Genomic DNA, 55,571 nt, shown 5'->3' with positions numbered 1-55,571 from the left:
TCGAGGTGGTCAGGGCCCCCAGCACGCATGCCGCGCCGTAGCTGATCCCCACGTCGGTGGCGCGCGCAACCGAGAACGGCAGCCAACCGGTCTCGACCGCGGCGACCAGTCCGACCGCGAGGATCAAGGTGGCGCCGATGTGGCCAACCGCGATGGTGATCAGCAAACCCCTGCCGTGCCAGATGAGTTCGCCCAGCGCGAGCAAGCACACCAGCCCCGGCAACCAGAGATAGACGTCACCGCCGTCGCTGACGAACGCGCTACCGACCAGGGTGCCCAGGTGGCCGTGCGCCAGGTTGTGCAGGTTGGTGCTCATCTCCCTGACGACCGTGGCGCGGGTGTGCGAACCCAGGGCCGTCAGGGTGACCGAGACCGCGAGTAGCAGGGCAGTGTATGCCGCGGTGACCCGCAACCGGTCGGCGCGCAGCCGCCGATCGTGGGTGCCGGATACCGTCATCGGCCGTTCCAGCCGCGATCGCGGGCCAGCAGGTCGGCCACGGTTTCCCGGCGCACCAGCTCGCGGGACCGGCCGCCGGAGACCGCGACCAGCGGCGGGCGGCCCACCAGGCTGCGGCTCGACTCCGTCGAGTGCTGATAGGCGCCGGTGCAGGCCACCGCCAGCAGGTCTCCGGGCCGGACGTCCGCGGGCAACTCTACGTCGCGGGCGATCTCGTCGCCGACGCCATGCCGGCCCACGACGGTGACGGGTGCGGTCGCGGTTGGCACGTGCCGATTGGCCAATCCCACCGTGTATTTCGCGCCGGGCCGCTCGGGGCTGTGAATGTCGCCGGTGCCGCCGTCCACCGCGACGAAGGTGTGCCCGCCCGGTTGGCGTTTCACGGCGATCACCCGGCACAGCATCATCCCGGCCCGCGCGGCGATCGCCCGGCCCGGCTCGATCACGATCTTCGGGCGCGGGAATTCGTGCTCCGCACAGGCGGACTCCAGTGCCGCCCCGATGGTGGCCGCAAGCGAGCGCAGGTTCAGTTCCGGGTCGCCGGAAAGGTACGGGACCGCGTGTCCGCCGCCGAGGTTGAGTTCGGTGAGCACGACCTGATGGCGGTCGCGGACCTCGGCCATCACGCCGATCATCTGGCGGATCGCCTCGCCGTAGTGCGAGGCGTCGGTGAGCTGTGAGCCCAGCCCGCAGTGCAGCCCCACCAGGTTCAGCCACGGCTGGTCCAGGACGCGCCTGAGGGCGCCGGCCGCCTGGCCCCCCGACAGTGCGAAGCCGAACTTCTGGTCGATGACCCCCACATCGGGGATGACCCCGACCAGGACACGCTGAGGGTGACGGACCCGGCAGGCGAGCAGCGAAACCTCGCTGGGAGTGTCGATGACGATCCGTCCGACGCCGGCGGCGACCGCGTCATACAGCTCGGCCGCAGTGATCACGCCGTCCAGGATGATCTGTGCCGGCGGGACGTCGGCGGCCAGCGCGGTGGCCAGCTCGCCGGCCGAGCACACATTCACGCCGGCCCCTTCGTCCGCGGCCCAGCGTGCGACGTCGACGCTCAACAGCGCCCTGCCCGCGTATATCAGCTCGGCGTCGGGGAACGTCGCGCGGTAGCAGCGGATGCGGGCCCGGAAGTCCTCCTCGTCCACCACGTACGTCGGGGTGCCGAACTCGGCGGCGATATCGTCGGCGGCCACGTCGCCCACGCACAGCCGGCCCTGGTCGTCGACGTAGGCGCTCAGCGGCCAGACCGCACGATCGAGGTGCGGGTTCAGCCCGTGCCTCAGCGATGGCAGCAGCTCGAAGAGCGTCATCCCTCCACGGTGCCGGTCGGATCGCGGGCGTGCCGCGCTCTTAACGAAGCCTTCACACCCGGGCGGCAAATCTTCACAGATTCGGAACACTGGGCGTGAGGCCGCCGCCTCGGCGGCGTCTTGACTGCCCGGCTTCCCACTGCTAGACATGGGTTCGCCATGGATTTGGGCGATCGCCCAAAATGGAGGTGAAATGACGGTCACCAGCGGCACGGACGTCTACTACGACCCCTATGACACCGGCATCATCGCCGACCCGTACCCGACCTACGCGCGGTTGCGCGAAGAGGCGCCGATCTACTACAACGAGCGCTACGACTTCTGGGCGCTGTCACGGTATTCCGACGTCGAGCGGGCGCTGGCCGACTGGGAGACGTTCTCCAACAAGCGCAGCGACATACTCGAGCTCATCCAGTCGAAGTTCGACATGCCCGGCGGGGTGATGATGTTCCAGGATCCGCCGGAGCACACCAGGTTGCGCGGGCTGATGTCGCGCGTGTTCACCCCGCGCCGGATGGCCGCGCTCGAGGACCAGATTCGCCAATACTGCGTGCGGTGTCTGGACCCGCTGGTCGGTTCATGCAGCTTCGACATCATTGCCGAGCTGGCCTCGATGATGCCGATGCGGGTGATCGGCATGCTGTTGGGAATTCCGGAGTCCGAACAGGTTTCGGTGCGCGACGCCAACGATGCCAACCTGCGCACCAAACCCGGCGCACCGTTGAAGGTCGCCGACGCCGACTCGATCGCCGACGGCCGGATCTACGCCGACTACGTGGAATGGCGGTCCAAGAATCCCTCCGACGACCTGATGACGACGCTGCTCAACGTCGAGTTCGACGACGAGCACGGTGTGCACCGGAAGCTGACCCGCAAGGAGGTGCTGCACTACACGCAGGTGGTCGCCGGAGCGGGCAACGAGACGACGGGCCGGCTGATCGGCTGGCTGGCCAAGGTGCTCGCCGAGCATCCCGACCAGCGGCGCGCGGTCTACGAGGATCGGTCGCTGCTGACCCGCACGGTCGACGAGACGCTGCGATTCGAACCGACGGGACCGCACGTGGCCCGCTGGATGGCAAAGGATTTCGAGTGTTACGGCACCACGGTTCCGGCCGGCAGTGCCATGCTGCTGCTCTTCGGTGCCGCAAACCGCGACCACCGCCGCTACACCGATCCGGACACCTACGACATCCGTCGTGACAACATCTCGCACATCACGTTCGGGAAGGGCGTGCACTACTGCCTCGGCGCCAACCTCGCCCGCCTCGAGGGCCGCGTCGCGCTGGACGAAATCCTCAACCGATGGCCGGAATGGGGAATCGACTACGAGACCGCGAGATTGGCGCCGACGTCGACGGTCAGGGGCTGGGAGCGGCTACAGGTGGTGCTGCCCTGAGTCAGGCGGGCGCCTCGTATCGGTCGATGAGTCGGTTGACCAGCGCGATGGCATCGGCGTGGCCTCGCGTGGCGCCGAGGGAATCCTCCAAGATGACGGTGCGACCGATCGCGGCGATGACCACCGCGAGGCCCGCCGGCGGGAATTCGGCCGCGTCGAGGCCGTTCTCGCGGACGATCTCGTCCAGCGCGGCGATCTGCATGTCGCGCCACCGCTGGAACCAGGCCGCGATCTCGGCGCGGATCTCCTTGCGGTGGTTGGCAAGTCCCATGAATTCCTGCAGCAACCGGGCATCCTTGGGCGCGACGAGGGTGTCCCATAGGGCATGCAGGGGGCGGTCGGACGTCAGCGCCTCCTTCTGGCGATCGAGGTAAGCGGCCGCCCCGCGCCTGAAGACGTCGAGGTAGAGCTCATCCATCGTGGGGAAGTAGTAGTGCACCAGCGCCGCTTTGACCCCGGCTTGGGCGGCCACCCGGCGCGAGGTCGCCGCGGCGTACCCCTCCTCGACCATGACCTGAACCGTCGCGTCGATCAGCAGGTCCCGGGTCGTCGAGTCCCTGGCCATCACCGGACCCTAATTTGGGCGGTCGCAAAGAATCAACAAGGCTCTTGGTTAGAGGATTGAGGACCGGGGAATGGTTCACGGGAACCGTTCAGAAAGTGAAGGAACAATATCTTCCATGGCTCCCAGTTTCTCCGACGTCATCCAATCCAAGTACCTGCTGCTGACGACGTTTACCAAGGACGGCCGCCCCAAGCCCACGCCGATCTGGGGCGTGCCCGAGGGCGACAAACTGCTGGTCATCACCGACGACGGGTCGTGGAAGACCAAGCGGATCAACAACACGCCCCGGGTGACGATCGCCAAGAGCGCCGCGTTGGGGAAACCCAGGAGCGAAGAGGTCGAGGGCGTCGCCCGCGTGCTGCCGAAGGCCGAGACGCGGCGGGTCTACAACGCCGTGCTCAGGCGCTACTGGTACCACGCCTGGTGGTTCTATGCGCACTCGATCGTCCGGGGCGGCATCGACAAGGTCCACGTGGGGCTCGAGATCAGACCGGCTGACTAGCGTCGCTCCCGGGGTCGATCAAGATCTTCGCGTGCGCCTCGGGATCACCGAGCGCGTCGAAAGCCGCTTCGACGCCGGACAACCCGACCGTCCCGGTGATCAGCGGCGTTACGTCGACCTTGCTGTCGGCGAGCATGTGCAGGGTGTCGCGGAACTCGAGAGGGGTGTAGCCGAGCACGAACCGCAGGTCGATCTCCTTGTTGATCGCCATCGCCGGCCGAATGTGGTCGGCACCCATGCAGACACCCACGACGACGACGCGCGAGAACAGCGGCGCGCCGGCGATGATGCCGTCGATGATGCCTGGGACACCGACGCATTCGAAGATGACCGGGTGCTTGGGGGTTGCGGCGCCGGCGGCCTCGGCGGCGCGCCACACGTGCCACCACGGCAGCCGCAGCCGTTGTAGTTTCTCGATCGTGCCGACCGCGAGGTCGAACGCCTCCAGGATCCCTTGCAGATGTTTGCGGCCGGCCTCGGTCGCGTAGGGCGAGTCCTGTGCGGGGTCGACGACGATGTCGGCGCCGCAGGCCGTCGCCAGCGCGCGCCGACCCGCAGAGAAGTCACTGGCGATCACCGTGCGCACACCGTGCGCCTTGAGCATGCAGATCACGGCCAGACCGATTGGCCCGCAGCCGATCACGATCGCCACGTCCCCTTTCTTGACCTCGCCGCGCCGGACGGCGTGCCACGCGACGGCCATCGGCTCGGTCAGCGCGGCGATCTGCGGGGACAACCCGTTCGGCACGGCGAACGTCAGCGACTGCTCGACGAGGAGCTGTTCGGCGTAGGCCCCGGGTGCCATGGTCGACAGCCCGATCCCGTGCACCTCTTTGCCGCGCCGCAGCAGCGGCAGGGCCACGACCCGGGTGCCGGGCCGCGGGGCCTTTCGTGTGCCCGGACCGTAATCGAGCACCTCACCGCAGAATTCGTGACCGAAGACGACGTGCTGGTCCGATCGCATGAACGCGTCGTAGCCGGATTCGGCCATGACGTCGGCGAGTTCGTCGCAGTGGTGGCGGGCGTGTAGATCGGATCCGCAGATGCCACACCTGAGGACTTCGATCAGTAGCTGTCCCTTGGCGGGGTTCGGCGTCGGGACGTCGACTACTTCGAGTTTTGCGTTGGTGCAGGTCACGCTTTTCATCCGTCGATCCTCCTACACGGTGGCCGACTTGGGATGCGCGGTCGCAGTGACGCGCGGCGCCCGCTCAGCTCGCGGCGCGAAGGGCTTCGTACGTGTCGGCCAGAGTCTCCTGTGGGTCCCGGTACGTGATGCCGAGTTCGCGTTCGCTCGGCGAATCGTCGGACGCCGGCATCTGCGTGTAGTACTGCATCCCCGCCCAGGTGAAGGGCGTATCGAAGGGTACGAAACGGCTGGCACGATCCATTACCGCGCCAGCGACGCGCAGGGCGGCATCGGGAATCGGAACCGAGACCATCGCCGACCCGGACACCTCGCCGAGCATCTTCGCCAACTCCGCCGCCGGGACGCGATGGCCCCCCGCCATGTAGCGGCGCGGGCCGCGACCGGGCTCCAGCAGCGCCGCGTGCAACGCGGCCAGATCGCGGACGTCGACGATCAACCAGGCGCCGCTCCGCCCGGGGATCACATGCATCTGCAGGGCGGCCTTGACTCCTTCGCCGGCCTCGCCGAACTGGTCACCCACCGGCGGGCCGATGACCATGCCGGGGTAGGTGATGTTCACCGGCGCGCCCGCATCCTGCAGGCCGCGGGCATAGATTTCGACCTGCGCCTTGGACGTTCCGTACCCGTCCGCCCCACCGACGACCGGCAGGTCCGCCGACAGCTCTTCCAGGCCGGCATGAAAGAGCGCGCTGAAACTCGACACGTGGACGATCGGGTCCAGGCCTAGCTCGACCGACTGGCCCAGGACGTTCTGGGCGCCCTGCATGTTGGTCGTGAGCATCTCCGTCGTCTGGCGCGGATCGGTGGCGACCAGGGCGGCGCTGTGCACGACGGCCTCGCAGCCGTCCAGCGCCCTGCGCACCGCCATCCGGTCGGTGATGTCGGCGACGGCGAAATCGGACACGTCGACGCCCAGCTTGGCCACCGACGTCTGCAGCTTGCCGGGGTTGCGCACCAGGAACCGGATGGAGTGCCCCGCGTCGGCGATGGCCTTGGCCGTCCATCCGCCGACGAATCCCGTACCGCCTGTGATCAGAACGCGCATGGTGCGATCTTTGCAGGACCGTCCGGCCTACAGATGACGGGAGGCGAAGTTGGCGGCCTGGCCGGTCATGCCGTTCATTCCGTATGAGGTGTGCGCGGCGAAGTCGTTCCCGGTGCCGGTGCCGCACACCGGATCGCCCTGGGCGCACAGCTCCAGGGTCTTCGGTTGATACAGCGGGCCGATGGCGAGCGGCGGGGCGTGGTACTTCTGCAGGAAGTCGCCCGACGGCGTCCCGAACAGGGTGACCGCGGCGACGTGACTCGCCACGTCGGGCGGCATCGGTGGCGGCACGGCGGACGCCGGCACGCCCGACGGTACGGCCGCCGAGGTGACGTAACCCGCCAAGGCCGCGCCCTGCGAATACCCGCCGAGCACCTCGCGGGTGTTGGGACAGTTCTTGGCGGTGGCCTCGACGTGCGAACTGGCGTCCCGGATGCCGTCGATGACCGTCTGCGGGAAGTTGGGGTTCGAAAAGTCCGTGCTGGCAGGGTAATTGACTGCATAGACGCTCAGCGATCGGGAGCCGATCTGCGAGCGCAGCGCGTCGACGAACGACCCGCCGATACCGCCGACACCGGGCGGTTCGCCCGATCCGCGGGCGAACACCACCTCGACGTCGGGACACGGGTCCGCGGACGCGGACGGGCTCGGCGCACTTAAGACCAGCGCGCCGGCCGCCAACGCCGCGAGTCCGACGAGCGCCGGCAGCCGGCGCAGCGGGGCAAGCTTGCTCACTTCTTGAAGGCGTCTTTCACCTTTTCGCCGGCGTCCTTCAGGCTGGACTTCGCCTGGTCCGCCCGGCCCTCGTCCCTGGTTTCGTGGTCCCCGGTCGCCTTGCCGATGGCCTCCTTGGCCCGGCCGCCCAGGTCTTCGATCTTGTTCTTCAGCTTGTCCTCGTTGCTCATGCCGGTGTGGCTACCCAGCAAAGGGAGCTGTTAAAACCCCGAGCCTGCCATCATGGAGGTTGTGAGCGCCGCGATCGTGGTGGCAGTGGTGGTGGGGCTGATGCTGCTCGGCATCGGCATGGTGATCAACCAGTTGCTCCGGCTGCGCAGGTATCTGCGGGACTCGCCGACCGCGCCGCCGCCGGCACCCGAGCCCCCGGAGCCGCCCGGCTAGGGGCGGGCCGCCCCTACAATCGCGCGGCGACCAAGTTCGCGGCCTGGGCCGCCATCCCGGACTGCACGTAGGAGGCGTGGGCGAAGACGTTGATGTTGGAGCCATCGGAGCACGCCGGGTCGCCGGCGGCGCACATGTCTACGGTCTTGGCGGCGTACGGCGGGGCGATCGGCGGGAATACGGTGCCGGACAAGCGATTCGCGAGTGCGCTCGTCGGATTGCCGAAGACGGCGATCGCCGCGACGTGGTCGACCGCCCGGGGTGGCATGGCGGGCGTGGCCAAGTCGATCACCCCGGCACCCTGCGAGAACCCGCCGAGCACCATGCGGGTGTTGGGGCAGCGACCGATCATGTCCTGTACGTGGGCAACCAGGTCGTCGGCACCGTTCTGGGCGCTCGCGGCGAAGGCCTCGGTGGCGGGGTAGTTGACCGGGTAGACACCCATCGACCGCCCGGAAATCTGGGAGCCGAGGGAGTCGATGAACGCCTGGCCCACATTGCCGACACCCGGTGGCTGGCCGGTGCCGCGGGCGAACGCCACCTCGACGGCGGGGCACGGGTCGGCTCGAGCAGCGGGGGTGTCGAGCATCCCGCACAACCCGGCCACCGTCACAGCGATCGCAGCGCCTAGGACGCGAAAGTTGTGGTGTGGGCTGCTCACCGCTTCATGCTGACACAGGCGTTCCCACGTGGCAGCGTCAGCGGAAGGTCGGTGTAGGTGACAATGCCCGGCGGGGCGGCGACGACGGCCGGGATCGCGTTGATCGCGGGCATCGCGGTCATGATGTGGCCGAGGTCCATGAACTCCTCGATCGTGGTGGCCTCGAAGTAGGGCGGCGGCAGGAAGCCGACCTTGGTGGTGACCGTCGGCTGCCCGTCGATCTGGATGACCCAGCCGTCCTGTTCGATCTTCCAGTCGGGTTCGAGCGTCTGCCCCTTGCGCCACCGCACGTTCAGGTCGATCAGGGTGGTGTCGCCGACGACGCCCTGCCAGCTGATGTACACCCCCGCCACGCATCCCGCGGGGATGGTCCAGGACGCCATCTCGAGGTCGGCCGTTGTCTGGGCGAACTCGGCCACGCACTTGACGTCGTCGAGCTCGACGCCCAGCGCGTCGCCCACCAGCCGGACGGCCTCGCCGAAGATGGCCGTCCCCTTCGCCGCCATCGCCTGCAGATCCGGGTGGTCGATCGGCTGTCCGAAGCCCACCGGCCTCTCGGTCTCCGGTGAGTCGTAGAACGTGGTGTCGGCGGCCTCGTTGACGGTGACCTTGTCGATCCGGTTGCACACCATCGCCGACACGATGGCCAGCAGCTCGGCGAAACCCGGGCTCACGCCGGAGCCGAAGATGGTGGCGCCGCCCTTCTCGCAGGCCTGGGCGATCTTTTCCCGCCCGTCGCCGAGGGTGCCTCCGGTGATGAAGGACGCCGTCGTCACCACGTTGACGCCCGCGGACAGGATGCGGACCAGCTCGTCGACGTCGATCCACATCGGGTTGTAGACCACACAGTCGGGTTTCAGCGCGAGCAGCGCGTCGACGTCATTGGTCGCCGCCACGCCCAGCGGCGCGATCCCGACGAGGTCGCCGGCGTCGCGGCCGACCTTCTCGGCCGACCACGCATAGCAGCCCACCAGTTCCAGCGTGGGGTTGGCGACGATCGACTTCAGCGAGCTCTTGCCGACGTTGCCGGTGTTCCACTGAACGACTCGATAGGTGTTTGGCACTCGCTCAGCATAGGGAATGGCGGCCGCCGTTAATAGGCGGATTCGGCCGCCAGGATTTCGGCGAGGTAGGCGTCGCCGGCCGGCCGGTCCAGCCGCGCCCGCGCCCAGCGCCGCACGCGTTCCCGGGTTTCGGCCGACTCCGTCGTCTCGGCTCCGACGAGCACCGATGTCGCCGACCAATCGTGGTTCCACGCCGCCGATTCCGTGAGCGGAGTTTGGGGGCCGTCGATCAGGGCGAGGGTCGCGCGGCCGTCGGCGTCCAGCGCGCCCGCGCCGGAAATGCTCCCAGAGGTCAGCCGCACCGCGACGCCGGTGGGCGCGTCCGGGCCGATGACCACCACCCGCACGCGGGCGACGACCTCTGTCCCGGCCGCCTCGACCGTCCAGTCGACGGTGTTCTCGCCGGCGTCGAAGGTGCCGGCCGGAACGCCACCCCAGTTGACGGACGCGACGCCGTCGGCGATCGCGGTCACGGCGCGCGGGCTCGCTCCCGTCCCGGCGGCCAGGGCGTAGTCGTCTCGGCGTTCGCTCGACGGCGTCCAGGCCGGCTCCGAATCATCAAGGGCCGCGGACAGTTCGGGCCAGCCGGGGCCGTCCACCCCGACTTCGTCGGCCAGGGCGGCGCCGGCCCGGATCAGGTCGAGCGCGCGGGGGTCACCTTCCGCGGCGTGCGCGGCCAGGGCGGCGGCGTGCGGCGCCAGCAGCTCCGCGACATCGGAATCGAAGGTGTCGTCGGCGAAGAAGCCCTGCGCGCCGGCGGTCAGCACCGCGACCTCGAGGTCCAACAGCGCGCGGTCCAGCCCGACGATGCCGTCCTGCCGGCTGGCCGGCCACCAGCGCCGCAGCCAATGGCCCACGGCCAGCCTGCGGAGCGTCTCCAGCGAGCCCGGCAGGATGTCCACGCCGGCGAGGTCGACGCCGCGCGGTTCGTCGGCCGACGCCACCGCGGAAGCCAGCGCGACATGGCCGGATTTGCCGACCACCCGCCACAGCCAGTCGGCGCGGCCGACATCGGTGAACGTGATGTGCGTGGCGGCGTCGTCGGGGTCACCCGGTGCGTCCAGGGTCCACGACAGCACCGCGCCACTGACCTCCAGCACCGCGGCCAGCGGCGTGGCCTCGCTGACGGGTCCGGTGCTCCACAGCCCCGAATCGGCGATTAATCTCATCCGGCCACCTGCAGTTCCAGCATCGCCTTGATCCGCTGCCGGTGGTCCAGGCTCACCGACCGCGCGACGCCCTCGAGCAGCGACCGCACGTCATCGATGTCGTCGCAGGGCTCCTGCCACACGTCGCGCCCGTGCAGCCGCGCCCACAGCCGGCTCAGGTAGGGCTGCGCGTACGCGGCGAGGTCGTCGACCACCTGCCGTTGGCGCGGATGGATCGGGCCGCCCTCGGCGAGGTAGCGCCGGGCGTGCAGCACGTAGGCCTCCTTGCGCAGCCGCGCCTGAATCTGTGCGGCCAGGGCGTAGCGGCCCGCGGCGGACGGGTCCAGCGGGGCCAGCTCGACCGCGACCTCGATCCCCGCGACGAGCGTGGCCTGCTTGTCCTCGGCCAGCAACCCCCACGGCGCGCAGGCCCGGTCGACCTCCTCCTCGCACAGCAAGGGGATATCGGGCAGCGCGTCGCGGTCCAGCGCGCGGCGCAACGTGGCGCGCACCCGGTCCACCACACTGCGGTCCAGCGGACGGTCGCCGTCGGCGCCGCCGACCACCTGCGGGGGCCGTTGCGGCGCAACCGCACTCAAGCCCAGATCCACGATTGACCACGGCAGCTCCGCCGCCTGGACCCGGGCCAACGCCCCCAGGTTGTACGGCGTGGCGTCGGCGATCATCGCCGACCACACGCGTTGCCGGGCCCTCGCGGTGCGGTGGCTGTTGGCCGGTCCGAGCACGGTCGCCAGCTCCGCCAGGAACGCCTCGATGACGGTGTCACCGGCGGCCCGCACGTCGCGCCAGCTGCGGTCGAGCTGGTCGGCCAGCTTGGTGACCGCTTCGGGATCGGCCACGTACTGGTGCAGCACCTCGATCGCGGTGCGGTCGCGACCCTGGTGGATGTCGGCCAGAACCGCGGCCGCCGTTTCGCGATCCTGCGGTGCCGGTGGGCCTTTCGTCACCGCGAGCTCGAAGCACACCGGGAAGTACAGTTCCTGGGCGTTTCCGCTGCGGATGCGTTGCCTGCGGCGCTCTTGTTTGAGAACCTCGAACCATGCTGCGGCCGAACGCAATTCGTCCGCACTGGCGGCGATCAGGCCACGCATGGCCGCGGCGGTCTCGGGTGTGACGACGGGGGCGGAGTATTGCGGGTTCGAGCGCAGTCGAAGCACCAGCGGATCGATGATGCGTTTGACGGTGCGGGTCAACGGCCCGCCGTCGTCGCTGCTGAGCACCTCCACGCCGGGGCCGATCGTCCGCCACGCCGCGTCGATCACCGACCGGCGGGGGTGGCCGACCGCGACGGCCAGCTGCGAATCCGCGCTCATCTGCACAGAATAGGGGTAGGGCGCGAAACGCAGCAGCCGAAAACTTGGGTTCGGTAGCCTGCCGGCCGTCCCACCCTGGGCGCATGAAGAAGCTGCTGGCACTGGTGCACCGGCTCAGCCGCCCCCGGCCCCGGGGCGCGGCGGACCCCGCGGTCGGGGTCGGCACGGTCCGCACGGTCGCGCGTCAGGTGTTCATCGAGGTGGTCGCGGTGTCCGGGGAGACGTTCATCGGCAAGTTGGCGCGCTGCGGTGAGGATTTCGACGTGTCGATGCTGCGCCCCGGCCTGGTAGTCCTGGTGGCGTTCGATCCCGCTGCGCGCGAAGAGCTTTCGTTGCCCGACGACGTGCTGGCGGTGCACGCGGCGTTCGCGGGGTCGCGGTGAGCGCTAGCGCGCGCCGTCCACCGCGAAACTGACCACCGCGGCCCAGTACAGCGGGCTGGCCGTCGCGTCGCCGTCGCGCCAGCGCCGCATCTGCTCGCGCTGCCAGCGGTTCACGGCGCAGCCGGCGTCTGCCTCGGCGTCGTGGGCGCGGTCCACGGCGGCCACGGTGTCGGCCATCGGATCGGTGGTCGCCTGGGCGAATTGGCGATACGCGGCGGTGGTGGGCAGCGACCACAGGGTGGCCGTCACCAGCTGTGCGCCGCCCAGGATCGTCGCCGCCACCAGCCCGGTGGCCTCGTCGAATCGATAGTCCCCGCCCGACCCGCACGCGAGCAGGGCCACCCGCGGCGGCATCGGCAACTGCAGGGCCATCAAATCCGACGCGGTCAGGGGGCGGTGATCACCGATCGGGTCGGCGTCGCCGGGGATCTCGGCGGTATCGGCGAGGTGCAGCGCGGCACGATCGGCCCGGCCGTCGGCCGAACTCGCGTGCCCCACGTACAGCAGCCGGCTCGGGGCCTGGGCGAGCAGCTTGGCCAGCCACGTGCGATCGGCGTCCCGGCGGCGGAACAGGTCGATGGCGGCGGCCGGAGATTCAATCACCGGCAGCACGGGCCGGTGCCGAAGCAGCTCGGTGAAGTGCCGCGTCAACGGGGTCTCGGGGGACGGCCTGCCGAGCACCGAACCCAGCGCGGAGTCCGGGCGCTGCCCCGGCACCCGGGGGTCGAGGACCAGCAGCGGCGGGCCGGCCTTCCTGGCTTCCCACGCCGCCGGGACGCGCGGTGAATGGACGATGTTCGGCGGCACCGCCATCAGGACGTCGACCATTTCCATCAGCCGGTGGCCGTCGGTGTGCTGAGCGATGTCGGCGAGCTGCCAGGGGATCCGGGCCGCGGCGCGGCCGCTGGCGGTGATCGCCTCCTGACGGGCGCGCACCAGTTCCTCCTTGCTGGGCCCCGATTTGGGCAGCGCCAGCAGCCCCCACGGGACCCGCGCCAGCCGCGCGCTGGGCGAGATGAACAGCACCGCCCGCGGCGTGGCGACGCACTCGGTCAGCAGCTGCCAGCCGGGGGCGCCGATCAGCAACACCCCGAGGATGTAGGCGAGCGTCAGCTCGGCTTCCGCCGCCGCGAACGGCCCGGTGGTCAGGGCGCGCTCGATCGCGTCCCGCCGGTCCTCGGAACCGTGCGGCTCGGGCAAGGCGTTTGCCAGCTCTTCCAGCGCGGCGAGCAGCAGCGGCTCTTCGATGACCCAGTTGACGGTTCGCGACGGCTGCCCGACGATCCGCAAGCTGGCGTAGGTGGCGATCCCCACGTCGGCGTACCGCAGGATCAGGGTGGTCCGGCCGGCGCTCACGGCCAGGTCGACCAGGCGGGCTCGGCCGCCGTGACGTCGCGGCCGTAGCGCTGCTGCGCGAGCGCGCGATAGTGGCTCAGGATCGGCCCGGCGTCGGGCTGCATGCGCAACGGCGGCAGCGGCCCGAGTCGGGTCAGCGATGCGCCGCCGGGAGGCGACGAACCGGCCGCCGCCAGCGCCGGGCCCGGCTCCAGCTCGGTGTCGACGGGGATTGGCACCGTGGCGGTCGATGCCCATTCGCCGGCCTGTGGCCGCTCGGCGCCCGTACCGAACGTCCCTCGCGCGCTGTGGTATTCGACCAGCTCACTGATCAGTTCGGTGTTCTCCCATTCCCAGGCGACGGCGAAGGCGCCGGCCAGCACCGGCGCCGCGATGCTGCGCGCCCATCGTGATCGCGCGTCGGCGTCGGCGATCGAATACCGCACCGAGTCGACCGCGAGGGCGGCCGGCACCTTGAGTTCGGCGGCCTGCTGCAGTTTGGCCATGCCGCGCCAATACTTTTCGGTGCCGATCTCGCCGTGCAGGATGCCGAGTCCCTCCGCCTGCCGCGCCTCGGTCTCCTGCAGCGTCTCGTCGGGATCGCCCGAACTGTCGAAACCCAGGTCCGCCAACGCGTCCGCGCGCCACACCGTGCCCAGCTGGTTGTCCAGCAGCGCGTACTGCAGCCAGCTACTGCGCGGCGACGAGTCGAGCAGTTCGCGGGCCTGGGCGATCAGCTCGACCGCGTCGGCGAAGCGGCTCCAGAAGATCGCGATCCAGCTGCGCTGCAACAAGATACGGTGCAGGTGCAGCGGCTCTCCCAATTCCCGCCAGTGCCGTTCGGCGTGCTCCCAGCACTCGTCGGCGGCTTCCAGCGCCCCGGCCCCGAGCCGGGTGAGGCCAAGGTACAGCCAGCAGCGGGCGACGTCGTGCGCGCGGGCGTGGCGGGCGATCACGGGGTAGGCCTCCGACACCAGCCGCTCGGTGCCGGCGTGGTCGTTGGCCGCCCAGCACGCCGTCGCCCGCTCCAACTGCGCTCGCGCCATGGACAACGCCCAACCGTTGGCCTGGGCGCGGGCTCCCGCGCGCCGCAACCAGGGGTCGGCCTCCGACAGTCGGCCGGTCTCGACACAGAACCGGCCGTAGCCGATGCCGGCGAGCACCCGAAGGTGGTCCGCGGCCTCACCCTTGCCGGCATGGTCTTCCAGGGCGCGAACCACTTTGTCCCACAGTGGAACCGACCGGACGTGCAGGTCGTTGTCGCACAGCGCGGTCGCGCACAGGACCGACGCATGGATGCGCAGTCGGGCGTGTTCTTCCGTCAGCGACGGAAAGTCCGTGTCGGAGTCGTCATTCAGCGCCGCCAGCGCGGCCGCCGCGCCCTCGTGGTCGCCGATCGCCGCGGCCAGGCCGGCTCGCAGAAACCGAGCTCGCCGCGAGTACCGCCGGATCATCTGCGCGATGCCGGCGTCGGCGGGCATGCCCGCGTAGATCGCCACGCAGTCCTCGATGCGCCGAATGGATTCGCGCACCCCGTCATTCGCGCCGCGGCTGAGGTAGATCTCGCCCAGCTGGGCGAGGACCTCCAGCATCAGATCGTCGCGGTCTTCCCGCTCGATGCGCGGTATCAGGGACAGCAACAGATCGCGGGCCCCGGCTTCGTCGGCCGCCAACGCCAGTCGGCGCGCGTTGTCCAACTCGTCGGGGATCGACACGGCTGCATCATAAGTCCGCCGATGTCGTCCGGGCATGCGAAAGCGGCGAGCGGCGGACGCGTGGTTGCGACACATCCGCCGCCCGGCCGCAACCATCAGCCGCAGGTCACCTTGATGTTGAAGTCCTTGGTGATCATTCCGGCCATCGGGTTCTTCAGGTCGGCGCCCTGCGCCTGGCCCGTGATGGTGTAGGTCTTACCGTCCACCGCCACGTCGGCCGAACCGACCTTCGCGCCCATGTTGTTGCTGACCGACAGGGCGTTGCCGTCGACGACCATCGCCAGCGACTCGACTTTCGGGGTGGCCTCGTCGGTCATCACGACCGCCAGCGCCTGCCGTCCGCCGCTGGAACCGCTGCCGATGTCGATCTTGCCGCCCGTCCGGACACACGTCACCGAGGCCGGGTCCAGGCCCGCCAGGTCGGCACCGCCGACCTTGACCTGGGCGCCGCCGCCGTTGGCGACGCTGGGGGCCGTACTCGATGCCGGGCCGGCCGTGTGGCCGCCGCTGGAGCACCCCACCAGCACCGATGCGGCGCCCAGTGTCCCAATCGCAGCCGCGAGAAGACGTTTCACTTGCGGTTCCCTTCCTTCATGCGCCGCCCCGATGGCGTCGCCATGGCGCAAGTACAGACCGCCGGATTCGCTACCGATCCCAAATTCGGCGGTGCCGAGCCGGTAGGCTGCGTCGAGGTCGGCGCTGAGGAAGGGAGACACGCGATGCTGAGCGTGAAGTGGCTGGAAAAGCCTGAGGCCCATGACTTTCCGGCGGCGGCCGACTACCTCACCATGCTCGCCGACGCGAACACCGTCAAGAAGGTGCTCAAGAAGCTGAAGGCCGGAACGGTCACGCATCGAAAGGCCAAGGACATCCTGCGCGCGGCGCAGCTGGGACTGTTGCCGCCCGACAACCCCCACGTCGCCGCCGACCTGACCAAAATCGAGAAGGGGCAACCGCTGTCGCCCATCCTGCTGGTGCGCGGGGACTTCCCGACCGGTGTCCCGCTGCAGATTGCCGACGGCTACCACCGCGTATGCGCGAGCTATCACACCGACGAGAACACCGACATCCCGGTCGTCATCGCGGCCATGAGCCACTGACCGGGAGGTGACCATGATCGACATCACGACGGTGGGAACCGTTCAGGTGCTGACCCTGTCGTCGGGTCCCGTCAACGCCCAGGACGTCGAACTGCTCGACGAGCTGACCCTGGCGGTGCGTGACTTGGAGCGTTCGGACGCCGGCGCGCTGGTCGTCACCGGAGCCGGCCGGGCGTTCAGCGCGGGCGTCGACCTCAACCGGGTGGTGGAGGGCGGCTCCGGCTATACCGATCGGCTGGTCCCGGCGCTGTCCGCGGCGTTCGAGGCGATGTTCGCCTACCCGGGCCCGACCGTCGCCGCGATCAACGGCGCCGCCATCGCCGGGGGATGCGTGCTCGCCTGCGCCTGCGACCGCCGCCTGATCGGCCCGGAGGCGCAGATCGGGGCGGCCGAGGTGCGGGTCGGGGTGCCCTTCCCGGTCGCCGCGCTCGAGGTGATGCGCTACGCCTGCGGCGACGCCGCCGAGGAAGTGCTGCTGGGCGGCCTCAGCTACCGGGGGCCCGACGCCGTTGCCCGCGGGCTCGCCCACCGGGTGGTCACCGAGGACCTCGTGGAGGTGGCCCTGGCGGAGGCGTCCGATCTCGGCGGCATCCCGGCCGGCGCGTACCGCCAGACGAAAACCCAGCTGCGGGCCCCGACGATGGCGCGGATCCGCGAGGGCCGGGCTATCGACGACGAGGTCCGCCAGATGTGGGGCGCGGAGGAGACGCTGCACCGGATCGCCGCCTACGTCGAGCGACTGCGGCGACGCGGCTGATCAGTCCTCGTCGACGGCGTCTTCGACGGCCACGCCGCCCCGGGTGCGCCGCCGCATCCGATGCGAGCCCTTGCCCGTCGGGCGGCGGTTGCGCAGCCCGGCCTGTGCCGCTCCCGCGTCCTCGGACTCAGCGGGGGACGCGGCCGGCTCGGCCGTCGGCTCTTCCTCCGCGGCTTCGGAGCCCTCGGCCTTGACGGTCTCGGTCTCCTCCGGCTCTTCGGCCTCGGCCTCTTGAGGTTCTTCGGCTTCCGCCTCCGCTGCCTCCGATTCCTCGGCGGCCTCGGCGTCGGTGTCTTCGGCCTCGTCGCCCTCTTTGCGGCGCCGGCGCTTCTTGGACTTCTTCGGCTTGATCGGTTTCGGCGGTGGCGGCGGCAACTCGGCGACGAACGAGAGGTAGAACGCGAAGAATCCGAGTAGCGCGGTCGCGGCGGCCGCGCCGTAGATCGCGAACAGATACGGGCCGGCGGCGTCCAGGCTCAGCCAGATCTCACTGATCGCCGTGCCGATGATGAGCACGCCCGCCAGCACGTGGCACACGATCGAGGCGACCCTGAGGTTCAGCGCCATCTGCGGCGTCCCCAGCTCCGGCTTGCGCACCCGCAACAGGTTGAACACCACCGGCAGGGCGGCCAGCGCGATCAGCGCACCCGCCGTGATCCGCAGCGCCGTCCCCAACGTACGCGTGGTGTCACCCATCAGCTCCGGCCAGCGGGGCAACACGAAGAAGAAGTAGAGGGCGCCGGCGGCGAGGGAGAACAGCAGGTGCCACGGCACGGCGATCTTGCGCCCCATACCCCTCCTCGTGCTGGTGAGTTCAAGCCAGCCTAAAGGCGGCCAACCCGAATCCAAACCAATTCGTGCACGTCCGCATGGCGGACCAATTGCGGAGGATGCGGGATTTGAACCCGCGAGGGCTGTTAACCCAACCCGCGTTCCAGGCGAGCGCCATAGGCCACTAGGCGAATCCTCCGTGGCCATGGTAACCGAGGCCGCCGCAGCCGCCGCCACGCGCTCGGCGGCACCGTCGGGCCGGGTATTACACTCGCGGTGGACCCCGCGCGGCGTCTATCCTGTGAACTCCCCCAGGGCCGGAAGGCAGCAAGGGTCAATGGGCTCTGTCGGGTGCGCGGGGTCCCCTATATCCATTGAGTGGCGACCCGCTTCGCCCGGCTCCGCCGCGCTTGCGATCGCCACTAGGTTCGATCAGTGGCGACCCGCTGCGCCCGGCCTCGCCGCGCTTGCGATCGCCACTATGAGCAGCGAAAGGGCCCCTGGTGTCTTTCGATTCCCTCAGCCCCGAAGAGTTGGCGGCTGCGCACGCGCGCAACCAGCAGGACTACGCCGACCTGCAGGCCAAGAAGCTGGCCCTCGACCTGACCCGCGGCAAACCCGCGCCGGAGCAGCTCGACCTGTCCAACCAGCTGCTGAGCCTGCCCGGTGACGACTACCGCGACAGCGAGGGCACCGACACCCGCAACTACGGCGGCCTGCACGGCCTGCCCGAGCTACGGGCCATCTTCGGCGAGCTGCTCGGCATTGCGGTGCCCAACCTGATCGCCGGCAACAACTCCAGCCTCGAGCTGATGCACGACCTCGTCGCCTTCTCGATGCTGTACGGCGGCGTCGACTCCCAGCGGCCCTGGAAGGACGAACCGAGCGTCAAGTTCCTGTGTCCCGTTCCCGGCTACGACCGGCACTTCGCGATCACCGAGACGATGGGCATCGAGATGATCCCGGTGCCGATGCTGGCCGACGGCCCCGACGTCGACCTGATCGAGGAGCTGGTCGCCGTCGACCCCGCCATCAAGGGCATGTGGTCCGTCCCGGTCTTCGGCAACCCCACCGGGATCACCTACTCGTGGGAGACGGTGCGCCGGCTGGTCCAGATGCGCACGGCGGCGCCCGACTTCCGGCTGTTCTGGGACAACGCGTACGCGGTGCACACCCTGACGCACGAGTTCATCCGCCAGGTCGACGTGCTGGGGCTCGCGGCCAAGGCCGGCAACCCCAACCGGCCCTATGTGTTCGCGTCCACCTCCAAGATCACCTTCGCCGGTGCGGGCGTGAGCTTCCTGGGCGGCTCGCTGGGCAACATCGCGTGGTACCTGCAATACGCGGGGAAGAAGTCGATCGGCCCGGACAAGGTCAACCAGCTGCGGCACCTGCGCTTCTTCCGCGACGCCGACGGGGTGCGCCTGCACATGCTGCGCCACCAGCAGATCCTGGCGCCGAAATTCGAGCTGGCGCTGGACATCCTGGACAAGCGGCTGAGCGACTCCAAGATCGCGTCGTGGACCGAACCGCAGGGCGGTTACTTCATCAGCCTCGACGTGTTGCCCGGGACGGCGCGCCGGACCGTGGCCCTGGCCAAGGACGCGGGCATCGCCGTGACCGAAGCCGGAGCGTCCTTCCCGTACCGAAAAGACCCGGAGGACAAGAACATCCGGATCGCGCCCACCTTCCCGTCGCTGCCCGACCTGCGCGACGCGGTCGACGGGCTGGCCACCTGCGCGCTGCTGGCGGCGTCGGAGTCGCTGCTCGTCTCCGCCGCATCCAGCGTGAGCTGATGGCGAGCGCGGCCACCCGCTGATGCGCACTCAACGCCCGTCGGGCCCGCGTCTGCCGGCGCCGGTAGCCTGCTGAGCGTGGCCCTCTACCGCAAGTATCGACCGGCAACCTTCGCCGAGGTGGTGGGGCAGGAGCACGTCACCGAACCGCTGTCGATCGCCCTGGAAGCCGGCCGGATCAACCACGCCTACCTGTTCTCCGGTCCGCGCGGCTGCGGCAAGACGTCGTCCGCGCGCATCCTGGCCCGGTCGCTGAACTGCGCCCAGGGGCCGACGGCCACCCCGTGCGGGGTCTGCGAATCGTGCACGGCGCTTGCTCCGAACGCCCCCGGCAGCATCGACGTGGTGGAGCTGGACGCCGCCAGTCACGGCGGCGTGGACGACACGCGGGAGCTGCGGGACCGCGCGTTCTACGCGCCGGCGCAGTCGCGCTACCGGGTGTTCATCATCGACGAGGCGCACATGGTGACCACCGCGGGGTTCAACGCGCTGCTCAAGATCGTGGAGGAGCCGCCCGAGCACCTCATCTTCATCTTCGCCACCACCGAGCCGGAGAAGGTGCTGCCGACGATCCGCTCGCGCACCCACCACTACCCGTTCCGGCTGCTGCCGCCGAAGACCATGCGGTCGTTGATCGGGCGGATCTGCGAGCAGGAGGGCGTCGCGGTCGATGACGCGGTGTTCCCCCTGGTGATCCGCGCCGGCGGCGGCTCTCCGCGCGACACGCTGTCGGTGCTCGATCAGCTGCTGGCGGGCGCCGAGGGCGCCCACGTGACGTACCCGCGGGCGCTCGGGCTGCTCGGCGCCACCGACGTCGCGCTGATCGACGACGCCGTGGACGCCCTTGCGGCGGGCGACGCCGCCGCGTTGTTCGGCGCGGTGGAGTCGGTGATCGATTCCGGCCACGACCCGCGGCGCTTTGCCACCGACCTACTGGAGCGGTTCCGCGACCTCCTGGTCCTGCAGGCGGTTCCCGACGCGATCAGCCGCGGGGTGGTGGACGCGCCGGAGGACGTGCTCGACCGGATGCGTGACCAGGCGACCCGCCTGGGGCCGGCCACCCTGACCCGCTACGCCGAGGTCGTGCAGGCGGGCCTCGGCGAGATGCGCGGCGCGACGGCCCCCCGGCTGCTGCTCGAAGTCGTCTGCGCGCGGCTGCTGCTGCCTTCGGCCAGCGAGACCGAGTCGGCCCTGCTGCAGCGCGTCGAGCGGATCGAGACCCGGCTCGACATGTCCATCCCCGCCTCCGAGGCGGCCGCCGCGCACCCGCCGCACCCGGCGGTGGCCGCACCCGCGCGGACCCGCAGGGAGCCGGCCCCGCCCAAGGAGCACGTCCCGCCCAGGTCCGCTCCGCCCGTTCCCAAGCCGGAGGCGGTTCCCGAACCGGTCCCGGCACCCCCGGTGCCCGAACCGGTCGCCGCGCCGATCGCCGAACCGGCCGCCGCCGCGGGCGAACTCAACGCGGCCGCCGTGCGAACCATGTGGCCCACGGTGCGCGACAAGGTGCGCCAGCGCAGCCGCACCACCGAGGTCATGCTGGCGGGTGCCACCGTCCGCGCCCTCGAGGACAACACGCTGGTGTTGACGCATTCGTCGGCACCGCTGGCCAAGCGGCTGTGCGAACAGCGCAACGCCGACGTCATCGCCGAAGCGCTCAAGGACGCGCTGGGCGTCAACTGGCGGGTGCGCTGCGAGGTCGGCGCCGCCGCCCCGGTCGAGTCGGCGCCCCCGCCCACGCGGGTCGAGGAACCGGCGCCCGACGTGGCCCCGCGTGACGACGAAGAGGAACACATGCTCGCCGAGGCCGGACGCGGGGAGCCGTCGGGACCGCGGCGCGACCCCGAGGAGGTCGCGCTGGAGCTGTTACAGAACGAGCTGGGCGCGCGCCGGATCGACAACGCCTGAGCGGGACTGTGAGCTAGGGCGTCCACCACGGTCGCAGCGGCAGCTGGTCGTCGCCCCGGGAGTCGACGTTGGCCGCCAGCACGTGGTGCAGTTGCAGGTTGTTCTGCTCGAACGCCACCCGCGAGGCCGCCATGTAGAGGCCCCAGACCTTGGCGGTGGCCAGCCCGACCTCGTCGACCGCTTCGTCCCAGTGCTCGACCAGGTTGCGGCACCAGTCCCGCAGCGTCATCGCGTAGTGATGCCGGAAGTTCTCCTCGTGCAGCACCTCCAACCCGACGTCCTGCACCTCGGTGATGATGCGGCCGGAACCGGTGAGCTCCCCGTCGGGGAAGACATACCGGTCGGTGAAGCCACCCGCGAACGAGGTCGACTTGTTGTCGTGGCGGGTGATGCAGTGGTTGAGCAACAGGCCGCCGGTGCGCAGCCTGGACTTCAGGAACCCGAAGTAGGCCGGGTAGTTCTTGACGCCGATGTGCTCGGTCAACCCGATCGAGGACACGGCGTCGAACCCGCGCTCGCCAATGTCGCGGTAGTCCGAATGCCGGACCTCGGCAAGATCGGTGAGCCCTTCGTCTTCGATCGCGCGTTGCGCCCATTTCGCCTGCTCACCCGACAGGGTGGCACCGATCACCCGGACCCCGCGCCGCGCGGCGAAGCGCACCATGCCGCCCCAGCCACAGCCGACGTCGAGCAGCCGGTCGCCCGGTTGCAGCCTCAGCTTCTCGAAGACCAGCCGGTACTTGTTCTCCTGGGCCTCTTCCAGGGTCGCGTCGGCGTGGGGATAGACCGCGCACGTGTAGGTCATCGACGGGCCGAGCACCCATTCGTAGAAGGTGTTGGACACGTCGTAGTGGTGATGGATGGCCTCGGCGTCGCGGGTCTTGGTGTGCATGAGCCCGTCGGCGATCCGGCGCCACCGCGGCGGGGTCTCCTGTGGCGGCGGGGGGATCGGCACCAGCCGATCCAGACCCATCGAACGCACCACGTTGGCGAGCACCCGCGCGGGCGGCCGCTTGAACTGGACGCGGTCGGTCAGCGTCTTGAGCAGTCGGTACGGGTCTCCCGGGTGGACGCCGTACAGGTCCAGGTCACCCGCCACGTACGCGCGGGCGAGGCCGAGCTCGCCGGGAGCGGTCGCCAGGTAGGTGGCGCCCCGCGGGGTCCGAAGGTCCAGGCCCAGTTCGGCATCCTTGTTGCCCGCGATGCTGCCGTCGTAGGCGGTGAACTTCAACGGATACCGCCCGGTCGCGGCGAAGACCGCCAGGATCTCCGCCATGCTCATTTTTCCGGTGGTGGCGCGGTGGGGTTCTTTGGTGGTCGTCATCGCCGCTGTACCGCCTTTGCGTAGAGGTCGAGGAGACGGGAATCGGGATCATAGGTCTTCTTGACGGTGTTGTAGGCCTCGCCGCCGTACAGCTCGTCGAATTCCTCGCGGGTGTAGTAGGAGTCGGAATACAGCGACTTGTGCCCGTCGAGTTCGCTCACCTTCGCTTCGATCGTCCGGTTGGTTTCACCTTCCGTCGCGCCCGCCGGCACCGAGGACCAAAACCCGACATTGACATACGTGTGGTCCGGCCGCATCGGATACAGCGGCCAGCCCTCGTCGTCGCGCAACCGCAGCGGGCACAGCCAGATCGGGGTGATCGGCACGTTGTCCAGGAACCACTCCAGGAACTCGCAGGTCCGTTCGACCGGCACCTCGACGTCTTGGACCACCCGCTCCCGCGGGGGCCGGCCCTTGCGCTTCTCGATCCGGTCCGCGACGCCGAAGCGCTGGTCGATGGCGACGAGCTTCGAGTAGACGCTGCTGCGCCGGTAGCTCCGCGGCCACCACCGCCGTATCCGGGGGTTCTGCACGCCGAAGGCGCGCGAGCACCAGAACCAGTCGGTGTCCCAGCGCCAGAAGTAGTCGTGTGTCGTCAGCCGGTCGTCCTTGGTGGCTTCCACACCGGGGGAGTCGTGCCGGATCGACTGGTAGTAGATGTCCTTTCCGGTGTAGTCGCTGACCGGTCCCGGGGTGGTGGTTCGCCGGCCGACGCACAGGTAACTCTCGTCGGCGCCGAACACCACCCCGTCGAGATAGTCCACCGGGGTGCCGCCCTGCCCGCCGGTGTCGATGATGCGTTCCATCGCCGCGATCAGCGCCGGCAGCGAGCGGAACCGGATGTGCCGCAACGCCACGAACGGTGCGACGGGCTCCAGCTCGATGCGCAGCCGGGTCGAATAGCCAAGTGTCCCATAGGAATTGGGGAAAGCCCGGAACAGGTCGGGATGCTGTGTGCGCGACGCGGTGAGTAATTCACCGGCCCCGGTGAGGATGTCCATGTCCAGCACCGATTCGTGGGGCAGGCCGTTGCGGAACGACGCCGACTCGATGCCCAGGCCGCTGACCGCACCGCCGAGGGTGATGGTCTTCAGTTGCGGGATGACCAGCGGCGACAGGCCGTAAGGCAACGTCGCGGCGACCAGATCCTCGTAGGTGCACATGCCGGCCACGTCGGCGGTACGGGATTCGGGATCGACGCTCAGCACGCCGGTCAGCCCCGACGTGTCGAGGCCGGGGGCGTCGCGTTTAGCGCGGGCGCGGAACAGGTTTGAGGTCGGCTTGGCGAGCCGGACGGCGGACGTTGCGGGGATGGATCGATAACTCGCCATCAACCGGTCAACGCCCGACTTGTGCGCCGAGAGTGCAGATCCTGGGGCAGGCACCACATATACCCTAGTCTTCGACCACAGCCCGTGCACCCGCGCGCGGGCGGCATAGCTTCAGGAGTTTGTCTTGGGACAGGTGAGTGCTGCCAGCACGATTTTGGTCAATACCGAGCCGGCTGCCACGCTGGCGGCCGTCGCGGACTATCAGACGGTGCGCCCGAAGATTCTGTCCCCTCAGTACAGCGACTACCAGGTGTTGCAGGGCGGCCAGGGCGCGGGCACGGTGGCCAAGTGGAAGCTGCAGGCGACCAAATCGCGCGTCCGCGACGTGCAGGTCGACGTCGACGTCGCCGGCCACTCCGTCATCGAGAAGGACGCGAACTCGTCGATGATCATCAACTGGACCGTGGCCCCCGCCGGACCCGGCTCCAGCGTGACCGTGAAGACCACCTGGACCGGTGCGGGCGGCATCAAGGGGTTCTTCGAGAAGACCTTTGCGCCGTTGGGGCTGAAGAGGATTCAGGGCGAGGTGCTGGCCAACCTGAAGAACGAATTGGAAGGCTCGGCCTAGCTAGCGCGCCTGGCCCTGCGAGGCCAGGAAGCCCGCGACGCCGCGGACCATCGCGTCGGCGTACTTCTGCCTGCCTTCCGCCGACTCCATCAGCGCCGAGTCCGCGGGGTTCTTCATGTTGCCGCACTCGACCAGGATGGACGGGTACTGCGCCAGGTTCAGCCCGGTCAGGTCCGAGCGCCCGTACAGCCCGCTCTGGCCGATGTAGTTGGCCGGCGGGATCCCGGAGGCCTGCATCTGGTCGCGCATGATCCGCGCGTACTGGACCGACGGCCCGGCCTGCACCTGGTTGAGCGGCGGGGCCGAGTAGTTGACGTGGAACCCGCGGCCCGACGCCGGCCCCCCGTCGGCGTGGATGCTCAGGACCGCGTTCGGGTGCAGCGCGTTGGCCATGTTGGCGCGCTCGTCGACGCACGGCCCCAGCCCGGTGTCGTTCCCGCGCGCCATCGCGGTCCGGACGCCGAGGGCGTTCAACTCCTGGCGGACGCGCAGCGCGGTGTCCCAGGTGAAGGTGTGTTCCGGATAGCCGCTGTTGGTCGACGTCCCGCTCGCCTGGCAGTCCTTGGTGCCGCCGCGGCCGGTGGGCACCTGACGACTGATCGATGCGTCGTTGGCGCCGTTGTGGCCGGGATCGATGAAAACCACCATCCCGGCGATGTTGGAGGGGACACCCCACGCGGACGGGGTGATCGCCGTCGAAGCGGCAACCAGCACACCGATGACCAACCTGACGCCGACACGCCTGCTCACTCGTAGGTCCACGGCGCAAAGGTAGCCTCGCGCGGTCTACGCTGGGTGTTTCGAATCGCCGGACACCCGCAGGCGAAACCAACTCGAGACCAAGATGCGAGGGGACTGTCATGCAACCCGGAGGTGACATGTCGGCGCTGCTGGCCCAGGCGCAGCAGATGCAGCAGAAGTTGATGGAGGCCCAGCAACAGCTCGCGAACGCCGAGATACACGGGCAGGCCGGCGGAGGCCTGGTCAAGGTGACGGTCAAAGGCAGCGGCGAGGTGGTCGCGGTGCGGATCGATCCCCAGGTCGTCGATCCCGGGGATGTCGAGACGCTGCAGGACCTGATCGTCGGCGCCATGGCCGACGCGTCCAAGCAGGTCACCCGCATGGCTCAGGAACGGTTGGGCGCGCTGGCCGGCGGTTTGGGCGGCCCGCCCCCGGGCCAGCCTCCGGCGCCGGCGCCGGAGCTCTAGACCCTCCGCCGACATGTTTGAAGGACCCGTCCAGGATTTGATCGACGAGCTCGGCAAGCTGCCGGGTATCGGGCCCAAGAGCGCGCAACGCATCGCCTTCCACCTGTTGTCCGTCGAACCGCCGGACATCGACCGGCTGACCGCGGCGCTCGGGAAGGTCCGCGACGGCGTGCGGTTCTGCGCGGTGTGCGGCAACGTCTCGGACAACGAGCGCTGCCGGATCTGCTCGGACCCCCGCCGGGACGGTTCCCTGGTGTGCGTCGTCGAGGAGCCGAAGGATGTCCAGGCCGTCGAGCGCACCCGCGAGTTCCGCGGCCGCTACCACGTGCTGGGCGGTGCGCTGGATCCGCTCTCCGGGGTGGGGCCCGAGCAGCTGCGGATCCGCGAGTTGCTGAGCCGGATCGGGGAGCGGGTCGACGACGTGGACATCGCCGAGGTGATCATCGCCACCGACCCCAACACCGAGGGCGAGGCGACCGCCACCTACCTGGTGCGGATGCTGCGCGACATCCCCGGGCTGACCGTGACACGGATCGCCTCCGGCCTGCCGATGGGCGGCGACTTGGAGTTCGCCGACGAACTGACGCTGGGCCGCGCCCTGGCCGGGCGCCGGGCGATGGTCTGAGGATCGGTCAGGACTTAATCAATCGGAACGGTCGGGTGACGGTCGAGCCTGGACCGCCACACCCGTCCGACGTGGTCGTCCGGCCCTCACCGGCAAGCGACACGGCGTCGAAGCTGTAGTCGACGGTTGCCGGGACCGAGGCTCCGTTCGCGCACGGCGCCTGCGTCGCGCCGCTGTGGGTCCAGCGTCCGTTCGCGAGGTCGAACTCCCAGCTGATGACGAACGTCCCGCCGTCTTGCGAGGTTGCCAGCGTGCAGTCCGACCCGCACGGGGCGAACAGCCAGTAGGTCGACTTGTCGCTGTCGGTATAGACCACGGTGTACCGACCGCTCGGCACCTCCGGGGCAGCGTGCGCGGGCACCGGCGTAAGCAGTGCGGCCGCGACGAGCAGGGCGCCGCCGCCCGCCCACCCCGGCCGGCTGCTTCTGGCGATGTCTTTCCTCATGTCAGCGCGCCGCCAGTCGCTCCCGGCGCAGCAGGTCGACCTCCGGGAGGTCCAGCGGTGCCAGGTCACCGACCACCTTCCCGAGCAGCAGGTCGGCCAGCTCGGGATTGCGGGCCAGGCACGGCCCATGCATGTAGGTGGCGACGACGCTGCCCTGCACCGCGCCGTCGTAGCCGTCGCCCGCCCGGTTGCCGGCGCCCTTGGTCACCGCGCCCAGCGGCGACGCGGCGGCGCCGAGCACGGTGCCGCCCCGGTGGTTCTCGAAACCGGTGAGCCGTTGGGTCAGGCCGGGCAGCAGCGGCTTGGTGATCAGTTCGCCGATGGTGCGGGCCTCCTGCGGCGACGTGGTCGCGTCGAGCAGGCCGACGCCGTCGACCCGTTCACCCGCCGACGTCTCATACCACTGCCCAAGCACCTGGACCGCGGCGCAGATCGCCAGCACGGGCGCGCCACGTTCGGCGGCGCGCTGCAGCCCGGGATGCTTGATCAGGTGCCTGGTGGCCAGCCGCTGGGCGTAGTCCTCCGCCCCGCCCAGGGTGTAGAGGTCCAGCGAGTCCGGCACCGGGTCGGCCAGCGTGATCTCGACGATGTCGGCGGCGATGCCCCGCAACCGCAGCCGCTGGCGCAGCACCAGCGCGTTGCCACCGTCGCCGTAGGTGCCCATCACGTCGGGCAGCACCAGGCCGATGCGCACGGTCGAGTCAGCCATGACGCCCCAATGCCCGTTGCAGCTGGAGGAACGCGGTGTAGTTGGCGACGACCTCGATCCGGCCGGGCGGGCAGGACGCGATGGCGGCCAGGGTGTCGTGCACCAGGGCGTGGTCGACGCCCGCATAGCCGAGGCGCACCGCGAGGTCGGTGCCGCGTTCCCCGGCGGCGACGACCGCGGTCTTCTCGAAGTGTTCGAACCGCACGTCCCACAGCCAGGACAGGTCCTCGCCGTCCGGCACCTGACCGTTGACCGCGATGACCACCCCGGCCGCGTGCTTGTCGACCATCGACAGCGCCTCCTGCCATCCGGCGGGGTTCTTGGCCAGCAGGATGCGCGCTTCGTGGTCGCCGATGCGGACGGTCCGGTAGCGCCCGGCGACCTCGTCGACCCGGCCGACGGCCGCGACGGCCCGGGCCGGGTCCGCGCCCAGCGCGACGGCCGCGGCGACGGCCTGGGCGGCGTTGCCGCGGTTGACCGCGCCCGGCAGCGCCAGCCGCATCGGCAGGGCCAGCCCGTCGGGCCCGTACAGCGTCTCGTCGTCGAACCACCACTGCGGGCTGGGTCGCTTGAAGTCCGCGCCGGTGGAATACCAGTGGCCCTTCTCGCGGACGATCACCTCGCCGCTGCGCGGGCAGCTGACCGAGTCGTTCGCCCACGAGCCGCCCGCGGCCACCCACACGACGTTCGGGCTGTCGTAGGCCGCCGACGTCATGAGCACGTCGTCGCAGTTGGCGACGACGACCGCCTTCGGGTGCCGCGCCAGCCCCGCTCGCAGCGTGCGCTCGATGACGTTGATCTCGCCGACGCGGTCCAGCTGGTCGCGCGACAGGTTGAGCAGCACGACGACCGCGGGGTCGACGGCATCCGACACGTGGGGCACATGCATCTCGTCGACCTCGAGGGCAGCCAGCGCCGCCTCGCGATTGGCGGCCAGCGCCGCGACCAGGCCGGCGTCCATGTTGGCGCCCTCGGCATTGGTGGCCACCGAGCCCAGGGTGCCGAGCGCGGCAGCGGTCATCCGGGTGGTGGTCGACTTGCCGTTGGTGCCGGTGACGACGACGGTGCGCCGTCCGGCCGCGAGCTGGCGCAGCACCGACCGGTCCAGGGTCATCGCGATCAGCCCGCCGATCATCGCCCCGGCTCCGCGTCCGCTCACCCGCGACGCCCAGCGCGCGCTCGCTCCCGCGGCGAGGGCCAGACGTGCGCGGGTGGTGATCACCCGCGCAGTTTAAGGGCGATCGCAAGCGCGGTGCAGAGTGCCGGGCGCTGCGGGTCGCCCTCATCGAATTCATCGACCGACACGGCCGCGAAGCGACCCGGCGATGTCGGTCGGACGTGCCATTCTCAAGTCATGAACGGCATGTCCTGGGGTAGGCCGGCCGGCGAGCCGGTCGGGGGGTGGGCCGTCATCGACGTCGAGACGTCGGGCTTCCGGCCGGGTCAGGCACGGGTGATCAGCCTGGCGGTGCTGGGTCTCGATTCCGACGGCCGCGTCGAGCAGTCGGTCGTCAGCCTGCTCAACCCCGGCGTGGACCCGGGCCCCACCCACGTGCACGGCCTGACCACCGCCATGCTGGAAGACCAACCGCAGTTCGCCGACGTCGTCGACGACGTGGTGAAGGTGCTCGACGGCCGCACGCTGGTGGCCCACAACGTCGCGTTCGACTACGCGTTCCTGGCCGCGGAAGCCGAGCTCGCCGAGGCCGAACTGCCCGTCGACTCGGTGATGTGCACGGTCGAGCTGGCCCGGCGGCTGGACCTCGGCCTCGACAACCTGCGGTTGGAGACCCTCGCGGCGCACTGGAGTGTCACCCAGGAGCGGCCGCACGACGCCTTCGACGACGCACTGGTGCTGACCGGTGTGCTGGCGTCGGCGCTCCAGCGGGCGCGTGAACGCGACATCTGGCTGCCGGTGCATCCGGTGACCCGGCGCCGGTGGCCGAACGGCCGCGTCACCCATGACGAACTGCGCCCGTTGAAGGTGCTGGCGTCGCGAATGCCCTGCCCGTATCTCAACCCCGGCCACTACGTGTGCGGCAGGCCGCTGGTGCAGGGCATGCGGGTGGCCCTGGCGGCCGAGGTCGGGCGCACCCACGAGGAACTCGTCGAGCGGATCCTGCATGCCGGGCTGGCCTACAGCGACGCCGTCGACGGGGAGACGTCGCTGGTGATCTGCAACCATCCCGCCCCGGAGCAGGGCAAGGGCTACCTGGCGCGCCAGCTGGGCATCCCGGTGATTTCCGACTCGCAGTTCATGGACTCCATCCGCGCCGTGGTCGGCGGCACCAGCATGGAGGAATTCACCGACACCACCGGGGTGGATCAGCAGCTCGCGCTGTTCTGACGGTCCAGCCCGCCGCGCCGCGGAAGCGCCAGGCGTCGGATGCGGGGGTCTAACGCGACGCGCGGTTGACCGCGGACACGACCGCCCGCAACGACGCGGTGGTGATCGACGGCGCGATGCCGACGCCCCAGACGGTCTTGCCGTTGACCGACGCCTCCACGTACGCCGCGGCCTGCGCGTCGTCACCGGCGCTCATCGCGTGCTCGGAGTAGTCCAGGACCGCGACGTCGAACCCCACGTCACCCAGCGCGTGGACGAAGGCCGCCAGCGGGCCGTTGCCGGCGCCGTTGATCTCGGTCTCGATCCCATTGACCTTCACGGTCGCCGCGATCGTGGTGCTGCCGCTGTCCTCCTCCGACGCCTCGACCCGCTGTTTCATCCGCTCCAGCGGCCACACCGGGGCCAGGTACTCCTCGTAGAACGCGTCCCACATCTCCTTGGGGGAGACCTCGCCGCCCTCGCCTTCGGTGATCTTCTGGACCACCTGGGAGAACTCGATCTGCAGCCGCCGCGGCAGGGCCAGGCCGTGGTCCGACTTCATGATGTAGGCGACCCCGCCCTTGCCGGACTGCGAGTTGACCCGGATCACCGCCTCGTAGGTGCGCCCGACGTCCTTGGGGTCGATCGGCAGATACGGCACCTGCCAGAGCATGTCCTCGACGTCGGAGTCCGCCGCGTCCGCGTCGATCTTCATCTGATCCAGGCCCTTGTTGATGGCGTCCTGGTGGCTGCCCGAGAACGCGGTGTAGACCAGGTCCCCGCCGTAGGGGTGACGCTCGTGCACCGGCAGCTGGTTGCAGTACTCCACGGTGCGGCGGATCTCGTCGATGTTGGAGAAGTCGATCTGCGGGTCCACGCCGCGGGAGAACAGGTTGAGCCCCAGCGTCACCAGGCACACGTTGCCGGTGCGCTCGCCGTTGCCGAACAGGCAGCCCTCGATGCGGTCGGCGCCGGCGGCGTAGCCCAATTCGGCTGCGGCGACGGCCGTTCCGCGGTCGTTGTGCGGATGCAGGCTCAGGATGACCGATTCCCGGTTGGCCAGGTTGCGGCTCATCCACTCGATCGAGTCGGCATAGACGTTGGGGGTGGCCATCTCTACCGTGGCGGGCAGGTTGAAGATGATCGGGTTGTCCGGGGTCGGCGCGATGATCTCGCCGACGGCGTCACACACCTGCCTGGCGTACTCCAGCTCGGTTCCGGTGTAGGACTCCGGCGAATATTCGAAACGCCATTGCGTGCCAGGGTATTTGGCGGCCTCCTCGACGCACTTGCGCGCGCCCTCGGTGGCGATCGCCTGCACGGCGGCGCGGTCCGCGCGAAACACCACGCGGCGCTGCAGGATTGACGTCGAGTTGTAGAAGTGCACGATGGCCCGTGGCGCGCCGTCGCACGCGGCGAAGGTGCGCTCGATGAGTTCCGGGCGGCACTGGGTCAGCACCTGGATGGTGACGTCATCGGGAATGGCCCCGTCGGTGATGATCTCGCGGACGAAATCGAAGTCGGTCTGGCTGGCCGAGGGGAAGCCGACCTCGATCTCCTTGTAGCCCATGCGCACCAGCAGGTCGAACATGCGGCGCTTGCGGGCGGGGCTCATCGGGTCGATCAGCGCCTGGTTGCCGTCGCGCAGGTCCACCGCGCACCACAGCGGCGCGCGGTCGATGACACGGTCGGGCCAGGTGCGGTCGGGCAGCCGGATGGGTTCGACCTCTTCGGCGAAGGACCGGTACCGGTTGACCGGCATCGCCGAGCCCCGCTGGGGATTCCAGGCGGGCTGCCCCGGCCGGGGCGGTCCCGCGGGTTGGGTGATGGTTCGCGCCGAGGTGTAGGCGTCGGGGTTGGAAGTCACGGTAGTTGCTCCGGGGGTGTCAGAAGGAACCTCAGACCGGCGCATCGCGAACACCCGCGACGGGAAGCCGGTCTGGATCAGACCCCGTCGCGGCGTCCGAGGAGGAGCACCCGCTGCACGCCGAAAACTCTACCGCGCTCGGCGCCCCGAGCGAAAATTGCGCGACAACTCGGCGAAAACCGCAGGTCGGGGCGGCCGGTATCGCGGCGTAAACCGCTATGCGCAGCCACGTATTCTGTTCTGGACTCAGAACGTGCCCAAGGGCGGGAAGAATGCGGGAACAATAACGTGGCGCTCGTCGTGCAAAAGTACGGCGGATCCTCGGTGGCCGACGCCGACCGGATCCGCCGCGTCGCCGAGCGCATCGTCGCGACCAAGAAGCAGGGCAACGACGTCGTCGTGGTCGTCTCCGCGATGGGCGACACCACCGACGACCTGATGGACCTGGCCCAGCAGGTGTGCCCGGCGCCGCCGCCGCGGGAGCTCGACATGCTGCTGACCGCCGGGGAGCGCATCTCCAACGCGTTGGTGGCCATGGCGATCGAATCGATGGGCGCGCAGGCGCGGTCGTTCACCGGCTCGCAGGCCGGCGTCATCACCACCGGCACCCACGGCAACGCCAAGATCATCGAGGTCACGCCGGGCCGGCTGCAGGAGGCGCTCGACGAGGGGCGCATCGTGCTGGTCGCCGGATTCCAGGGCGTCAGCCAGGACACCCGTGACGTCACCACGCTGGGCCGCGGTGGCTCGGACACCACCGCCGTGGCGCTGGCCGCCGCGCTGCACGCCGACGTCTGCGAGATCTACACCGACGTGGACGGCATCTTCACCGCGGACCCGAGGATCGTGCACAACGCGCGCCGGCTGGACCGGGTGACCTTCGAGGAGATGCTCGAAATGGCGGCGTGCGGCGCCAAGGTGCTGATGCTGCGCTGCGTGGAATACGCCCGCCGCTACAACATTCCGGTGCACGTCCGCTCGTCGTACTCGGACAAGCCGGGCACCGTCGTCATCGGATCGATCAAGGACATAGCCATGGAAGACCCCATCCTGACCGGAGTCGCGCACGACCGCAGCGAGGCGAAGGTGACCGTCGTCGGCATCCCCGACATCCCCGGCTACGCGGCCCGGGTGTTCCGGGCCGTCGCGGACGCCGACGTGAACATCGACATGGTGCTGCAGAACGTCTCCAAGGTCGAGGACGGCAAGACCGACATCACCTTCACCTGCTCGCGGGACAGCGGGCCCACCGCGGTGGCCAAGCTGGACGCGCTCAAGGACGAGATCGGGTTCACCCAGCTGCTCTACGACGACCACATCGGCAAGGTGTCGCTGATCGGCGCGGGCATGCGCAGCCACCCCGGCGTCACCGCGACGTTCTGTGAGGCCCTGGCCGCCGTCGGCGTGAACATCGAACTGATCTCCACCTCCGAGATCCGTATCTCGGTGCTGTGCCGCGACACCGAACTAGACAAGGCCGTCGTGGCGTTGCATGAGGCGTTCGGTCTCGGCGGGGACGAGAAGGCGACGGTGTATGCGGGGACGGGCAGGTAGAGATGGGCGCGAATAGCGTGTCAATAGGCGTTGTAGGCGCCACCGGCCAGGTGGGCCAGGTGATGCGTAAGTTGCTCGACGAGCGGGACTTCCCGGCCACTGGCGGCGAGTTAAAGGTGCGGTTCTTCGCGTCCGCGCGCTCGCAGGGGCGCAAGCTGGAATTCCGCGGGCAGGAGATCGAGGTCGAGGACGCGGCGACCGCGGACCCGACCGGGCTGGACATCGCGCTGTTCTCCGCGGGCAAGACGATGTCGCTGGTGCAGGCGCCGCGGTTCGCCGCGGCCGGGGTGACGGTGATCGACAATTCGTCGGCTTGGCGCAAGGACCCGGACGTGCCGTTGGTGGTGTCCGAGGTCAACTTCGACCGGGACGCACACCGCAGGCCCAAGGGCATCATCGCCAACCCCAACTGCACCACGATGGCCGCCATGCCGGTGCTCAAGGTGCTGCACGACGAGGCCGGGCTGGTGCGCCTGGTGGTCTCGAGCTATCAGGCGGTGTCGGGCAGCGGCCTGGCCGGGGTCGAGGAGCTGGCGACGCAGGCGCGCGCGGTCATCGACGACGCCGAGCGGTTGGTGCACGACGGCTCCGCGGTCGAGTTCCCCGCTCCCACAACGTACGTCGCGCCGATCGCGTTCAACGTGGTGCCGCTGGCCGGCTCGCTGGTGGACGACGGCTCCGGCGAGACCGACGAGGACCAGAAGCTGCGGCACGAGAGCCGCAAGATCCTCGGCATACCCGAGCTGGCGGTGAGCGGAACCTGCGTGCGGGTGCCGGTGTTCACCGGCCACTCGCTGTCGATCAACGCCGAATTCGCCCGGCCGCTGTCGCCCGAGCGCGCCCGGGAACTGCTCGAGGTGGCGCCCGGCGTGAAGGTGGTCGACGTGCCGACCCCGTTGGCGGCCGCCGGCGTCGACGAGTCGCTGGTCGGCCGCATCCGACATGACCCGGGTGTGCCCGACGGGCGCGGCCTGGCTCTGTTCGTCTCGGGGGACAATCTGCGCAAGGGGGCGGCGCTGAACACCATCCAGATCGCCGAGTTGCTGGCCGCCCAGCTGTGATCCGCGGGTGAGCACCGCGCATACCCGACTGGTCGCGCGGTGCTCGCTTGCACTGACTCTGTTTGCGCCACAATGGTTTTCGGTTGCCCGCGCCGACCCGCCGGCACCGGCCCCCGAGCCCATCGTGGGCCCGCTGGCACCCGGTCAGGTGTTGCGGATCGGTCCCACGGCAGGCACCGGCACGCCCACCGGCGACTACGGCATCGGGGCGACCGACCTCTGTGAGTTCGTCGAGTTCCCCACCGAACTGTTGCAGGTCTGCGGCGACAGCTTCGCCGGCCAGGGCGTCGGGTTCGGCGGCTGGTACGCGCCGGTGGCGCTGCACGTGGACACCGCGTCCGTCGACGACCCGGCCGGTGTGCGCTACACCGGCGTCACCGGGATCGGCAATCCGCTGCTGGCCGACCCCACTCCGCCGGGCGCCTCGCAGCTGCCCGCCGGGGTGGTCCAGATCAACCGGCGCAACTACGTGATGGTGACGACGACGAAAAACCTCGAGCCGCAAAGCTCACGGCTGGTGACGGCCGAGCCCGCGCGGGCGGGGTGGCAGACCATCGCCGGATCGCGGCGGCCCGCGTCGTATCAGGGTGGCTCGCAGACTCAAATCAGCGGCTACTACGACCCGATCCCCACCCCGGACTCGCCCACCGGGTGGGTGTACATCGTCGCGGACAGCTTCACCCGCAGAGACCCCGTTCTGCTGTACCGGGCCACCCCGCAAGGGTTTACCGACCGGTCCCGCTGGCAGGGCTGGGCGGCCGGCACGCACGGCGGCTGGGGCAAGCCGCCCACCCCGCTGTGGCCGGACGCCGTCGGCGAGTTGTGCATCCGGCAGATCGACGGCAAGGCCGTGCTGTCGTACTTCAACGCCGTCACCGGCAACATGGAGGTCCGCGTCGCCGACGATCCGACCGGGCTGGGCGACGCACCGGTGACCACGGTGGTGCAGCACGACGAGTGGCCGGATCCCGCGGAGAGCCTGCCGCCGCCCTACGACAACCGGCTCGCGCAACCGTACGGCGGGTACATCTCGCCCGGCTCCACCCTGGACGAGCTGCGAATCTTCGTGAGCCAGTGGGACACCCGGGCCCGGGTCGCGGCGCCGTACCGGGTGATCCAGTTCGCGGTGAACCCGTTCAAACCGTGATCAGTGGCCCGAGTTGTGGGCCAGATCGATCGCGTACTGGCTGACGAAGGTGCCCGCCGGTGGATCGCCGTTGTCGCATGTTCCGTCGGATTCGCCCGGGCGTTTGATCCACAGATAGGCGTCGGCGTGCGCGCCCGCGGTGGCCGTGGTGGGCGGGGTGCCCAGCGCCCGGCCGCTGGGGTTGCACCAGTTGAGCCTGGAGTCGGGCGCCGGTCCGACGCCGTTGCGCGACGTGTCGATCACGTAGTGCGAACCGTTCGTCAGCCCGGAAATCGCTTCGCCGTAACCGATTTCGTCCTCGGTGGTGTAGAAGTTCGCGGTGTTGACGCTGAAGCCCCGCGCGTGGCCGACGTCGACCTGGTTGAGCCTGGCGGCCATGTCCTCGGGGCTGTGCCACCGCAGGTGGCCGGCATCGACGTACACGGCCGTGGCCGGGTTGCGCGCCAGGGTGTCGACGGCGTAGCGGATCAGGTCGTAGCGTTCCTGGCGCTGGTCGGCGGACAGGCAGTCGGCCATGGCGAGCGCGTCGGGTTCGAGGATGATCGCCGTTCGGGTGCCGCCGACGTCGTTGGCGATGCCGCTGATCCACCCGCGGTAGTCGTCGGCCGTCGCGAGCCCACCCGCGGCGAAGCTGCCGCAGTCGCGGTGCGGGATTCCGTAGATCGCCAGCACCGGGATCGCGCCGGCGGCCTGCGCGTCGCCGGTGTACTTCGCGATCGTGGCCGCGGAAGAGCCCGGGACGATCCAGTACGCCTGCGGCGTATTGGCGATCGCGGTCAACTCCGGGCTCGGCGGGTCGGCATGCTGCGCGGCGCGCATCGCCGCCGAGTTGGGGTTGACGTAGAACGGCATGCCGGCCAACGGGTTCGCATCGTCGGCCAGGCGCACCGCCGGCGCGGGGCCGGCGTGCGGCGGGCCGGCAAGAAGGCCGATGGCGGCAACCGTGAGGAGGGGGCCGATCCAGCGCGCGACCGCGCCGGCAGCTGAGAACATCACGTCAGGGAAATTAGTGGGTCCGCGGCGCCGAACGCCAATCGTGGGGTCACACTGCTGCCATGGAATTCGTCAGCGCCGATCCGGTCCTGGCCGTGCACGACCTCGACAAGGCCGCCAACTGGTTCCACAACGTGCTCGGCTGCACGATCACCGAGCCGGACCCCGGCAATTGGATCTTCTGCACCGCGGGGTCCGTGACCTTCCGGCTCGGTCGGTGCCCCCACGCCCTACCCGGGTCCGAAGTCGGCGACCACAGTTACCTGGCGTACCTGACGGTTGTCGGTGTGGATGACTACCACCGGCGCGCCCTGGCGGAGCGTGCCGAGGTCATCAAACCGCCGCGGACCGAGCCGTGGGGCAGGCGGGAGATGGGGCTGAGGTCCCCGGAAGGGCACCGCTTCATGTTGTCCGAGCCGGCCCAGGCTGGCTCGGGCGGCTCACGCGTATCCGGGCGTGAGATCGGCGCGTTTGACCAGCTGAAGACGGGGTTTGACCTCACAGCTGCTACATAAGGAGCGCATAGCCGCAACTAGTGTTAACGGCTTCATCATTTGTCTCATGAGTGAAACACCTGAAACCCCCACTGTGCGGTCCGCCACCGCAACTGCACCGGTCGCCGCGGAAGCCGCGGCGGCATACCGCGCCCCGCGCGTCTTCCAATTCGCCGCGTGGGTCGCCATCGTCGCCGGGATCGTGTTCATCGTCGCGGTCGTGTTCTTCACCGGCTTCATCCTCGGCCACCGCGGCGGCCACCACGGTCACCACCATCACAAGCACCACGCGGCGTTCATGCACCCGCACCGCATGGGCGGTCCGGGCGGCCCCGGCGCCGGCGGACCGGCCGGCATCCAGCAGGGCGGACCCGCGCCGGCGACCCCCGGCGCCCCCGGCCCCAGCCAGATTCCGTCGTCGGTCGCCCCGGCCAGGTAGTCCAACCCGTCCACCGAACCACCAGCAGCCCGGTGCTCAGCAGAGCACCGGGCTGCCCGTCGTTGGGTCAGCGCCGGGGATTCACAGCAAGTTTGTGGTGCCGAACCTGTTATGCCCGCCGCGCCCCCGGGCATCATTCAAGGCATGAGCGAGACACCCGAACCGTCGCCGACCCCGCCGCCGTCCGCACCAGTGCCACCCCCGCCGCCGTTCCCCGAGCGGGTGAAGCCCCCGAGGCTGTACATGGCCGCGGCGTGGGTGGTCATCGTCGCCGGGATCGTCTTCATCATCTCCACCGTGTTCTTCGCCGGTGCCTTCGTCGTCGGGTACTACCACCACTGCCACCATCACCACGGCCAGATGTTCACACCGGGGGGCGGCCCCGAGGGGCCCGGACCGGGCAACGGGCCGTGGGGGCCGGGATACGGCCCCGGGCCGTGGGGGTCGGGCGGGCCCGGCCCTGGCGGCCCCTGGAATTCCGGCGGGCCCGGTTTGATCGTGCCCATGCCCCCCGGCGGCCCGGGTGGACCCGGCGGTCCGGCGGGCGGCCCCGGTCTGAGCGGTCCCGGTGGGCCGCCGGCCAGCCCGACGCCGGGCGCACCCGCACCGCGCCCGTAACGGGTGCGCGCAGAGTTATTGGCGCGCGGGAATTTTCATCGTCAAAGCCGAGCCCAGCAAATGAGGAGAGAGCGACATGACGGAGCGTTTCACCACCACTGACGCCGGTATCGCTGCGCCCAGCGACGACCAGTCGTTGACCGTCGGGCCCGACGGCCCGATCCTGCTGCAGGACCACTACCTGATCGAGCAGATGGCCCAATTCAACCGCGAGCGCATCCCGGAGCGTCAACCGCACGCCAAGGGCGGCGGCGCCTTCGGCACCTTCGAGGTCACCAACGACGTCAGCAGGTACACCAGGGCCGCGGTGTTCCAGCCCGGCACCAAAACGGACATGCTCGCCCGGTTCTCCACGGTCGCCGGCGAGCGCGGCAGCCCGGACACCTGGCGTGACCCGCGCGGCTTCGCGCTGAAGTTCTACACCAGCGAGGGCAACTTCGACCTGGTCGGCAACAACACGCCCGTCTTCTTCATGCGCGACCCACTGAAGTTCCAGCACTTCATCCGGTCGCAAAAGCGCATGCAGGCAACGAATTTGCGCGACCACAACATGCAGTGGGACTTCTGGACGCTGTCGCCGGAGTCGGCGCACCAGGTGACCTGGCTGATGGGTGATCGCGGCATTCCCAAGTCGTGGCGGCACATGAACGGCTACAGCAGCCACACCTACAGCTGGATCAACGCCGCGGGCGAGATCTTCTGGGTGAAGTACCACTTCATCACCGACCAGGGCATCGACTTCCTGCCCCAGGAGGACGCGGACCGGCTGGCCGGCGAGGACGGCGACTACCACCAGCGCGACCTCTACGAGGCGATCGAGGGGGGCAACCACCCCAGCTGGACGCTGAGGATGCAGATCATGCCCTACGAGGAGGCCCGCAACTACCGGTTCAACCCGTTCGACCTGACCAAGGTGTGGCCGCACGGTGACTACCCGTTGATCGACGTCGGCAAGATGACGCTGAACCGCAACGTCACCGACTATCACACCGAGATCGAGCAGGCCGCCTTCGAGCCGAACAACACCGTGCCCGGCACCGGGCTGAGCCCCGACAAGATGCTGCAGGCCCGCGGGTTCTCCTATTCCGACGCGCATCGCGCCCGGCTGGGGACCAACTACCGGCAGATCCCGGTCAACGAACCGAAGGTCGAGGTGAACAGCTACTCCAAGGACGGGGCGATGCGGATCAAGAACGTCTCCGACCCCGTCTACGCGCCCAACTCCTACGGCGGCCCGCACGCCGACCCGGCCCGCGCCGCGGAGGTGCGCTGGCACGCCGACGGCGACATGGTCCGCGCCGCGTACACGCTGCACCCCGAGGACGACGACTGGGGTCAGGCCGGCACCATGGTCCGCGACGTCCTCGACGACGCGGCCCGGGACCGGTTGGCGCACAACATCATTGGGCACGTCTCGAAGGGCGTCAAGGAGCCGGTGCTGTCGCGGGTGTTCGAGTACTGGCGCAACGTCGATCCCGACCTCGGCAAGAAGGTCGAGGAGGGCGTGCGGGCGAACGGGGGCTGACCGCGCGGCCATGTGCCTGGCATGATCGCTTGAATGACCATGCTGGTTCGCGCGGTGGTTCTCACCATCTGCCTGGCCATCGCGGGCGCGGTCGCACTTCCCGTTGCGGCCGCGCACCCGTCGGAACCCGGGGTGGTGAATTACGCGGTCCTGGGCAAGGGGTCGGTCGGCAACATCGTCGGCGGTCCCATGGGGTGGGAGTCGGTGTTCACCCAACCGGTGCAGGGCGACTGGGTGGACGTCCCGGTGTGCAACAACTGGGCCGACATCGGGTTGCCCGAGGTGTACAACGACCCCGACCTGGCGTCGTTCAACGGTGCCGTCACCCAGACGTCGGCCAGCGACCAGACCCACTTCGTCAAGCAGGCGGTCGGGGTGTTTGCCACCAACGACGCGGCCGACCGTGCCTTCCACCGCGTGGTGGATCGAACGGTGGGCTGCTCGGGTCAGACCACCGCGATGCACCTGGACAACGGCATCACGCAGGTGTGGTCGTTCGACGGCGGGCCGCCGGGGCCCGCCGACGCGAACTGGACCAAGCAGGAGGCCGGCACCGACCGGCGGTGTTTCAATCAAACCAGGCTGCGCGAAAATGTGTTGCTGCAGGCCAAGGTCTGCCAGTCTGGCAACGCCGGGCCGGCGGTCGACGTGCTGGCCGGCGCGATGCAGAACGCGCTGGGCCAGTGAGCCGGGTCGCCGGGCCCGGGCGGGCATGCTTGAGATTGGGCGCGAACGGGAATATGTCGGGGCCATCTGCTAGATGAAGTAGTGGCGGTTACCGTTCCCCTGGTCGTGCAGGGAAGTGGACCGCAGGCGCGTGCTCAGGCTGGTCCAGGCCCGAAGGGATAGTGATATGACGTTTGCCGCTATCACTACCGCGGGCTCGGAGATGGCCGATTCCAAAGCCGCCGCGCACTACATCGCCGACGGCTGCCTGGAGGACGGCCCGCTGGGCCGCGTGGGGCTGGAGGTAGAGGCCCACTGCCACGACCCGTCCGATCCGCACCGCAGGCCCGCCTGGAACGAGATCGCCGAAGTGCTGGCGTCGCTGCCGGCGTTGCCCGGGGGCAGCCGGATCACGGTGGAACCCGGCGGTGCGGTGGAGTTGTCCGGTCCGCCCGCCGACGGGGTGGTGGCCGCCATCGACGCGATGCGCCGCGACCAGGCCGTGCTGCGGTCGGCGTTCGCCGCCGCCGGGCTGGGGCTGGTGTTCCTCGGGGCGGACCCGCTGCGGCCGCCCAAGCGCATCAATCCCGGCGGGCGCTATCGCGCCATGGAGCAGTTCTTCGCGTCCAGCCGCTCGGGTGAGGCGGGCGGGGCGATGATGACGTCCACCGCCTCCATTCAGGTCAACCTGGACGCCGGGCCGCGGGCCGGCTGGGCGGACCGGGTGCGGCTGGCGCACGCGCTGGGGCCCACCATGATCGCGATGGCCGCGAACTCCCCGATGCTGCGCGGCGAGTTCACCGGCTGGGCCTCCACCCGCCAGTGGGTGTGGGGCCAGATGGACTCGGCGCGGTGCGGTCCCATTTTGGGGGTCAGCGGTGACGACCCGGGCACCGACTGGGCGCGCTATGCGCTCAAGGCCCCGGTGATGCTCGTGAACTCGCCGGACGCCTCAGATCTCACAGCGGTCACCCACTGGGTGCCGTTTGCCGACTGGGTGGACGGTCGGGTGCTGCTCGGCGATCGCCGCCCCACCATCGCCGACCTGGAATACCACCTGACCACGCTGTTTCCGCCGGTGCGGCCGAGGCAGTGGCTGGAAATCCGCTATCTCGACAGCGCACCGGACGTCTTCTGGCCGGCCCTGGTGTTCACCCTGGTGGCCCTGCTCGACGACCCGGTCGCGGCGGGTATCGCCGCCGAGGCGGTCGAACCGGTGGCCACCGCCTGGGACACCGCGGCCCAGGCGGGTCTGCGTGACCGGCGGCTGTACGCCGCGGCCAACAGGTGCGTGGCGGTCGCCGCCGAGCTGGCACCGCCCGAACTCGGCGATTCGATGCAGCGGCTGGTCGACACCGTGGAGCGGGGCCGATGTCCCGGCGACGACTTCGCCGACCAGGTGATCCGGCACGGCATCGCGGCCACGGTCTCCAGGGCGGCGCGACCGGCACAAGGGGGGCTGTGACTTTCCCCGATGATTCCGACCCGCTGCGCCCGGTCCCCCGCAAGCGGGTGGGGTCCCCGCGGAGCTGGGGAGTGCCCCCAGCGCCGCGCTTGCGATCGTCATTCCGGGTGGGTCTTGCCGACGATCTGGCGCGGGCGCGGGCGCGCACGTTGCGGCTGGTCGAGTTCGACGACGCCGAACTGTACCGCCAATACGACCCGTTGATGAGCCCGCTGGTGTGGGACCTGGCGCACATCGGCCAGCAAGAGGAGTTGTGGCTGCTGCGTGGCGGTGACCCCGGCCGGCCCGGCATGCTGCCCCCGAACGTCGAGGGCCTCTACGACGCCTTCGTGCACTCCCGCGCCAGCCGGGTCGATCTGCCGCTGCTGTCCCCGGACCGCGCGCGGTCGTACTGCGCGAGCGTGCGGTCGGCCGCGCTCGACGCCCTCGACGCCCTGCCCGACGACGCCGACAGCTTCGTGTACGCGATGGTGATCAGCCACGAGAACCAGCACGACGAGACCATGCTGCAGGCGTTGAACCTGCGCAGCGGCGCGCCACTGCTGCGCGACACCGCGGCGTTGCCGATCGGGCGGCCCGACCTGGCCGGCACCTCGGTGCTGGTGCCCGCCGGCCCGTTCGTGCTGGGCGTGGACGCGGTGAGCGAGCCGTACTCGTTGGACAACGAACGCCCCGCCCACGTCGTCGAACTGCCCGCATTCCGCATCGGGCGGGTGCCCGTCACCAACGGCGAATGGCGGCACTTCATTGCGGACGGCGGGTACTCCGACCCGCGCTGGTGGTCCGAGCGCGGTTGGGAGCATCGCCGGCAGGCGCGCCTGACCGCGCCACAATTCTGGAGTTCCGACGGACGGACGCGCACCCGGTTCGGTCACGTCGAGGACATTCCCGCCGACGAACCCGTGCAGCATGTCAGCTACTTCGAGGCGCAGGCCTACGCGGCCTGGGCCGGCGCGCGGCTGCCCACCGAAGCGGAATGGGAGAAGGCCTGCGCGTGGGATCCGGCCACCGACAGCCGGCGCCGCTACCCGTGGGGGGCGCAGCCGCCGACCGACGCCCTCGCCAACCTGGGTGGCGGCGCGCTGCGCCCGGCGCCCGTCGGCGCCTATCCCGCCGGCGCCTCGGCATACGGGGCGGAGCAGATGCTCGGCGAGGTGTGGGAGTGGACCTCCTCGCCGCTGCGGCCGTGGCCGGGTTTCGTCCCGATGATCTACGAGCGCTACTCGCAACCGTTCTTCGACGGCGACTACCGGGTGCTGCGCGGCGGCTCGTGGGCCGTGGAGCCCGCCATCTTGCGGCCGAGCTTCCGCAACTGGGATCATCCGATCCGGCGCCAGATCTTCTCCGGCGTCCGGTTAGCTTGGGACGTCGAGGATTTCGCCTGATGTGCCGTCACCTTGGCTGGCTCGGGGCCAGCGTCACCGTTTCCTCGCTGGTGCTGGATCCGCCGTGCGGGCTGCGGGTGCAGTCGTATGCCCCGCGCCGGCAGAAGCACGGCCTGCTCAACGCCGACGGTTGGGGCGTCGGGTTTTTCGATGGTTCTTCGGGAGACTCGGCGCCCCGCCGCTGGCGTAGCCGGGCCCCGCTGTGGGGTGACGTGTCGTTCGACTCCGTCGCCCCGGCCCTGCGCAGCCACTGCGTGGTGGCCGCGGTGCGCTCGGCGACGGTCGGGATGCCGATCGACGTCAGCGCGACGGCCCCGTTCACCGACGGCCGGTGGTTGTTGTCGCACAACGGGGTGGTCGACCGGGCGGTGCTGCCCGTGACCTCCCAGGCCGAATCGGTCTGCGACAGCGCGCTATTGGCGGCCGCCATCTTCGACCGCGGCCTCGACGCGCTCGGCGACACCATCACCGGGATAGCGGCGGCCGACCCGGACGCCAGGCTGAACATCCTGGCCGCCGACGGCGCTCGCCTGCTGGCGACCACCTGGGGAGACACCCTGTCGATCCTGCGCCGCCCGGACGGCGTCGTCCTGGCCAGCGAGCCCTACGACAACGACTCCGGTTGGGAGGACGTGCCGGACCGCCACCTCGTCGAGGTCACCGCGACGGGTGTCGCGCTGACCCCGCTGGATCAATCGGAAGGTTATCGATGACGCTGACCCTGTCCAACCACCTGGCCGCCGACTCCGCCGACCGCGCGTTGCGCAGCGACGTGCTCGACGGCCTGCGGCGGACGCCGAAGTCGTTGCCCCCCAAGTGGTTCTACGATTCGCTGGGCAGCCACCTGTTCGACCAGATCACCCGGTTGCCCGAGTACTATCCGACCCGCGCCGAGGCCGAGATCCTGCGTGCGCGGTCGGCCGAGATCGCGGGGGCCAGCGCGGCCGACACCCTGGTTGAGCTGGGCAGCGGAACGTCCGAGAAGACCCGGCTGCTGCTCGACGCGCTGCGTGAACGCGGATCGCTGCGCAGGTTCGTTCCCTTCGACGTCGACGCCGGCATCCTGTCGACGGCCGCCGCGGCCATCCAGCAGGAATACGTGGGCGTCGAAATCCACGCTGTCTGCGGCGATTTCGAGGAACACCTGACCGAGATCCCCACCGGCGGGCGGCGCCTTTTCGCCTTCCTGGGGTCGACGATCGGCAACCTCACTCCCGGCCCGCGCGCGGAGTTCCTGTCGAGCCTGTCGGCTCAGATGCGGCCGGGGGACAGCCTGCTGCTGGGCACGGATCTGGTCAAGGACACCGGCCGGCTGGTGCGGGCCTACGACGACTCGGCGGGGGTGACGGCGGCGTTCAATCGCAACGTGCTGGCGGTGATCAACCGGCAACTCGACGCCGACTTCGACGTCGAGGCCTATCAGCACGTGGCGCGCTGGAACGCCGACGAGGAGCGCATCGAGATGTGGTTGCGGTCGAGCCGGCCCCAACGGGTCCGCGTCGACGCGCTCGACTTGACTGTCGACTTCGCGGCGGGCGAGCAGATGCTCACCGAGGTGTCGTGCAAGTTCCGCCCGGACGGGGTGAGCGCCGAGCTGGCCGCCGCGGGACTGCGCCGCACCCGGTGGTGGACGGACGCCGCGGGCGACTTCGGGCTGTCGCTGGCCGTGAAGTGACCGTCGGGGACTCGCTGGCCGCCCGTTGGCGGGCGGTGCGCCCGCCGGCGGCCGGGCTGCACCTGGACAGCGCCGCCTGCTCGCGGCAGAGCCTCGCGGTGATCGAGGCCGCCGCCCTGCACGCCCGCAACGAAGCCGAGGTCGGCGGCTACGTCGCGGCGGAGGCGGCCGCGCCCGCGCTGGATGCCGGGCGGGTCGCGTTCGCCGCGCTGGCGGGCACGCCCGACGCCGAGGTGGTGTTCACCACCGGCTCGCTCAACGCGCTGGATCTGCTGTTGGGCGCGTGGCCGGCCGACCGGCGCACGGTGGCCTGCCTGCCCGGCGAATACGGCCCCAACCTGGCGCTGCTGAACGCCCACGGATTCGACCTGCGGCTCCTGCCGGCGCTCGAGGACGGCCGGGTCGCTCTCGACGACGCCGCACTGCAACTCGAGGCCGATCCGCCCGGCCTGGTCCACCTGACCGCGGTCGGCAGCCACAGCGGGGTGGTGCAACCGTTGGCGATGATCGCGCAGCTGTGCCGCGAGTTGGGGCTGCCGCTGGTCGTCGACGCCGCCCAGGCGCTGGGCCAGGTGGATTGCACGGTCGGCGCCGACGTGACCTACGCGTCGTCGCGCAAGTGGATCGCCGGGCCGCGCGGTGTCGGCGCGCTGGCCGCGCGTCGCGAGCTGCTGGAGGGGTTGCGCCCGAGGCTGGCCGCCCCCGACTGGCTCGCCGGCTCGTTCACAGTGGCCCAGCAGCTGGAGTTCGGCGAGGCCAATATTGCCGCGCGCGTGGGCTTTTCGCTGGCGCTGGGCGAGTATCTGGGGTACGGGCCGCAGGCGGTGCGGGCGCGGCTGGCCGAGCTGGGCGCCACCAGCCGCCGGCTCTTGGCCGATGTGGCCGGCTGGGCTGTGGTCGAAGAGGTCGACGAGCCCAGCGCCATCACCACCCTGGCCCCGGTCGACGGCGCCGATCCGCAAGCGGTGCGGTCCTGGCTGCTCGCCGAGCGGCGGATACTGACCACCTTCGTCGGGGTGCAGCGGGCGCCCCTGGAGCTGGCCGGGCCACGCCTGCGGATCTCGCCGCACGTCGACACCACGACCGACGATCTGGAGACCTTCGCCGAGGCGCTGATCGCCGCGACAGCAGCGACGTCGGGCTAGGCCCTAGCCCGCTTTGTGCGCCGTCAGCAGGTAGGCCGGCATCTTCGTCCGGCCCTTCTCGTCGCGCTCATGCGGCGGGAATTCGAAAGGAGCGTCGGGAATTTCGACGGCGTTGGACAGGATGAAGGCCGGCCGGATCTCGTCGACCTCCCAGTATTTGCTGACCGCGGCGCGCAGTTCGTCCTCGTCGACCTCGTTGGGCTTGGGTTGCATCTCGGCCGGAAACGCGCCCTTGGCGAAGACCAGCACGAACAAACTGGCCCCCGGTGCTGCCGCGCGGTGGACGGAGCTCAGGTAGCCGTCGCGGCCCTCGACCGGCAGCGAGTGGAACAGCGTGGAATCGACCACGGTGGAGAACCGTCCGTCGTAGCCACCCAGCGACGTGATGTCGGCCTGCGCGAAGCTGGCCGTCGTCAGGCCGCGCTCCTGGGCGGCCTTGGTGGCCGTCGCGACGGCGGTCGGCGTGATATCGACCCCGACCACCGTGTAGCCCTGGGCGGCCAGCGCCAACGACAGTTCGGCGACGCCGCATCCCGCGTCCAGGACGTCGCTGCGGAATTTCCCGGCCGCGACCAGCGCGGCCAATTCGGGTTGCGGCTCACCGATGTTCCACGGCGGCGGACCCTCGAAGTGCGCCTGCTCGCGGTATGCGCTGTCCCAGTCCATGACCTGATCGCCCGTCATGGGCTTCAACGTACCCCGCGCTCAGGACTCCCAGGTGTGCACCGGCTCGTTGGCGTGCATGTGCGCGCAGTACCGGCGCAGCATCTCGGCCAAGGCGTCCGGCCTTGCCATCCCGCCGTCCTGAAGCGCGCGCACGGTGGACACCTGCCAGCTGGCGCCGTTGCGGCCGGTCCTGGCGCGGCCCTCGATGACCCCGAGGAAGCGGTCGCGCACGTCGGCGTCCACGCCCCAGCTGCGCAGCCCCTCGTCGGCGATCGGCAGCAACGTGTCCAGCACCAGCGCGGTCGCCGTCACCTCTCTCAGTCCGGGGCCGCGGCCCGGCCAGTGCAGCCGGGCGTCGATGCCGTCGCGGGCCGCCGAGAGGAAATTCTGCTGTGCCGCAGCGAAATCCATGCCGGTCCACACGGGATTGTCGTCCTCGGACAGGCGGCGCAGCATGCCGTAGAAGAAGGCCGAATTGGCCAGCATGTCCACGACGGTCGGCCCCGCCGGCAGCACCCGGTTCTCCAGCCGCAGGTGCGGCCGGCCGTCAACCACGTCGTAGACCGGCCGGTTCCACCGGTAGACCGTGCCGTTGTGCAGCCGCAGCTCGGGGAGGTGCGGTGCCCGCCCGGCCGCCAGCTCGGCGACCGGATCCTCGTCGGACACCTCCGGCAGCAGCGAGGGGAAGTAGCGGATGTTCTCCCGGTACAGGTCGAGCACCGAGCTGATCCAGGCTTCGCCGAACCACACCCGCGGCCGCACGCCCTGGGACTTGAGCTGCTCGGGCCGGGTGTCGGTGGACTGGGTGAACAGCTCGATGCGGGTCTCCGCCCACAACTGGTGGCCGAAGAAGTACGGGGAGTTGGCGCCCAGCGCCAGCTGCGGGCCGGCCACCACCTGCGCGGCGTTCCAGTTCGCGGCGAACGCCTCCGGTGCCACTTGCAGATGCAATTGGATGCTGGTGCAGGCGGATTCGGGTGCGATCGACACGGCCTGCCAGCTCAGCGGCTCGGGGCCGGAGATGTCGATCGGGATGTGCTCGCCGCGCGCGGTGAAGATCGACTCGTTGAGCGCCGCGTACCGCCGCGAGTCGCTCATCCACCCGGTGGCCAGGTGTTCGGGCATCAGCGTGGGCAGGATCCCGATCATCACGATGTGCGCCCCACCCGCGCCCGCCTTGATCTCGGCGTCGTTCAGGCTGGCTCGCACCTCGTCCTCCAGGTCCAGCGCGGTGTGCCCGGGCAGGGCGTGGGGCGGCACGTTGAATTCGATGTTGTAGGCGCCCAATTCCGGCTGGAACGCCGGGTCCCCGATGGCGTCCAGGACGTCGCGGTTCGACATCGCGGGCTGATAGTCGGCGTCGACCAGGTTGCACTCGATCTCCATGCCGGTGAGCGGCTTGGCCGAGTCGAAATGCGACTGGGCCAGCATCGTCTCGAAGACGTCCAGGCACAACTGCAGCTTCCGCCGGTATTCCCGCCGATGTGCGCTGGTGTACGTGGTGCGCTTGACCTCTTCGCCCACACCGCCGATGGAACAGGGTTACCGGCGGTAACGCAAGCTTCGCGGTGAGCTTGTCGCCGGGCGGCAGACCATGATGGACTCCTGGCGTGCCCGCTGAGTTCGTCGCCGCCATCGACCAGGGAACCACCAGCACCCGGTGCATGATCTTCGATCATGACGGCGCCGAAGTGGCTCGCCACCAACTCGAGCACGAACAGATCCTGCCCCGCGCCGGCTGGGTCGAGCACGACCCGGTCGAGATCTGGGAGCGCACCTCCTCGGTGCTGATGTCGGTGCTGAACCGCGCCAACCTGTCCGCCGAACACATTGCCGCGCTGGGCATCACGAATCAGCGGGAAACCACGCTGGTGTGGAATCGGCGCACCGGGCGGCCCTATTACAACGCGATCGTCTGGCAGGACACCCGGACCGATCGGATCGCGTCGGCGCTGGACCGCGGCGGCCGCGGCGACGTGATCCGGCGCAAGGCGGGCTTGCCCCCGGCGACGTATTTCTCCGGCGGCAAACTGCAGTGGATCCTGGAGAACGTCGACGGGGTGCGCGAAGCCGCCGAGAGCGGCGACGCTCTGTTCGGCACCGCCGACAGCTGGGTGTTGTGGAACCTGACCGGGGGCGCGCGCGGCGGTGTGCACGTGACCGACGTGACGAACGCCAGCCGGACCATGCTGATGGACCTACAGACGCTGGACTGGGACGACGAGCTGTTGTCGTTCTTCTCCATCCCGCGCGCGATGCTGCCGGCGATCGCGCCGTCGTCGTCGCCGCAGCCCTACGGCGTCTCCGCGCAGAGCGGGCCGGTCGGTGGCGAGGTACCGGTAACGGGCATGCTGGGTGACCAGCACGCGGCGATGGTGGGCCAGGTGTGCCTGTCGGAGGGCGAGGCGAAGAACACCTACGGCACCGGGAACTTCTTGCTGCTCAACACCGGTGAGACGATCGTGCGATCGAAGAACGGGCTGCTGACCACCGTCTGTTACCAGTTCGGGGGCGCCAAACCCGTTTACGCGCTTGAGGGTTCGATAGCGGTCACGGGCGCGGCGGTGCAGTGGCTGCGTGATCAGCTGGGCATCATCAGCGGCGCGGCACAAAGCGAGTCGCTGGCGCGTCAGGTCGACGACAACGGCGGGGTGTATTTCGTCCCGGCGTTTTCCGGGCTGTTCGCGCCGTACTGGCGATCCGACGCGCGCGGGGCGATCGTCGGGCTGTCCCGGTTCAACACCAACGCGCACCTGGCCCGCGCCACACTGGAGGCGATCTGCTATCAGAGCCGCGACGTGGTGGACGCGATGGCGGCGGATTCCGGTGTGCGCCTTGAGGTTTTGAAGGTCGACGGCGGGGTCACCGGCAACGACCTGTGCATGCAGATCCAGGCCGACGTGCTCGGGGTCGACGTGGTGCGTCCGGTGGTGGCCGAGACGACCGCGCTGGGCGCGGCCTACGCGGCCGGGTTGGCGGTGGGGTTCTGGGCCGACCCGGCCGACCTGCGGGCCAACTGGCACGAGGACAAGCGTTGGACGCCGGCCTGGACCGATGAGCAGCGCGCCGCCGGATACGCGGGTTGGCGCAAGGCGGTGCAGCGGACCCTGGACTGGGTGGACGTGACCTGATCCAGGGCCCGCCGCACGTCGGGGCTCAGTCTTCGCCGAGGATGCCGTAGACCTCGCGCCGCGCGTTGTTGAGAATCTCGACGATGCGCTGCTGTTGCTCGGCGGTGGCGGTGTGCGCGGACTGCGCGACCGCGCCGAACAGCTGGCCGATGGCCGCCCGCAGGTTCATGTGACCGGGGTCGGCGCCCTCGGCGATCTCGTCCCACGGCGGGGTCTCGACCTTTTCGGCCGCCGCGCGGCCCTCGTCGGTCAGCTCGAAGAGCTTCTTGCTGCCCTCGGTTTCGCTGGCGGTGATCAAGCCCTCGTCGGTCAACAGCTGCAGGGTCGGGTAGACCGAGCCAGGGCTCGGCTTCCAGAGGCCGTTGCTGCGTTCGGCGATCTGCTGGATCATCTCGTAGCCGTGCATCGGCCGCTCGACCAACAGCGCCAGGATGGCCGCGCGGACGTCGCCGCGCTTCCCGCGACCGGGGCCGCCGCGGCGCCATCCGCCGCGCCGCCCGCCCGGCCCGAAGCCGAAGCCGGGACCGAAGCCCGGGCCGAACCCGGGCCCGAATCCGGGACCGAACCCCAGGGGACCGTCATGGTCGGGGCCGTGCTCGCGGAGGTTTTGGAAGAACTCCTGGCGGGCCCGCCGCCGGGCGCCGTGCAGGGCGCGTCGGTGTGTGTCGGGCCCGAAGCCGAAGCCGGGGCCGGCGGCGAAGGGGCCACCGGTGGGGGTGAATGGGTGGTTCATGTCTGTTCCTTACGTATGCGGTGGAAGCGCACCGTGCGCTTCGAAGTATCACGATATATCGGAAAGTATCGCGATGCAACGTCCGACGACAGATTTTGGCCGTCGGGTGTGTGACCTGCGTTTTTGCCGGGAACCGCGCGATCGCCGGGTCGAAGGCCGGATGTGGTGGGGCGGTTTGCGCCCCAGGGGCGGCGGGTAGGAACTCTGGGATGAACGCGGATAACTCGCACCTGACGGTGGGCAGCGGGACCTGCGCCGCGACCAATCCCGCTCAGTTCGGCGGCGGACGGGAACGCGACGTCTGGCCCTGGGTCAACTGGGGCCTGGCGCTGGCCACGGTGCCCGCCGCCGCTATCGTGATGCTTTTCGCGCTGGGCGCGGTGATGAGCACCGACGGCTGCGCCGACCGCAGCTGCCCCGACCTGGGGCACGGCGGGATCAATTTCGGGGTCGCGTTCTACGGCGCGCCCGCGGTCGCCGTCGTCGTCATCGTCATCTCGCTCGTCACCGCGAAGCGCCGCGGCGGCATCGCCGTTCCGCTGCTCGGATGGGCGCTGTTGATCGCCGACGTCGCCCTCATGGCGGCCAGCGTCTCCGGTTAACGGACCTATCAGCCCGGCGGCGAGAAACCGCCCGGCGCTCCATCGTGCGGACCCTGCGGCGGTGCGCCCGCGCCCGGCCACGGGACCGCGTGCGATTGCGGCCGGGCCGGCCACGGCGGGGTGCCCGCCGGCGGCATGGCCGGACGAAGCCGGGCCAGCTCGCGGCGGTGCCGTTCGGCGAGCACGGCCGCGAGGACCAATTCGGGCGGTGCGCCGGGCGGGGGCGGCGGGGCGATGCGGGACACCACGTCACCGGCGATCCGGTAGGCCATCTGCTGGCGCAGCTGGGGGTCGAGTTGCGCTGCCCGCGAGAGGAATTGGCGCGCGACCTCCGCCTGTCCCGGGGACAGGCCGGAAAGTTGCAGCGACGCCGCCCACCAGGCCAGGGACGGCGGCATCATCGGCGGGGGGCCCAGCCGGGGTCCGCGCTCGTTGATGACGACGGTGCCGGCGAAGATGTCGCCGATCCGCTTGGCCTTCGGCGACAGGATGCTGCATATGACGGCGGGACTGCCGAACAGCATCCAGACCTCCACCACCGATGCCAGGGCCCGAAACAGGGCCTGCCGGAAGCGTTCTGGGCCGCCGTCGTCGGACACCACGCGCAGGCCCATCGCGATCTTGCCGACCGAGCGTCCGCGGGTGGCCGTTTCGAGGATCACGGGATAGCCCACGATCACCACCACCGTGAAGATGAGCAGGACGGCGGTGCTCAGCGCGGTGTCGTACTGGGTCAGCGTGGCGGCCCACAACATCAGGCCGAGCAGATAGCAGACGGCGATCACCGCGATATCGATCAATGCGCTCACGGCCCGCACCGGCAACTGGGCGATCTGCACATCGAGCACGACGGCGTCGCCGGTCACCACCTCCGACATAACACCGAACGGTACAGGGCGATTAGGCTGCGCAGGGTGGACGTCGACGCATTCGTGCTGGCCCATCGCGGTACCTGGGACCGCCTCGACCGGCTGGTGGGACGGCGTCGCTCGCTGACCGGCGCCGAGGTCGACGAGCTCGTCGAGCTCTACCAGCGGGTGTCCACCCACCTCTCGACGCTGCGTTCGGCGTCGTCGGATTCGGTGCTGATCGGTCGGCTCTCCAGCCTGGTCGCGCGGGCCCGTTCCGTGGTGACCGGCGCCCACGCCCCGTTGAGCAGTACGTTCGCCCGGTTCTGGACGGTGTCTTTCCCGGTGGTCGCCTACCGCTCGTGGCGCTGGTGGCTGGGCACCGCGGTGGTGTTCTTCGCCGTGGTGGTGGTCGTCGCGCTATGGGTCGTCGGCAACCCCGAGGTGCAGTCGGCCGCCGGAACGCCAAGCGACATCGAGCAATTGGTCAACCACGACATCGCCTCCTACTACAGCGAACATCCGGCGTTGGCGTTCGCGCTGCAGATCTGGATCAACAATTCCTGGGTCGCCGCGCAGTGCATCGCGATGTCGGTCCTACTGGGGCTGCCGATTCCGGTCGTGCTGTTTCAGAACGCCGCCAACCTCGGGCTGATCTCCGGGCTGATGTTTCAGGCGGGCAAGGGCGGTGTGCTGCTCGGGCTGCTCGCCCCGCACGGGTTGCTGGAGCTGACGGCGGTCTTCCTGGCCGGGGGGGCGGGGATGCGGCTGGGCTGGTCGGTGATCGCGCCCGGCGACCGGCCCCGCGGACAAGTGCTCGCCGAACAGGGCCGGGCCGTCGTGTCGGTCGCGATCGGACTGGTGGCCGTGCTGTTGGTCTCGGGACTGATCGAGGCGCTGGTGACGCCCTCGCCGCTGCCGACGTTCGTTCGGGTCGGTATCGGGGTCATCGCCGAGGCGGCATTCCTTTCCTACGTCGTGTATTTCGGCCGGCGCGCGGCGAAGGCCGGCGAGACCGGCGACATCGAAGACGCGCCCGACGTGGTCCCCACCGGCTGAGCGGTCAGAGCCGGCCGCTGGCCTTCATCGCCAGGTAGCGGTCGGCCAGTGCGGGCGCCAGTTCGGTGGGCGGGGCGTCGACGACCTCCACCCCGCCGTGGCGCAGCCGGGTGGCGATCGCGCGGCGGTCGTTGCGGGATCGTTCGGCCGCGGCCGCGTCGTAGACGGCGGCCGGATCCGAACGCCCCGCGGCCATGTGGTCCACCCGTGGGTCGGCGACGGCGGCCAGCATCAGGTGATGTTTGGCCGACAACTGCCCCAGCACGGGCAGCAATCCCTCGTCGAGCGCGGTCGCGTTGAGGTCGGTCAGCAGCACCACCAGCGACCGCCGGCGGGCACGCCGGACGATCGCCGAAACCATTGCCGGCCAGTCGGGTTCGAGCAGCGCCGGTTGCAGGGGCGCCATCGCCTCGACCAGCTGGGCGAGCAGTTCGGTGCGCGATGCGCCGAACACACCGGCCCGGCTGACCCGGTCGTGGGCCAGGAAGTCGACGTGGTCGCCGGCCCGCGACGCGAGCGCCGCCAGCAGCAGCGCGGCATCCATCGACCAGTCCAGCCGCGGCCAGCCCGCCGGATCGGAGGCGGTCGGGTCCACCCCTACCCGGCCCGCCGAGGTGCGCCCCGTGTCGAGCACGATCACCACCCGCCGGTCGCGTTCGGGCCGCCAGGTGCGGACCACGACGTCGGCACGCCGCGCGGTGGCCCGCCAGTCGATCGACCGCACGTCGTCACCCACGACATATTCGCGCAGCGAATCGAATTCGGTCCCCTGGCCGCGGATCAGCGTCGGCAGTAGCCCGTCGATCTCGCGGAGTTTGGCCAGCCGCGCCGGCAGGTGCTTGCGGGACAGGAACGGCGGCAGCACCCGGAGCAGGCCCGGCACCGGTTGCGACCCCTGCCGACCCGCCAGCCCCAGCGGGCCGATGGACCGGGCGGTGACCATCGCCGCGCGCTGCTCGCCCCGGCGGACCGGCCGCAGCCGGGACTGGACGTGCTGGTGTTGGCCGGCGGGGATGTTGACGGGATGGATGCGCGGCCGCGCGCCGGCGCTGGGCGGCCAGGCGTCGCGGACCTGGCCGCGGAACCTGCGCCGGCCGTCGTTGTGGATCAGCAGCCCGACGTCCACCTGCTGCGCGAGCCGGGTGGAGCGATCCGGGGAGCGGGTGTAGCGCAGCTTGCGGGTGCTGGCCGCCAGCCCGGCGTCCACGGCCACCACGAGCGCCAGCGCGACCAGCAGAAGCATGAAAGTCCCTGCGGGCGAGGGCGACAGCGCGATGGGCAGGACGCACATCAGCGCGACCAGCCCGGTGCGTCCGGTCAGGATCACTATCGGGGCACCGGAACCGACGCCAGAATCCCGTCGAGCACACCGTCGGGTGTGGCCCCTTCGAGCTCGGCCTCGGGGCGCAGCATCACCCGGTGCCGCAGCGTGGGCCGGGCCATGGCCTTCACGTCGTCGGGGGTGACGTAGTTGCGCCCGGACAGCCAGGCCCAGGACCGGGCCGTGGCCAGCAGCGCCGTCGCCCCCCGGGGGGAGACGCCCAGCTGCAGCGCGGGCGAGGAGCGGGTGGCCCCGACGATGTCGACGATGTAGCCCAGGACCTCGTCGGCGACCAGCACCTGCCCCACGGCCTCGCGCCCGGCCGCCAGTTCGGTGGGCCCGGCCACCGGATTGATCGCCGAGAGGTCGCGGGGATCGAAGCCATGGGCGTGCCTGCCGAGGATCGCGATCTCCGAATCCCGCGGCGGCAGCGACACATTCAGTTTGAGCAGGAATCGGTCCAGCTGCGCTTCGGGCAGCTGGTAGGTGCCCTCGTATTCGATGGGGTTCTGGGTTGCGGCGACGATGAACGGGTCGGGCAGGGGCTGGGCCACGCCTTCCACGCTGACCTGACGCTCTTCCATCGCCTCGAGCAGCGCGGCCTGGGTTTTCGGTGGGGTCCGGTTGATCTCGTCGGCCAGCAGCAGGTTGGTGAACACCGGGCCGGGCCGGAACGCGAAGGCGGCCGTGCGCGCGTCGTACACCAGCGAACCCGTGACGTCGCCGGGCATCAGGTCCGGGGTGAACTGCACCCGTTTGAACTCGAGCCGCAGCGCGGCGGCCAGGGCGCGCACCAGCAGCGTCTTCGCCACTCCCGGAACGCCTTCCAACAGCACGTGGCCGCGGCACAGCAGCGCGATCACCAGCCCGCTGATCACCCCTTCCTGCCCGACGACGGCCTTGGCGAGCTCGGTGCGCAACGCCAGCAGCGCGTCTCGTGCCGATTCAGCGGTGGGGGTCTGGGCGGGGGAAGGGGACTGTGTCACGTGCGGGTGACCTGCCTTTCGATGTCGTCGAGCGCACGGGCAAGTTGTAACAGGTCGTGGTCGGTCGCCGGGGTCGATGCCTACCTGACCGCGCCACGGCCGGGCGCGCGCATGGATCCGGCCTCGACGGGCCCCGACG

Annotated in this window: 57 protein-coding genes, 1 tRNA gene and 1 other RNA gene (1 of these 59 running past the window's edge); 29 read left to right on the top strand and 30 right to left on the bottom strand. The window is 70.0% G+C overall.

Going from position 1 to position 55,571, the window contains the following annotated elements; translation table 11 throughout:
* Window positions 1-457 carry the 5' portion of a rhomboid-like protein gene (locus A5692_RS23565; protein ID WP_068060646.1) on the bottom strand. The gene continues 305 nt to the left of window position 1, outside the view, so 457 of the gene's 762 nt are visible here — the first part of the coding sequence; the start codon lies at window positions 455-457; the stop codon falls past the left edge of the window.
* Window positions 454-1,770: a diaminopimelate decarboxylase gene (locus tag A5692_RS23560; RefSeq protein ID WP_068060643.1), complete on the bottom strand. Its 1,317-nt coding sequence runs from the start codon at window positions 1,768-1,770 to the stop codon at window positions 454-456. Before A5692_RS23560 ends, A5692_RS23565 begins: the two co-directional genes overlap by 4 nt.
* Window positions 1,771-1,963: 193 nt before the next feature.
* Here A5692_RS23560 and A5692_RS23555 point away from each other — a divergent pair, with 193 nt between their 5' ends.
* The gene (locus A5692_RS23555; protein WP_068060640.1) at window positions 1,964-3,166 is read left to right on the top strand and encodes a cytochrome P450; all 1,203 of its coding nucleotides are present in this window, start codon (window positions 1,964-1,966) and stop codon (window positions 3,164-3,166) included.
* 1 nt (window position 3,167) lies between these two features.
* Here A5692_RS23555 and A5692_RS23550 read toward each other — a convergent pair whose 3' ends face one another.
* Window positions 3,168-3,731, bottom strand: coding sequence for a TetR/AcrR family transcriptional regulator (locus A5692_RS23550; RefSeq protein ID WP_068060638.1), 564 nt, complete (start codon window positions 3,729-3,731; stop codon window positions 3,168-3,170).
* Between the two features lie 115 nt (window positions 3,732-3,846).
* On the opposite strand from A5692_RS23550, the gene A5692_RS23545 reads away from it, so the two are divergent.
* Window positions 3,847-4,233, top strand: a complete 387-nt coding sequence (locus A5692_RS23545; protein ID WP_068060634.1) for a PPOX class F420-dependent oxidoreductase — start codon at window positions 3,847-3,849, stop codon at window positions 4,231-4,233.
* On the opposite strand, the gene A5692_RS23540 is transcribed toward A5692_RS23545, so the two are convergent.
* The 4 genes from A5692_RS23540 to A5692_RS23525 all read right to left on the bottom strand — a co-directional run bounded on the left by A5692_RS23540 (window position 4,217) and on the right by A5692_RS23525 (window position 7,333).
* On the bottom strand, window positions 4,217-5,380 hold the full coding sequence (locus A5692_RS23540; protein WP_068060631.1) for a zinc-binding dehydrogenase: 1,164 nt from the start codon (window positions 5,378-5,380) through the stop codon (window positions 4,217-4,219). The genes A5692_RS23545 and A5692_RS23540 overlap by 17 nt on opposite strands.
* Window positions 5,381-5,444: 64 nt before the next feature.
* Window positions 5,445-6,428, bottom strand: a complete 984-nt coding sequence (locus tag A5692_RS23535; protein ID WP_068060628.1) for an NAD-dependent epimerase/dehydratase family protein — start codon at window positions 6,426-6,428, stop codon at window positions 5,445-5,447.
* Between the two features lie 27 nt (window positions 6,429-6,455).
* Window positions 6,456-7,163 carry a cutinase family protein gene (locus tag A5692_RS23530; protein WP_068060626.1) on the bottom strand — a complete coding sequence of 236 codons (708 nt, stop codon included), beginning with the start codon at window positions 7,161-7,163 and terminating at the stop codon, window positions 6,456-6,458.
* Window positions 7,160-7,333, bottom strand: a complete 174-nt coding sequence (locus A5692_RS23525) for a CsbD family protein (RefSeq protein WP_055403166.1) — start codon at window positions 7,331-7,333, stop codon at window positions 7,160-7,162. The genes A5692_RS23530 and A5692_RS23525 overlap by 4 nt, the downstream gene beginning before the upstream one ends.
* A 52-nt stretch (window positions 7,334-7,385) precedes the next feature.
* On the opposite strand from A5692_RS23525, the gene A5692_RS29570 reads away from it, so the two are divergent.
* The gene (locus tag A5692_RS29570) at window positions 7,386-7,547 is read left to right on the top strand and encodes a hypothetical protein (RefSeq protein ID WP_197514548.1); all 162 of its coding nucleotides are present in this window, start codon (window positions 7,386-7,388) and stop codon (window positions 7,545-7,547) included.
* Between the two features lie 13 nt (window positions 7,548-7,560).
* Here the strand turns inward: A5692_RS29570 and A5692_RS23520 are convergent, their stop codons facing one another.
* Genes A5692_RS23520 through A5692_RS23505 form a run of 4 tightly spaced genes read right to left on the bottom strand, consistent with a single transcriptional unit; the run spans window position 7,561 to window position 11,754 of the window.
* Window positions 7,561-8,208: a cutinase family protein gene (locus A5692_RS23520; protein WP_231984435.1), complete on the bottom strand. Its 648-nt coding sequence runs from the start codon at window positions 8,206-8,208 to the stop codon at window positions 7,561-7,563.
* Window positions 8,205-9,272 (bottom strand): dihydrodipicolinate reductase, encoded by a 1,068-nt coding sequence (locus A5692_RS23515; protein ID WP_068060620.1) that lies wholly within the window; start codon window positions 9,270-9,272, stop codon window positions 8,205-8,207. Before A5692_RS23515 ends, A5692_RS23520 begins: the two co-directional genes overlap by 4 nt.
* 29 nt (window positions 9,273-9,301) lie before the next feature.
* The gene (locus A5692_RS23510) at window positions 9,302-10,441 is read right to left on the bottom strand and encodes a hypothetical protein (RefSeq protein ID WP_068060617.1); all 1,140 of its coding nucleotides are present in this window, start codon (window positions 10,439-10,441) and stop codon (window positions 9,302-9,304) included.
* Window positions 10,438-11,754 (bottom strand): hypothetical protein, encoded by a 1,317-nt coding sequence (locus A5692_RS23505; RefSeq protein ID WP_068060907.1) that lies wholly within the window; start codon window positions 11,752-11,754, stop codon window positions 10,438-10,440. Before A5692_RS23505 ends, A5692_RS23510 begins: the two co-directional genes overlap by 4 nt.
* Window positions 11,755-11,798: 44 nt before the next feature.
* Here A5692_RS23505 and A5692_RS23500 point away from each other — a divergent pair, with 44 nt between their 5' ends.
* A complete protein-coding gene (locus A5692_RS23500) occupies window positions 11,799-12,137 on the top strand; it encodes a hypothetical protein (protein WP_068060614.1) in 339 nt (112 codons plus the stop codon).
* 3 nt (window positions 12,138-12,140) lie between these two features.
* On the opposite strand, the gene A5692_RS23495 is transcribed toward A5692_RS23500, so the two are convergent.
* The 3 genes from A5692_RS23495 to A5692_RS23485 form a co-directional block, all read right to left on the bottom strand.
* On the bottom strand, window positions 12,141-13,499 hold the full coding sequence (locus A5692_RS23495; RefSeq protein ID WP_068060901.1) for a CHAT domain-containing protein: 1,359 nt from the start codon (window positions 13,497-13,499) through the stop codon (window positions 12,141-12,143).
* Window positions 13,490-15,187 (bottom strand): hypothetical protein, encoded by a 1,698-nt coding sequence (locus A5692_RS23490; RefSeq protein ID WP_068060611.1) that lies wholly within the window; start codon window positions 15,185-15,187, stop codon window positions 13,490-13,492. The genes A5692_RS23495 and A5692_RS23490 overlap by 10 nt, the downstream gene beginning before the upstream one ends.
* A 95-nt stretch (window positions 15,188-15,282) precedes the next feature.
* Window positions 15,283-15,762: a lipoprotein LpqH gene (locus tag A5692_RS23485; RefSeq protein ID WP_068060898.1), complete on the bottom strand. Its 480-nt coding sequence runs from the start codon at window positions 15,760-15,762 to the stop codon at window positions 15,283-15,285.
* A 144-nt stretch (window positions 15,763-15,906) separates the two neighbouring features.
* On the opposite strand from A5692_RS23485, the gene A5692_RS23480 reads away from it, so the two are divergent.
* Window positions 15,907-16,287 carry a hypothetical protein gene (locus A5692_RS23480; protein WP_068060608.1) on the top strand — a complete coding sequence of 127 codons (381 nt, stop codon included), beginning with the start codon at window positions 15,907-15,909 and terminating at the stop codon, window positions 16,285-16,287.
* Between the two features lie 13 nt (window positions 16,288-16,300).
* Entirely contained in the window at window positions 16,301-17,044 is a 744-nt protein-coding gene (locus A5692_RS23475; protein WP_082963042.1) for an enoyl-CoA hydratase/isomerase family protein, read from the top strand.
* Here the strand turns inward: A5692_RS23475 and A5692_RS23470 are convergent, their stop codons facing one another.
* Together A5692_RS23470 and A5692_RS23465 are read right to left on the bottom strand one after the other, a co-directional pair.
* A complete protein-coding gene (locus tag A5692_RS23470) occupies window positions 17,045-17,836 on the bottom strand; it encodes a hypothetical protein (RefSeq protein ID WP_068060601.1) in 792 nt (263 codons plus the stop codon).
* A gap of 92 nt (window positions 17,837-17,928) precedes the next feature.
* Window positions 17,929-18,014: transfer RNA gene (locus A5692_RS23465), tRNA-Ser, on the bottom strand.
* Window positions 18,015-18,090: 76 nt separating this feature from the next.
* Here A5692_RS23465 and ffs point away from each other — a divergent pair.
* The 3 genes from ffs (at window position 18,091) to A5692_RS23450 (ending at window position 21,516) form a co-directional block, all read left to right on the top strand.
* An RNA gene (gene ffs / locus A5692_RS23460) (signal recognition particle sRNA small type) lies at window positions 18,091-18,185 on the top strand.
* Window positions 18,186-18,318: 133 nt separating this feature from the next.
* The gene (locus A5692_RS23455; protein ID WP_156766234.1) at window positions 18,319-19,611 is read left to right on the top strand and encodes an aminotransferase class I/II-fold pyridoxal phosphate-dependent enzyme; all 1,293 of its coding nucleotides are present in this window, start codon (window positions 18,319-18,321) and stop codon (window positions 19,609-19,611) included.
* 78 nt (window positions 19,612-19,689) lie between these two features.
* Window positions 19,690-21,516: a DNA polymerase III subunits gamma/tau gene (locus A5692_RS23450; RefSeq protein WP_068060595.1), complete on the top strand. Its 1,827-nt coding sequence runs from the start codon at window positions 19,690-19,692 to the stop codon at window positions 21,514-21,516.
* Between the two features lie 13 nt (window positions 21,517-21,529).
* Here the strand turns inward: A5692_RS23450 and A5692_RS23445 are convergent, their stop codons facing one another.
* Window positions 21,530-22,840 (bottom strand): class I SAM-dependent methyltransferase, encoded by a 1,311-nt coding sequence (locus tag A5692_RS23445; RefSeq protein WP_197514547.1) that lies wholly within the window; start codon window positions 22,838-22,840, stop codon window positions 21,530-21,532.
* Complete coding sequence (locus A5692_RS23440) at window positions 22,837-24,228, bottom strand: FAD-binding oxidoreductase (protein WP_068060591.1); 1,392 nt, start codon at window positions 24,226-24,228, stop codon at window positions 22,837-22,839. Before A5692_RS23440 ends, A5692_RS23445 begins: the two co-directional genes overlap by 4 nt.
* A gap of 67 nt (window positions 24,229-24,295) precedes the next feature.
* Here A5692_RS23440 and A5692_RS23435 point away from each other — a divergent pair, with 67 nt between their 5' ends.
* On the top strand, window positions 24,296-24,739 hold the full coding sequence (locus A5692_RS23435) for an SRPBCC family protein (RefSeq protein WP_068060588.1): 444 nt from the start codon (window positions 24,296-24,298) through the stop codon (window positions 24,737-24,739).
* Here the strand turns inward: A5692_RS23435 and A5692_RS23430 are convergent, their stop codons facing one another.
* Window positions 24,740-25,501 (bottom strand): Rv3717 family N-acetylmuramoyl-L-alanine amidase, encoded by a 762-nt coding sequence (locus tag A5692_RS23430; RefSeq protein WP_068060585.1) that lies wholly within the window; start codon window positions 25,499-25,501, stop codon window positions 24,740-24,742.
* A 98-nt stretch (window positions 25,502-25,599) separates the two neighbouring features.
* Between A5692_RS23430 and A5692_RS23425 the strand changes: the two genes are divergently transcribed.
* Window positions 25,600-25,947, top strand: coding sequence for a YbaB/EbfC family nucleoid-associated protein (locus A5692_RS23425; RefSeq protein WP_068060582.1), 348 nt, complete (start codon window positions 25,600-25,602; stop codon window positions 25,945-25,947).
* A gap of 13 nt (window positions 25,948-25,960) precedes the next feature.
* The gene (recR, locus tag A5692_RS23420) at window positions 25,961-26,572 is read left to right on the top strand and encodes a recombination mediator RecR (RefSeq protein WP_067922274.1); all 612 of its coding nucleotides are present in this window, start codon (window positions 25,961-25,963) and stop codon (window positions 26,570-26,572) included.
* A 7-nt stretch (window positions 26,573-26,579) separates the two neighbouring features.
* On the opposite strand, the gene A5692_RS23415 is transcribed toward recR, so the two are convergent.
* Genes A5692_RS23415 through A5692_RS23405 form a run of 3 tightly spaced genes read right to left on the bottom strand, consistent with a single transcriptional unit; the run spans window position 26,580 to window position 28,948 of the window.
* Entirely contained in the window at window positions 26,580-27,017 is a 438-nt protein-coding gene (locus A5692_RS23415; RefSeq protein WP_068060579.1) for a hypothetical protein, read from the bottom strand.
* 1 nt (window position 27,018) lies between these two features.
* Window positions 27,019-27,726: a type 1 glutamine amidotransferase gene (locus tag A5692_RS23410; RefSeq protein ID WP_068060576.1), complete on the bottom strand. Its 708-nt coding sequence runs from the start codon at window positions 27,724-27,726 to the stop codon at window positions 27,019-27,021.
* Window positions 27,719-28,948 (bottom strand): Mur ligase family protein, encoded by a 1,230-nt coding sequence (locus A5692_RS23405; protein WP_068060573.1) that lies wholly within the window; start codon window positions 28,946-28,948, stop codon window positions 27,719-27,721. Before A5692_RS23405 ends, A5692_RS23410 begins: the two co-directional genes overlap by 8 nt.
* 132 nt (window positions 28,949-29,080) lie before the next feature.
* Between A5692_RS23405 and A5692_RS23400 the strand changes: the two genes are divergently transcribed.
* Window positions 29,081-30,073, top strand: a complete 993-nt coding sequence (locus A5692_RS23400) for a DEDDh family exonuclease (RefSeq protein ID WP_082963034.1) — start codon at window positions 29,081-29,083, stop codon at window positions 30,071-30,073.
* 49 nt (window positions 30,074-30,122) lie between these two features.
* Here A5692_RS23400 and leuA read toward each other — a convergent pair whose 3' ends face one another.
* Window positions 30,123-31,964, bottom strand: a complete 1,842-nt coding sequence (leuA, locus tag A5692_RS23395; RefSeq protein ID WP_197514546.1) for a 2-isopropylmalate synthase — start codon at window positions 31,962-31,964, stop codon at window positions 30,123-30,125.
* A 243-nt stretch (window positions 31,965-32,207) separates the two neighbouring features.
* Between leuA and A5692_RS23390 the strand changes: the two genes are divergently transcribed.
* The 3 genes from A5692_RS23390 to A5692_RS23380 are packed head-to-tail and all read left to right on the top strand — an operon-like array spanning window position 32,208 to window position 35,681.
* A complete protein-coding gene (locus tag A5692_RS23390; protein ID WP_068060567.1) occupies window positions 32,208-33,473 on the top strand; it encodes an aspartate kinase in 1,266 nt (421 codons plus the stop codon).
* Window positions 33,474-33,475: 2 nt separating this feature from the next.
* Window positions 33,476-34,534: an aspartate-semialdehyde dehydrogenase gene (locus A5692_RS23385; RefSeq protein ID WP_068060564.1), complete on the top strand. Its 1,059-nt coding sequence runs from the start codon at window positions 33,476-33,478 to the stop codon at window positions 34,532-34,534.
* A 7-nt stretch (window positions 34,535-34,541) separates the two neighbouring features.
* On the top strand, window positions 34,542-35,681 hold the full coding sequence (locus A5692_RS23380) for a DUF4185 domain-containing protein (RefSeq protein ID WP_068060561.1): 1,140 nt from the start codon (window positions 34,542-34,544) through the stop codon (window positions 35,679-35,681).
* Here A5692_RS23380 and A5692_RS23375 read toward each other — a convergent pair whose 3' ends face one another.
* Window positions 35,682-36,677, bottom strand: coding sequence for a glycoside hydrolase family 6 protein (locus A5692_RS23375; protein WP_068060558.1), 996 nt, complete (start codon window positions 36,675-36,677; stop codon window positions 35,682-35,684).
* A 59-nt stretch (window positions 36,678-36,736) separates the two neighbouring features.
* Between A5692_RS23375 and A5692_RS23370 the strand changes: the two genes are divergently transcribed.
* The 10 genes from A5692_RS23370 to egtE all read left to right on the top strand — a co-directional run bounded on the left by A5692_RS23370 (window position 36,737) and on the right by egtE (window position 46,086).
* Window positions 36,737-37,189: a VOC family protein gene (locus A5692_RS23370; protein ID WP_068060555.1), complete on the top strand. Its 453-nt coding sequence runs from the start codon at window positions 36,737-36,739 to the stop codon at window positions 37,187-37,189.
* A gap of 46 nt (window positions 37,190-37,235) precedes the next feature.
* Complete coding sequence (locus A5692_RS23365) at window positions 37,236-37,607, top strand: hypothetical protein (RefSeq protein WP_068060552.1); 372 nt, start codon at window positions 37,236-37,238, stop codon at window positions 37,605-37,607.
* Between the two features lie 144 nt (window positions 37,608-37,751).
* Entirely contained in the window at window positions 37,752-38,225 is a 474-nt protein-coding gene (locus A5692_RS23360) for a hypothetical protein (protein WP_068060887.1), read from the top strand.
* A gap of 76 nt (window positions 38,226-38,301) precedes the next feature.
* Window positions 38,302-39,750, top strand: coding sequence for a catalase (locus A5692_RS23355; RefSeq protein WP_068060550.1), 1,449 nt, complete (start codon window positions 38,302-38,304; stop codon window positions 39,748-39,750).
* 39 nt (window positions 39,751-39,789) lie between these two features.
* A complete protein-coding gene (locus A5692_RS23350) occupies window positions 39,790-40,437 on the top strand; it encodes a sensor domain-containing protein (RefSeq protein ID WP_156766236.1) in 648 nt (215 codons plus the stop codon).
* A gap of 166 nt (window positions 40,438-40,603) precedes the next feature.
* Window positions 40,604-41,881: an ergothioneine biosynthesis glutamate--cysteine ligase EgtA gene (gene egtA / locus A5692_RS23345; RefSeq protein WP_068060544.1), complete on the top strand. Its 1,278-nt coding sequence runs from the start codon at window positions 40,604-40,606 to the stop codon at window positions 41,879-41,881.
* Between the two features lie 107 nt (window positions 41,882-41,988).
* Window positions 41,989-43,266, top strand: a complete 1,278-nt coding sequence (gene egtB, locus A5692_RS23340; protein WP_156766232.1) for an ergothioneine biosynthesis protein EgtB — start codon at window positions 41,989-41,991, stop codon at window positions 43,264-43,266.
* Window positions 43,266-43,979, top strand: a complete 714-nt coding sequence (gene egtC / locus A5692_RS23335) for an ergothioneine biosynthesis protein EgtC (RefSeq protein WP_068060537.1) — start codon at window positions 43,266-43,268, stop codon at window positions 43,977-43,979. The genes egtB and egtC overlap by 1 nt, the downstream gene beginning before the upstream one ends.
* Entirely contained in the window at window positions 43,976-44,941 is a 966-nt protein-coding gene (gene egtD, locus A5692_RS23330) for an L-histidine N(alpha)-methyltransferase (RefSeq protein ID WP_068060534.1), read from the top strand. The genes egtC and egtD overlap by 4 nt, the downstream gene beginning before the upstream one ends.
* Window positions 44,938-46,086 carry an ergothioneine biosynthesis PLP-dependent enzyme EgtE gene (egtE, locus tag A5692_RS23325; RefSeq protein ID WP_068060531.1) on the top strand — a complete coding sequence of 383 codons (1,149 nt, stop codon included), beginning with the start codon at window positions 44,938-44,940 and terminating at the stop codon, window positions 46,084-46,086. The genes egtD and egtE overlap by 4 nt, the downstream gene beginning before the upstream one ends.
* 3 nt (window positions 46,087-46,089) lie before the next feature.
* Here egtE and A5692_RS23320 read toward each other — a convergent pair whose 3' ends face one another.
* Both A5692_RS23320 and A5692_RS23315 read right to left on the bottom strand, forming a co-directional pair.
* Entirely contained in the window at window positions 46,090-46,770 is a 681-nt protein-coding gene (locus A5692_RS23320; protein WP_068060528.1) for a class I SAM-dependent methyltransferase, read from the bottom strand.
* 21 nt (window positions 46,771-46,791) lie between these two features.
* Entirely contained in the window at window positions 46,792-48,276 is a 1,485-nt protein-coding gene (locus tag A5692_RS23315; protein ID WP_068060525.1) for a glutamate-cysteine ligase family protein, read from the bottom strand.
* A gap of 86 nt (window positions 48,277-48,362) precedes the next feature.
* On the opposite strand from A5692_RS23315, the gene glpK reads away from it, so the two are divergent.
* Entirely contained in the window at window positions 48,363-49,883 is a 1,521-nt protein-coding gene (gene glpK, locus A5692_RS23310; RefSeq protein ID WP_082963032.1) for a glycerol kinase GlpK, read from the top strand.
* A gap of 25 nt (window positions 49,884-49,908) precedes the next feature.
* Here the strand turns inward: glpK and A5692_RS23305 are convergent, their stop codons facing one another.
* A complete protein-coding gene (locus A5692_RS23305; RefSeq protein WP_068060522.1) occupies window positions 49,909-50,616 on the bottom strand; it encodes a PadR family transcriptional regulator in 708 nt (235 codons plus the stop codon).
* Window positions 50,617-50,825: 209 nt separating this feature from the next.
* On the opposite strand from A5692_RS23305, the gene A5692_RS23300 reads away from it, so the two are divergent.
* Window positions 50,826-51,218, top strand: a complete 393-nt coding sequence (locus A5692_RS23300) for a hypothetical protein (RefSeq protein WP_068060519.1) — start codon at window positions 50,826-50,828, stop codon at window positions 51,216-51,218.
* Window positions 51,219-51,226: 8 nt separating this feature from the next.
* On the opposite strand, the gene A5692_RS23295 is transcribed toward A5692_RS23300, so the two are convergent.
* Window positions 51,227-52,096, bottom strand: a complete 870-nt coding sequence (locus A5692_RS23295) for an RDD family protein (protein ID WP_068060516.1) — start codon at window positions 52,094-52,096, stop codon at window positions 51,227-51,229.
* Window positions 52,097-52,132: 36 nt separating this feature from the next.
* Here A5692_RS23295 and A5692_RS23290 point away from each other — a divergent pair, with 36 nt between their 5' ends.
* Window positions 52,133-53,125, top strand: a complete 993-nt coding sequence (locus tag A5692_RS23290; protein WP_068060512.1) for a stage II sporulation protein M — start codon at window positions 52,133-52,135, stop codon at window positions 53,123-53,125.
* A gap of 4 nt (window positions 53,126-53,129) precedes the next feature.
* On the opposite strand, the gene A5692_RS23285 is transcribed toward A5692_RS23290, so the two are convergent.
* Both A5692_RS23285 and A5692_RS23280 read right to left on the bottom strand, forming a co-directional pair.
* The gene (locus tag A5692_RS23285) at window positions 53,130-54,452 is read right to left on the bottom strand and encodes a DUF58 domain-containing protein (protein ID WP_068060509.1); all 1,323 of its coding nucleotides are present in this window, start codon (window positions 54,450-54,452) and stop codon (window positions 53,130-53,132) included.
* Complete coding sequence (locus A5692_RS23280) at window positions 54,452-55,432, bottom strand: MoxR family ATPase (protein ID WP_068060505.1); 981 nt, start codon at window positions 55,430-55,432, stop codon at window positions 54,452-54,454. Before A5692_RS23280 ends, A5692_RS23285 begins: the two co-directional genes overlap by 1 nt.
* Window positions 55,433-55,571 lie beyond the last annotated feature (139 nt).

Source organism: Mycobacterium sp. E342, assembly GCF_001667665.1.
Taxonomy (GTDB): Bacteria; Actinomycetota; Actinomycetes; order Mycobacteriales; family Mycobacteriaceae; genus Mycobacterium.
The sequence above is the reverse complement of the archived record's forward strand: the minus strand, read 5'-3'. Positions and strand labels throughout refer to the sequence as shown.

Excerpts from the sequence above, each read along its gene's own strand:
- A5692_RS23505 (WP_068060907.1), bottom strand. The coding sequence starts at position 11,754 with ATGAGCGCGGATTCGCAGCTGGCCGTCGCGGTCGGCCACCCCCGCCGG.
- leuA (WP_197514546.1), bottom strand. The coding sequence starts at position 31,964 with ATGCGCCGGTCTGAGGTTCCTTCTGACACCCCCGGAGCAACTACCGTG.
- egtC (WP_068060537.1), top strand. The coding sequence starts at position 43,266 with ATGTGCCGTCACCTTGGCTGGCTCGGGGCCAGCGTCACCGTTTCCTCG.
- A5692_RS23480 (WP_068060608.1), top strand. The coding sequence starts at position 15,907 with ATGCTGAGCGTGAAGTGGCTGGAAAAGCCTGAGGCCCATGACTTTCCG.
- A5692_RS23540 (WP_068060631.1), bottom strand. The coding sequence starts at position 5,380 with ATGAAAAGCGTGACCTGCACCAACGCAAAACTCGAAGTAGTCGACGTC.
- A5692_RS23425 (WP_068060582.1), top strand. The coding sequence starts at position 25,600 with ATGCAACCCGGAGGTGACATGTCGGCGCTGCTGGCCCAGGCGCAGCAG.
- A5692_RS23410 (WP_068060576.1), bottom strand. The coding sequence starts at position 27,726 with ATGGCTGACTCGACCGTGCGCATCGGCCTGGTGCTGCCCGACGTGATG.
- A5692_RS23415 (WP_068060579.1), bottom strand. The coding sequence starts at position 27,017 with ATGAGGAAAGACATCGCCAGAAGCAGCCGGCCGGGGTGGGCGGGCGGC.
- A5692_RS23475 (WP_082963042.1), top strand. The coding sequence starts at position 16,301 with ATGATCGACATCACGACGGTGGGAACCGTTCAGGTGCTGACCCTGTCG.
- A5692_RS29570 (WP_197514548.1), top strand. The coding sequence starts at position 7,386 with ATGGAGGTTGTGAGCGCCGCGATCGTGGTGGCAGTGGTGGTGGGGCTG.
- A5692_RS23355 (WP_068060550.1), top strand. The coding sequence starts at position 38,302 with ATGACGGAGCGTTTCACCACCACTGACGCCGGTATCGCTGCGCCCAGC.
- A5692_RS23445 (WP_197514547.1), bottom strand. The coding sequence starts at position 22,840 with ATGACGACCACCAAAGAACCCCACCGCGCCACCACCGGAAAAATGAGC.
- A5692_RS23370 (WP_068060555.1), top strand. The coding sequence starts at position 36,737 with ATGGAATTCGTCAGCGCCGATCCGGTCCTGGCCGTGCACGACCTCGAC.
- A5692_RS23365 (WP_068060552.1), top strand. The coding sequence starts at position 37,236 with ATGAGTGAAACACCTGAAACCCCCACTGTGCGGTCCGCCACCGCAACT.
- A5692_RS23545 (WP_068060634.1), top strand. The coding sequence starts at position 3,847 with ATGGCTCCCAGTTTCTCCGACGTCATCCAATCCAAGTACCTGCTGCTG.
- egtD (WP_068060534.1), top strand. The coding sequence starts at position 43,976 with ATGACGCTGACCCTGTCCAACCACCTGGCCGCCGACTCCGCCGACCGC.
- A5692_RS23510 (WP_068060617.1), bottom strand. The coding sequence starts at position 10,441 with ATGAGATTAATCGCCGATTCGGGGCTGTGGAGCACCGGACCCGTCAGC.
- A5692_RS23360 (WP_068060887.1), top strand. The coding sequence starts at position 37,752 with ATGAGCGAGACACCCGAACCGTCGCCGACCCCGCCGCCGTCCGCACCA.
- A5692_RS23320 (WP_068060528.1), bottom strand. The coding sequence starts at position 46,770 with ATGACGGGCGATCAGGTCATGGACTGGGACAGCGCATACCGCGAGCAG.
- A5692_RS23385 (WP_068060564.1), top strand. The coding sequence starts at position 33,476 with ATGGGCGCGAATAGCGTGTCAATAGGCGTTGTAGGCGCCACCGGCCAG.
- A5692_RS23560 (WP_068060643.1), bottom strand. The coding sequence starts at position 1,770 with ATGACGCTCTTCGAGCTGCTGCCATCGCTGAGGCACGGGCTGAACCCG.
- A5692_RS23555 (WP_068060640.1), top strand. The coding sequence starts at position 1,964 with ATGACGGTCACCAGCGGCACGGACGTCTACTACGACCCCTATGACACC.
- A5692_RS23550 (WP_068060638.1), bottom strand. The coding sequence starts at position 3,731 with ATGGCCAGGGACTCGACGACCCGGGACCTGCTGATCGACGCGACGGTT.
- A5692_RS23350 (WP_156766236.1), top strand. The coding sequence starts at position 39,790 with ATGCTGGTTCGCGCGGTGGTTCTCACCATCTGCCTGGCCATCGCGGGC.
- A5692_RS23300 (WP_068060519.1), top strand. The coding sequence starts at position 50,826 with ATGAACGCGGATAACTCGCACCTGACGGTGGGCAGCGGGACCTGCGCC.
- recR (WP_067922274.1), top strand. The coding sequence starts at position 25,961 with ATGTTTGAAGGACCCGTCCAGGATTTGATCGACGAGCTCGGCAAGCTG.
- A5692_RS23305 (WP_068060522.1), bottom strand. The coding sequence starts at position 50,616 with ATGAACCACCCATTCACCCCCACCGGTGGCCCCTTCGCCGCCGGCCCC.
- A5692_RS23295 (WP_068060516.1), bottom strand. The coding sequence starts at position 52,096 with ATGTCGGAGGTGGTGACCGGCGACGCCGTCGTGCTCGATGTGCAGATC.
- A5692_RS23400 (WP_082963034.1), top strand. The coding sequence starts at position 29,081 with ATGAACGGCATGTCCTGGGGTAGGCCGGCCGGCGAGCCGGTCGGGGGG.
- A5692_RS23470 (WP_068060601.1), bottom strand. The coding sequence starts at position 17,836 with ATGGGGCGCAAGATCGCCGTGCCGTGGCACCTGCTGTTCTCCCTCGCC.
- egtA (WP_068060544.1), top strand. The coding sequence starts at position 40,604 with ATGACGTTTGCCGCTATCACTACCGCGGGCTCGGAGATGGCCGATTCC.
- A5692_RS23525 (WP_055403166.1), bottom strand. The coding sequence starts at position 7,333 with ATGAGCAACGAGGACAAGCTGAAGAACAAGATCGAAGACCTGGGCGGC.
- A5692_RS23535 (WP_068060628.1), bottom strand. The coding sequence starts at position 6,428 with ATGCGCGTTCTGATCACAGGCGGTACGGGATTCGTCGGCGGATGGACG.